Source organism: Martinezella miluonensis, from assembly GCF_900094545.1.
In the GTDB taxonomy this organism is placed as follows: domain Bacteria; phylum Pseudomonadota; class Alphaproteobacteria; order Rhizobiales; family Rhizobiaceae; genus Rhizobium; species Rhizobium miluonense.
The window spans coordinates 1-57,671 of record NZ_FMAH01000027.1; the positions used below are offsets into that span (position 1 = coordinate 1).

51 protein-coding genes and 2 pseudogenes are annotated in these 57,671 nt (G+C 57.2%); 36 read left to right on the forward strand and 17 right to left on the reverse strand.

All coding sequences use genetic code 11. The annotated features are described in order from the left end of the window. Positions 1-429 (forward strand): annotated as a pseudogene (locus GA0061102_RS20250) (bifunctional methylenetetrahydrofolate dehydrogenase/methenyltetrahydrofolate cyclohydrolase); the annotation flags it as partial. Between the two features lie 201 nt (positions 430-630). Here the strand turns inward: GA0061102_RS20250 and GA0061102_RS20255 are convergent. The 11 genes from GA0061102_RS20255 to GA0061102_RS20305 form a co-directional block, all read right to left on the reverse strand. Beyond that, a complete protein-coding gene (locus GA0061102_RS20255) occupies positions 631-1,779 on the reverse strand; it encodes a mandelate racemase/muconate lactonizing enzyme family protein (RefSeq protein ID WP_139115078.1) in 1,149 nt (382 codons plus the stop codon). 235 nt (positions 1,780-2,014) lie between these two features. Continuing rightward, positions 2,015-3,178 (reverse strand): M20 aminoacylase family protein, encoded by a 1,164-nt coding sequence (locus GA0061102_RS20260; RefSeq protein WP_092852576.1) that lies wholly within the window; start codon positions 3,176-3,178, stop codon positions 2,015-2,017. 59 nt (positions 3,179-3,237) lie between these two features. Continuing rightward, positions 3,238-4,671 (reverse strand): aldehyde dehydrogenase, encoded by a 1,434-nt coding sequence (locus tag GA0061102_RS20265; protein ID WP_092852578.1) that lies wholly within the window; start codon positions 4,669-4,671, stop codon positions 3,238-3,240. 40 nt (positions 4,672-4,711) lie between these two features. Further along, complete coding sequence (locus GA0061102_RS20270; RefSeq protein WP_092852580.1) at positions 4,712-6,295, reverse strand: GMC family oxidoreductase; 1,584 nt, start codon at positions 6,293-6,295, stop codon at positions 4,712-4,714. Positions 6,296-6,338: 43 nt separating this feature from the next. Beyond that, positions 6,339-8,177, reverse strand: a complete 1,839-nt coding sequence (locus GA0061102_RS20275; protein ID WP_092852582.1) for a dipeptide ABC transporter ATP-binding protein — start codon at positions 8,175-8,177, stop codon at positions 6,339-6,341. A gap of 2 nt (positions 8,178-8,179) precedes the next feature. After that, the gene (locus tag GA0061102_RS20280; RefSeq protein WP_092852584.1) at positions 8,180-9,094 is read right to left on the reverse strand and encodes an ABC transporter permease; all 915 of its coding nucleotides are present in this window, start codon (positions 9,092-9,094) and stop codon (positions 8,180-8,182) included. Further along, positions 9,094-10,080 (reverse strand): ABC transporter permease, encoded by a 987-nt coding sequence (locus GA0061102_RS20285; RefSeq protein ID WP_208858675.1) that lies wholly within the window; start codon positions 10,078-10,080, stop codon positions 9,094-9,096. Before GA0061102_RS20285 ends, GA0061102_RS20280 begins: the two co-directional genes overlap by 1 nt. Positions 10,081-10,124: 44 nt before the next feature. Beyond that, positions 10,125-11,678, reverse strand: a complete 1,554-nt coding sequence (locus GA0061102_RS20290; protein ID WP_092852588.1) for an ABC transporter substrate-binding protein — start codon at positions 11,676-11,678, stop codon at positions 10,125-10,127. A 399-nt stretch (positions 11,679-12,077) separates the two neighbouring features. Then, positions 12,078-13,112: a helix-turn-helix transcriptional regulator gene (locus GA0061102_RS20295; RefSeq protein WP_139115079.1), complete on the reverse strand. Its 1,035-nt coding sequence runs from the start codon at positions 13,110-13,112 to the stop codon at positions 12,078-12,080. 332 nt (positions 13,113-13,444) lie between these two features. After that, positions 13,445-13,669: a hypothetical protein gene (locus tag GA0061102_RS20300; RefSeq protein WP_092852592.1), complete on the reverse strand. Its 225-nt coding sequence runs from the start codon at positions 13,667-13,669 to the stop codon at positions 13,445-13,447. 82 nt (positions 13,670-13,751) lie between these two features. Then, positions 13,752-14,531, reverse strand: a complete 780-nt coding sequence (locus tag GA0061102_RS20305) for a DeoR/GlpR family DNA-binding transcription regulator (RefSeq protein WP_245298076.1) — start codon at positions 14,529-14,531, stop codon at positions 13,752-13,754. A 468-nt stretch (positions 14,532-14,999) separates the two neighbouring features. On the opposite strand from GA0061102_RS20305, the gene GA0061102_RS20310 reads away from it, so the two are divergent. From GA0061102_RS20310 to GA0061102_RS33895, 19 genes and pseudogenes are all read left to right on the forward strand, one after another. After that, on the forward strand, positions 15,000-16,550 hold the full coding sequence (locus tag GA0061102_RS20310; protein WP_245298077.1) for an ABC transporter substrate-binding protein: 1,551 nt from the start codon (positions 15,000-15,002) through the stop codon (positions 16,548-16,550). A 9-nt stretch (positions 16,551-16,559) separates the two neighbouring features. Next, positions 16,560-17,513, forward strand: a complete 954-nt coding sequence (locus tag GA0061102_RS20315) for an ABC transporter permease (protein ID WP_092852596.1) — start codon at positions 16,560-16,562, stop codon at positions 17,511-17,513. Continuing rightward, positions 17,510-19,417 (forward strand): dipeptide/oligopeptide/nickel ABC transporter permease/ATP-binding protein, encoded by a 1,908-nt coding sequence (locus GA0061102_RS20320; RefSeq protein ID WP_092852598.1) that lies wholly within the window; start codon positions 17,510-17,512, stop codon positions 19,415-19,417. The genes GA0061102_RS20315 and GA0061102_RS20320 overlap by 4 nt, the downstream gene beginning before the upstream one ends. Next, complete coding sequence (locus GA0061102_RS20325) at positions 19,414-20,412, forward strand: ABC transporter ATP-binding protein (RefSeq protein ID WP_159432179.1); 999 nt, start codon at positions 19,414-19,416, stop codon at positions 20,410-20,412. The genes GA0061102_RS20320 and GA0061102_RS20325 overlap by 4 nt, the downstream gene beginning before the upstream one ends. Continuing rightward, complete coding sequence (locus tag GA0061102_RS20330) at positions 20,409-21,221, forward strand: creatininase family protein (RefSeq protein WP_092852600.1); 813 nt, start codon at positions 20,409-20,411, stop codon at positions 21,219-21,221. Before GA0061102_RS20325 ends, GA0061102_RS20330 begins: the two co-directional genes overlap by 4 nt. A gap of 37 nt (positions 21,222-21,258) precedes the next feature. After that, entirely contained in the window at positions 21,259-22,065 is an 807-nt protein-coding gene (locus GA0061102_RS20335) for a carbon-nitrogen hydrolase family protein (protein ID WP_092852602.1), read from the forward strand. A 13-nt stretch (positions 22,066-22,078) separates the two neighbouring features. After that, positions 22,079-22,747 carry an RraA family protein gene (locus GA0061102_RS20340; RefSeq protein WP_092852604.1) on the forward strand — a complete coding sequence of 223 codons (669 nt, stop codon included), beginning with the start codon at positions 22,079-22,081 and terminating at the stop codon, positions 22,745-22,747. A 34-nt stretch (positions 22,748-22,781) separates the two neighbouring features. After that, positions 22,782-23,828 carry an extracellular solute-binding protein gene (locus GA0061102_RS20345; protein WP_092852606.1) on the forward strand — a complete coding sequence of 349 codons (1,047 nt, stop codon included), beginning with the start codon at positions 22,782-22,784 and terminating at the stop codon, positions 23,826-23,828. A gap of 80 nt (positions 23,829-23,908) precedes the next feature. Beyond that, positions 23,909-24,991 (forward strand): ABC transporter ATP-binding protein, encoded by a 1,083-nt coding sequence (locus GA0061102_RS20350; RefSeq protein WP_092852608.1) that lies wholly within the window; start codon positions 23,909-23,911, stop codon positions 24,989-24,991. A gap of 1 nt (position 24,992) precedes the next feature. Then, positions 24,993-25,847, forward strand: coding sequence for an ABC transporter permease (locus GA0061102_RS20355; protein ID WP_092852610.1), 855 nt, complete (start codon positions 24,993-24,995; stop codon positions 25,845-25,847). A gap of 11 nt (positions 25,848-25,858) precedes the next feature. Further along, on the forward strand, positions 25,859-26,653 hold the full coding sequence (locus GA0061102_RS20360) for an ABC transporter permease (RefSeq protein WP_092852612.1): 795 nt from the start codon (positions 25,859-25,861) through the stop codon (positions 26,651-26,653). A 153-nt stretch (positions 26,654-26,806) separates the two neighbouring features. Beyond that, on the forward strand, positions 26,807-28,219 hold the full coding sequence (locus GA0061102_RS20365; RefSeq protein WP_092852614.1) for an NAD(P)/FAD-dependent oxidoreductase: 1,413 nt from the start codon (positions 26,807-26,809) through the stop codon (positions 28,217-28,219). Next, the gene (locus GA0061102_RS20370) at positions 28,216-29,433 is read left to right on the forward strand and encodes an NAD(P)/FAD-dependent oxidoreductase (protein WP_092852616.1); all 1,218 of its coding nucleotides are present in this window, start codon (positions 28,216-28,218) and stop codon (positions 29,431-29,433) included. Before GA0061102_RS20365 ends, GA0061102_RS20370 begins: the two co-directional genes overlap by 4 nt. Continuing rightward, a complete protein-coding gene (locus GA0061102_RS20375; protein WP_092852618.1) occupies positions 29,434-30,828 on the forward strand; it encodes an FGGY family carbohydrate kinase in 1,395 nt (464 codons plus the stop codon). 55 nt (positions 30,829-30,883) lie between these two features. Continuing rightward, on the forward strand, positions 30,884-31,243 hold the full coding sequence (locus GA0061102_RS20380; RefSeq protein ID WP_092852620.1) for a DUF1937 family protein: 360 nt from the start codon (positions 30,884-30,886) through the stop codon (positions 31,241-31,243). Positions 31,244-31,277: 34 nt separating this feature from the next. Continuing rightward, the gene (locus tag GA0061102_RS20385) at positions 31,278-32,795 is read left to right on the forward strand and encodes an amino acid permease (RefSeq protein WP_092852622.1); all 1,518 of its coding nucleotides are present in this window, start codon (positions 31,278-31,280) and stop codon (positions 32,793-32,795) included. A gap of 394 nt (positions 32,796-33,189) precedes the next feature. Then, positions 33,190-34,350 (forward strand): MFS transporter, encoded by a 1,161-nt coding sequence (locus GA0061102_RS20390; RefSeq protein ID WP_092852624.1) that lies wholly within the window; start codon positions 33,190-33,192, stop codon positions 34,348-34,350. A gap of 103 nt (positions 34,351-34,453) precedes the next feature. Further along, positions 34,454-34,574 (forward strand): annotated as a pseudogene (locus GA0061102_RS32665) (glycerol-3-phosphate ABC transporter ATP-binding protein); the annotation flags it as partial. Positions 34,575-34,769: 195 nt separating this feature from the next. Continuing rightward, a complete protein-coding gene (locus tag GA0061102_RS33895) occupies positions 34,770-34,901 on the forward strand; it encodes a hypothetical protein (protein WP_280949835.1) in 132 nt (43 codons plus the stop codon). Positions 34,902-35,385: 484 nt separating this feature from the next. Here the strand turns inward: GA0061102_RS33895 and GA0061102_RS33580 are convergent, their stop codons facing one another. Further along, a complete protein-coding gene (locus GA0061102_RS33580) occupies positions 35,386-35,625 on the reverse strand; it encodes an AraC-like ligand-binding domain-containing protein (RefSeq protein ID WP_245298078.1) in 240 nt (79 codons plus the stop codon). 130 nt (positions 35,626-35,755) lie between these two features. Here GA0061102_RS33580 and GA0061102_RS20410 point away from each other — a divergent pair, with 130 nt between their 5' ends. Beyond that, complete coding sequence (locus GA0061102_RS20410) at positions 35,756-36,202, forward strand: alpha/beta fold hydrolase (RefSeq protein ID WP_092852630.1); 447 nt, start codon at positions 35,756-35,758, stop codon at positions 36,200-36,202. Positions 36,203-36,434: 232 nt separating this feature from the next. Here the strand turns inward: GA0061102_RS20410 and GA0061102_RS20415 are convergent, their stop codons facing one another. Continuing rightward, complete coding sequence (locus tag GA0061102_RS20415; protein ID WP_159432180.1) at positions 36,435-37,709, reverse strand: extracellular solute-binding protein; 1,275 nt, start codon at positions 37,707-37,709, stop codon at positions 36,435-36,437. Positions 37,710-37,992: 283 nt separating this feature from the next. Beyond that, positions 37,993-38,943, reverse strand: coding sequence for an alpha/beta fold hydrolase (locus GA0061102_RS20420; protein ID WP_159432181.1), 951 nt, complete (start codon positions 38,941-38,943; stop codon positions 37,993-37,995). 378 nt (positions 38,944-39,321) lie between these two features. Here GA0061102_RS20420 and GA0061102_RS20425 point away from each other — a divergent pair, with 378 nt between their 5' ends. From GA0061102_RS20425 to phnL, 8 genes are all read left to right on the forward strand, one after another. Continuing rightward, positions 39,322-40,071: a glycerophosphodiester phosphodiesterase gene (locus tag GA0061102_RS20425; RefSeq protein WP_159432182.1), complete on the forward strand. Its 750-nt coding sequence runs from the start codon at positions 39,322-39,324 to the stop codon at positions 40,069-40,071. Positions 40,072-40,109: 38 nt separating this feature from the next. Further along, complete coding sequence (locus GA0061102_RS20430; RefSeq protein ID WP_092852636.1) at positions 40,110-41,387, forward strand: extracellular solute-binding protein; 1,278 nt, start codon at positions 40,110-40,112, stop codon at positions 41,385-41,387. Between the two features lie 179 nt (positions 41,388-41,566). Further along, positions 41,567-42,007, forward strand: coding sequence for a phosphonate C-P lyase system protein PhnG (phnG, locus tag GA0061102_RS20435; RefSeq protein WP_159432183.1), 441 nt, complete (start codon positions 41,567-41,569; stop codon positions 42,005-42,007). Next, positions 42,004-42,591: a phosphonate C-P lyase system protein PhnH gene (gene phnH / locus GA0061102_RS20440; protein ID WP_092852640.1), complete on the forward strand. Its 588-nt coding sequence runs from the start codon at positions 42,004-42,006 to the stop codon at positions 42,589-42,591. Before phnG ends, phnH begins: the two co-directional genes overlap by 4 nt. Before the next feature lie 4 nt (positions 42,592-42,595). After that, on the forward strand, positions 42,596-43,714 hold the full coding sequence (locus GA0061102_RS20445) for a carbon-phosphorus lyase complex subunit (protein ID WP_092852642.1): 1,119 nt from the start codon (positions 42,596-42,598) through the stop codon (positions 43,712-43,714). 1 nt (position 43,715) lies between these two features. Further along, positions 43,716-44,588 carry an alpha-D-ribose 1-methylphosphonate 5-phosphate C-P-lyase PhnJ gene (locus GA0061102_RS20450; protein ID WP_092852644.1) on the forward strand — a complete coding sequence of 291 codons (873 nt, stop codon included), beginning with the start codon at positions 43,716-43,718 and terminating at the stop codon, positions 44,586-44,588. Positions 44,589-44,608: 20 nt separating this feature from the next. Then, complete coding sequence (gene phnK / locus GA0061102_RS20455) at positions 44,609-45,367, forward strand: phosphonate C-P lyase system protein PhnK (RefSeq protein WP_208858676.1); 759 nt, start codon at positions 44,609-44,611, stop codon at positions 45,365-45,367. 1 nt (position 45,368) lies between these two features. Beyond that, positions 45,369-46,076 (forward strand): phosphonate C-P lyase system protein PhnL, encoded by a 708-nt coding sequence (phnL, locus tag GA0061102_RS20460; protein WP_092852648.1) that lies wholly within the window; start codon positions 45,369-45,371, stop codon positions 46,074-46,076. Here phnL and phnF (GA0061102_RS34080) read toward each other — a convergent pair. After that, positions 46,061-46,801 carry a phosphonate metabolism transcriptional regulator PhnF gene (gene phnF / locus GA0061102_RS34080; protein WP_092852650.1) on the reverse strand — a complete coding sequence of 247 codons (741 nt, stop codon included), beginning with the start codon at positions 46,799-46,801 and terminating at the stop codon, positions 46,061-46,063. The genes phnL and phnF (GA0061102_RS34080) overlap by 16 nt on opposite strands. Positions 46,802-46,899: 98 nt before the next feature. On the opposite strand from phnF (GA0061102_RS34080), the gene GA0061102_RS20470 reads away from it, so the two are divergent. Further along, positions 46,900-48,063 carry an alpha-D-ribose 1-methylphosphonate 5-triphosphate diphosphatase gene (locus GA0061102_RS20470; protein WP_092852652.1) on the forward strand — a complete coding sequence of 388 codons (1,164 nt, stop codon included), beginning with the start codon at positions 46,900-46,902 and terminating at the stop codon, positions 48,061-48,063. 318 nt (positions 48,064-48,381) lie between these two features. On the opposite strand, the gene phnF (GA0061102_RS20475) is transcribed toward GA0061102_RS20470, so the two are convergent. Beyond that, positions 48,382-49,116 (reverse strand): phosphonate metabolism transcriptional regulator PhnF, encoded by a 735-nt coding sequence (gene phnF, locus GA0061102_RS20475; protein WP_092852654.1) that lies wholly within the window; start codon positions 49,114-49,116, stop codon positions 48,382-48,384. Between the two features lie 119 nt (positions 49,117-49,235). Here phnF (GA0061102_RS20475) and GA0061102_RS20480 point away from each other — a divergent pair, with 119 nt between their 5' ends. The 6 genes from GA0061102_RS20480 (at position 49,236) to GA0061102_RS20505 (ending at position 56,305) form a co-directional block, all read left to right on the forward strand. Then, positions 49,236-49,523 carry an ABC transporter permease family protein gene (locus GA0061102_RS20480; protein WP_208858672.1) on the forward strand — a complete coding sequence of 96 codons (288 nt, stop codon included), beginning with the start codon at positions 49,236-49,238 and terminating at the stop codon, positions 49,521-49,523. A 41-nt stretch (positions 49,524-49,564) separates the two neighbouring features. Next, the gene (locus tag GA0061102_RS20485; protein WP_159432185.1) at positions 49,565-50,686 is read left to right on the forward strand and encodes an aminotransferase-like domain-containing protein; all 1,122 of its coding nucleotides are present in this window, start codon (positions 49,565-49,567) and stop codon (positions 50,684-50,686) included. Between the two features lie 76 nt (positions 50,687-50,762). After that, on the forward strand, positions 50,763-52,013 hold the full coding sequence (locus GA0061102_RS20490) for an extracellular solute-binding protein (RefSeq protein ID WP_092852658.1): 1,251 nt from the start codon (positions 50,763-50,765) through the stop codon (positions 52,011-52,013). A 123-nt stretch (positions 52,014-52,136) separates the two neighbouring features. Then, a complete protein-coding gene (locus GA0061102_RS20495) occupies positions 52,137-53,213 on the forward strand; it encodes an alpha/beta fold hydrolase (protein ID WP_139115082.1) in 1,077 nt (358 codons plus the stop codon). 73 nt (positions 53,214-53,286) lie between these two features. After that, the gene (locus GA0061102_RS20500; RefSeq protein ID WP_092852662.1) at positions 53,287-54,336 is read left to right on the forward strand and encodes a M14 family metallopeptidase; all 1,050 of its coding nucleotides are present in this window, start codon (positions 53,287-53,289) and stop codon (positions 54,334-54,336) included. A 904-nt stretch (positions 54,337-55,240) separates the two neighbouring features. After that, a complete protein-coding gene (locus GA0061102_RS20505) occupies positions 55,241-56,305 on the forward strand; it encodes a porin (RefSeq protein ID WP_092852664.1) in 1,065 nt (354 codons plus the stop codon). A gap of 460 nt (positions 56,306-56,765) precedes the next feature. Here GA0061102_RS20505 and phnF (GA0061102_RS20510) read toward each other — a convergent pair whose 3' ends face one another. After that, positions 56,766-57,542, reverse strand: a complete 777-nt coding sequence (phnF, locus tag GA0061102_RS20510) for a phosphonate metabolism transcriptional regulator PhnF (protein WP_092852666.1) — start codon at positions 57,540-57,542, stop codon at positions 56,766-56,768. Between the last annotated feature and the right edge of the window lie 129 nt (positions 57,543-57,671).

The following is a 57,671-nucleotide window of genomic DNA, read 5'->3' on the forward strand; positions in this document are numbered from 1 at the left end:
GACCTGTCGGGCCTCAACGCCGCCGTCATCGGCCGCTCCAACCTGTTCGGCAAGCCGATGGCGCAATTGCTGCTCAATGCCAATGCGACTGTCACGACGGCGCATTCGCGCACGAAGGATCTCGCATCCGTCGCAAGAGGTGCGGATATTCTGGTGGCGGCCGTCGGCCGGCCGGAGATGGTCAAGGCCGATTGGATCAAGCCGGGCGCGACGGTCATCGACGTCGGCATCAATCGTATTGATGCACCCGAGCGCGGCGAGGGCAAGAGCCGGTTGGTCGGCGATGTCGCCTTTGCACAGGCGTCCGAAGTCGCCAAGGCCATCACGCCGGTTCCGGGTGGTGTCGGACCGATGACGATCGCCATGCTGATGGCCAATACCGTCATTGCAGCTCATCGTGCCGCGGGAAAGCAGCCACCGAAGTTTTGAGCGGCCCTGTTGCAAAATTTTCTTAGTGTAGAATGGAATTCCAGACGGTCTGTATTTTTGGTGAGGAAGCCCTTCATTTTAACCGATCGCGGCCGCGCTTCACTGTTGTGGAGTGATTGTTCAAAGCCGTCTGCGATCAAGAGAAGGAATATTTTTCTCTGATTTTACGGCTCTAAAAAATTTGCAACAGCGCCCTTTTGATCACGCGATACGGTAGCATTCGATCACGGCTTGATCGGGCTCGATGCCAAGACCTGGCCCGGTTGGGACAGCGAGCCTGCCGTTCACCGGTAGTGTCGCGCCATTGTAGATTTCGGCCTCAAAGTGACAGTAAAGCCGTTCGAGCAGCGGAACCGTACGCTGCGCCGCGTTGAGGTGAACGGTGGCAATTTGCCCAGGGCCGAACAGCGCACAATGAGGAACAAACTCGATCGCGCTTGCCTCGCAGAAGGCAGCAATCTTCATCAGTTCGGTGATACCGCCGGTCTTTGCGACGTCAGGCTGAGCAATGTCGATAGCGCCGGCGTCCGCCATCGCAACGAAATCCTGCAACGAGCCAGCATTCTCACCTGCGGCAATGCGGTGGCGTTTCTCAGCACGCACTCTTGCAAGACCACGAAAATCGTCCGGTGGCCAGACCGGCTCTTCAAGCCAGAGAAGGTTAAGTTCAGAAAGCCGCGCATCCATGGCAAGTGCCTCGGACACGGACCACGGGCAGTTCACATCGAGCATGACGCTGGCCTTCCCCGCTGCGGCCGTGCATGCTGCCGCGATCTCCGGATACCTAATCTCATGCAGCTTTATGTAGCGATAACCTTCAGCGATGGCGCGCGTAACGGCGGCAGCGACGCCATCCTCGCTGTCGTAACGCAGCAGACTCGCGTAGACTTCCACTTCATTCGCGAAAGGACCGCCCAGCAGATCAACCAAGGGCGCGCCGGCAGCCTTGCCAGCAATATCCCACAGCGCGATATCGACCGCCGAGATCGCGTACATGGTGGGCCCGACGCGTCCGAAGTTCTGCAGACCATATTCGAGCTTGTGTTTGATCTTGCCGATGTGGCGGGCCTCTTCACCAGTCACCAGCGGCAGGATCCGGGTTTCGACAAGACTCTTGAGTGAGCGGTCCTCCGTCCGTGAGAATGCCTCGCCCCAGCCCACGAGACCGGTATCGGTCTCCAGCCTCACAAACAGCGTGTCGAACGTGTTCTTCGGCGCGCTCGTGAACGACCAGACTGGTTTCGCGTCCGACTGAAAAGGCACAGCAACAAGCAGGCACTCAGCCTTTATGATACGGCCAGATTGGGACAGCGATCCAGTTCTCATTGCAGGTTTTGCAGCGATGGTCAAGGAAACAGCTCCGAGTAGTGAACGTGTAGAATTTCAATTAATGGCCCGACATTTGTCGCGAGCAGGGTCGCATCGACAACGGCCTATAGAGATCGAAGACAGACAAGGACATGAGTTGTTGATACTCGCGAAACCTGAGCAATCAGCGATGACGCCCCGGCGCGGCGCATCGACAGGTCCGTCGTTGAGAGCCGTCGATGCGCCGTTCTGGGCATGGGAGGCAGGACGAATGCGGTCATATCCGTAGTCGACCTTCGGCGAGCTCAACCCAATAGTTGACCCCGACCGGAATGATCTCGTCATTGAAGTCGTACTCGGGGTGATGGAGCGGTGCGCTATCACCGGCTCCAATGAATATGTATGCCCCTGGACGCTCTCTCAGCATGAACGCGAAGTCTTCACTTCCCATCACAGGTTCTACATTCCGGTTGACTGCCTCGCTGCTGGTCACGTTTGATGCTGCGAGCGCAGCATATTCGGCGTTGGCCTCAGCATTTACCGTCACCGGATAATCTCGCAGGTAGTTGAGGTTTGCTGTCGCGCCGAACACCTTGGCGGTATGCTCGACCACCTCGCCGAGACGTGTTTCCATGAGATCACGGTCGTCTTCCTCGAGTGTTCGAACCGTGCCTTTCAACAAGGCTGCCTGGGGAATCACATTGTCGGTCAATCCCGAGTTAAAGGCGCCGAACGAAAGGACAGCGCTTCTTAACGGATTGATGCTTCGAGAAACGATGGCATGCGCGCTCGCGACCAGATGCGCACCAACAAGGATCGGATCGATGCTGGAATGAGGTTTGGCGGCATGACCTCCCTTACCCTTGATCTCAATCGAGAACCTATCCGCGGCTGCCATAATCGCGCCTGGACGGATCGCAAAGGTTCCGGCCGCCATTCCAGGCATGTTGTGCATACCGTAGACCTCCCGGATGTTGAAGCGATCCATCAGGCCATCTCTGATCATCTCCCTTGCTCCACCGCCACCTTCCTCGGCCGGCTGGAAGATCACCGCGACGGTTCCATTGAAAAGTCGCGTCTCCGCGAGATATTTAGCGGCGCCGAGCAGCATTGCCGTGTGGCCATCGTGCCCGCAGGCGTGCATCTGGCCAGCTGTTACGGACGAGTAAGCTTTCCCGGTGGCCTCGATGATAGGAAGCGCGTCCATGTCGGCGCGCAACCCGATCACTGGACCGCCTTCGCCAGAGCCACGGATCAGTCCAACGACGCCGGTTCTCCCGACGCCAATGATGACCTCGTCACATCCGAATTCCATGAGCTTCTCTGCGACGATACGAGCAGTGCGCTGAACCTCGTACTGCAACTCGGGATGCATATGAAAGTCACGACGCCATTCCGTGATTTCACTGTGCAGATCGGAAATTCGCTTGTTCATACGCATTTCAGATGCCCTGCCGTTGAAAAGGTTCTGCAAGTCCACGCGGCACGCGGGGCTGCGGGTCAAATGCTTATGGCCTTGTGCTCGACATAGTGGCCTATGCCCTCAGCACCGAATTCACGGCCGATGCCGCTTTGTTTGAATCCGCCAAAGGGAGCCAATAGGTCTGTGGGAGCCCCGTTGACCGTAACGCTACCAGTTCGAATTTGGCGCGCTACTCGAAGGGCCTCCTCGGTATCCGGCGTCCAGACCGAGCCAGAAAGCCCATAGTCTGAATCGTTTGCAATCTGGATGGCCTCTTCGACGCCCCTATAGGGGATGAGGCAAACAACGGGTCCGAAGATTTCTTCCCGCGCAATACGCATCGCGTTATCGACATTCGTGAAGACCGTTGGCTTTACGAAGGTGCCATGGTTGAGCCCGTCCGGCATCCCTTCGCCGCCGATCGCGACCGACGCACCCTCGTGGACGCCGGTGCGGATGTAATCGAGGACCCGTTGGCGTTGGCGATCAGATACGACCGGACCAAGGAATGTCGACTCCTGGGTAGGATCACCCACCGCCATTTTGGCGACGTCCTCGACCATGGCTTCGCTAAAGTCAGTGTAGATCTCATCGGGCACCAGCACACGCGTCTGGGCAACGCAAACCTGTCCGTTGTTCGGGAACGATCTGTAGCGGAGAGCGCTAACGGTGCTCGCTATGTCAGCGTCCGGAAGTACGATGGCCGCCGACTTTCCGCCCAACTCAAGACTGACTCGCTTGAGGCGTTCGCCTGCAAGGCTCGCGATCCTCCTGCCGGCCACGGTCGAGCCTGTAAAACCAATCTTGTCCACTCCTGGGTGCGTCACCAGATGCTCGCTGACATCGCGGTCTGCAGCAAGAATACTGAGAACGCCTTCCGGGAGGCCCGCTTCGCTGAATAGTTCGCCGAGAAACTGTCCGTCGAGGGCGGTTTCGGGAGCGAGTTTCAAGACGACGCAGCAGCCGGCCATCAGTGCAGGGTATAGCTTCGCCAGTGCGACCTGATGGGGAGCGTTCCACGGAATAATAGCTGCGACTACGCCAACAGGTTCCCTGGTCCAGAGCGATTTCCCTTCCGGGTATCCATCCCGCTTCTGTTCCCACGGATATGCGTTTGCGGCCTCGAAGTAGGCAAGGCTTTGGTTCCTGATCAGCAGCTGAATGTTCTTAGTGAACCACAATGGTGCTCCCATTTCGCGCGAGACGAGTTTGGCGAACTCATCCGATTTCCGTTCATAGAGGTCGAAGAAACGCTTGATGATCGCCATACGCTCATTCGGCTTGAAGCGAGGCCAAGGTCCGTAGTCAAAAGCCTCGCGGGCTACGGAAACGGCGCGATCGATATCCTGCTTGGAAGCAAGCGGTGCCGAGCCAACCAGTTCCCCGTCGAACGGCGAGCGTATTTCAATGATGTTCTTGCTGTGCGGTTCGACACGTCGGCCGCCGATAAAGTGCTGGGTAAAATGGGTCATGAGTTGAGCCTTCATCTTGAGAGATGCTAGGTGATTGGGGTCAGGCTTGGATGAGGTCTGCAGCGCGTTCCCCGATCATTATCGAGGTCGCGTTGGTGTTGCCTGCGATGTGGCGCGGAAAGATGGAGGCGTCCGCCACCCAAAGATTCTCTGCTCCCCTGACGCGAAGGTCGGGCGAAATGACCGAACGGTCGTCAGCGCCCATCCTGCAGGTTCCGACCGGGTGGTAGAAAGGAACGGTTGCCTTTCGGACGTATGCTTCGTCAGCCTCACGGCCTGCTCCGGTTGGCGGAGCATCTAGGAACTTGATCACGCGATTGCCGAATGGGGGGGTGGACGAGATCTTCCGAACCCAGTCCAACCCTCTAAGGACGCCGGCGAGATCGTCTGGATGATCAAGAAGACGCGGATAGATTTTTATGGGAGCAAACGGATCCGCGGAAGCAAGCTCTAGATGTCCCAGGCTCTTGGGATGATTAAGATTGACCAGGATTGTTACGAGGTTCTGGTCCGGGACCTTGAGCTTGCCCTTCTCCCGCTTCCAACCGAACGGGAAGAGATGGAACTGAAGGTCAGACTCGGGTTGCTCCGGTATCGACTTGAGGAAGGCCAGTACCTGTGCGGTTGGTACGCTCATAAATCCAGATCGCGTTGTTAGCCACTGAGCGAAGGATTTTATCCCGTTTATCGGCTTCGCCATGCTGTTGGCGGTCTCGACATCCAGTTCCGCAAGGACGTAAAGTCCCGGATGTTCCATTAGGTTTTGGCCGACCTGCGGACTATTGACCAGCGGCGTTATTCCGTGCCGCTTGAGCTGTCCAGGTTCTCCGATGCCTGAGAGCATGAGAACTTGAGGCGAGTTGATAGCGCCCGCCGACAGGATTACGCCGCGCCGCGCCATCAAGGTAACCTTCTTTCCATCCCGGATTGCTGCGACGCCGGTGGCTTTCGTCCCATTGAAGAGGATGCGCTCCACGACGGTACCGTCCATGAACTGGAGGTTTGGATCGCCGAGCTTCGGCTTGACAAAGGCTTCCCATGCCGAATGGCGTTTCCCGTCGCGGGTAGAACCCTGGTTCCAGGAAACGCCATCGTGGCAAGCGCCATTCAGGTCAGGGTTAAAGGAAATTCCGGCTGCCACGAAGCTGTCGATGAATTGCTTGGAAACCGGGTGTTTCCAGCGCAGAGCGGAGACCCGCTGAGGACCCATTCCGCCGCGGAATGAGTTGTCCTTGTCGTTGTCCGCCGTCTCCATCTTGCGGAAGTAGGGGAGTACCGAATCCCAACCCCATCCCGTATTGCCCATTGCTTCCCAGGCATCATAGTCCGCCGCGGCTCCCCGGATGAAGATCATGCCGTTAATGGCTGACGATCCGCCGGGAATCCTTCCGCGTGGCCACGTCTCAACCAGATCGTCACGCGTCGGATCGGGCTGCGTTTCGTAGTTCCAGTCGTACCGCTTCTTGCCAATCGTGTGGATCAACATTGCGGGGAGATGGGTGAGGTTTAATCGTTCGCGTTTCCCTGCCTCGATCAATAGGACCGACGCTTTCTTCTCCACAAGCCGCGCGGCGAGAGGACTTCCCGAACTTCCAGACCCAACAATGATGTAATCAAATTCCATTTCAAGCGCTCGTTGCTATTGGTGTTTCATGTAACGCACCGGCTCATTCGGCGGGGACGTTGATCTCCTGCAGGTGGCATGCGGCAAGATCGTCGAGGCCACGAACTCTCAGGCGAGGATCGTCTGTCGCGCACCGGTCGAAGGCAAACGGACAGCGCGTTCGAAAGCTGCATCCTGGAGGGATGTTGATGGGATTTGGTGGCTCTCCTTCAAGCAGGTAGGTCTCGGCCTTATAGGGACGATCCTCGATCGCCGGAACCGCGCTCAGTAGGGCTCTTGTGTAGGGGTGACCGGGATCGAAGAACGTTCTTTCATTGTTGGCCAGTTCGACAACCCGACCGAGGTACATAACCGCGACGCGATTGCACGCTCGTCTCACCATCCCGAGATCGTGGGAAATATAGATGTACGTAATGCCGCGTTGGGCCTGCAAGCGGTCAAACAAAGCCAGGAGCTTGCTTTGTTCCACTTGGTCAAGTGCCGACAATGTCTCATCGAGGATGAGAAGTTCAGGGTCCAGAACTAGCGCGCGAGCGATGCTTACGCGTTGTCTCTGGCCTGCACTGAGACCGACGGGAAGCTTGTCATAAAGTTCAACGCTAAGACCAACCTCATGCATCGTGGCGGTCACCCGATCATGCACCTCGCGACGTGGCACGCCGTGGATGAGCAATGGCTCGGCGATCGTCCTCCCGATAGTCAGATGTGGAGGAATCGAGTTGTATGGATCTTGGAGAAGAAGCTGAAATCCACGACGAAGGGTCAAGAGTTCCTTGGCCTTCATGTTGGCAATGTCTTGGCCCTTGAAGAGGATTTGACCGCTATCAGGTGCTTCGAGACAGCTCAGGAGCCGCGATAAGGTCGACTTGCCACAGCCGGACTCGCCGACAATTCCGAGGTTGTCTCCCTTATAGACATCGAACGAGACTCCGCGGACTGCCTGAACAATCTGCTTACCGAAAAGCTTCTCGCGATCTTTGGTGGCATAGAATCGATCAACATCCCGCACGGAGAGGATCGGCTCCATTTCGGGAGCAGCGGCGGCAGGCGCCGGTGCGGCGGTGTCCGGGCCGCCTTTCCAGATACGCGGAATGTCGGCGATAAGATGTTTTGTGTAGTTGTGTTGTGGAGTGGACAGCAGCTGTCCAACGCTCTGGTTTTCGACCACACGGCCGTTCGCCAGGACCAGCACGTTGTGCGCTATCTCGTTGATGACGCCGAGGGATGAGGACACGAAGAGGATTGCAGTTTTAAAGTCCCGCTGCAGATCCTGCAGCAAACGCAATATCTGGGCCGCAACAGTCACGTCCAGCGGCTGCGTGATGTTGTCGGCGACCAGCAAGTCAGGATTGGTCACAAGCGCATCGACGATCATGACGCGTTGCATCATCCCGCCGCTGAACTGAAAAGGAAACTCGTAAAAGCGTTCTCTCGCGGAGGGAATACGGACCGCGTCGAGAACCTGCACGACCCGCGCAGCCGCGTCTCTAGTTGAGATGCCGGGCTCAACCGATCTCAGCTTTTCGACGATCTGGCGGCCGATCGGAAGGGTAGGATCCAGTGCGCTTCCCGGATCGGATCCGATATAGGCGATCTTGCGACCGCGAAGCGCCTGCATTCGCGCTGGAGGCAGAGTGAGGAGGTCCTGCCCTCGATAGAGGATGCTTCCGTTTGACACCCGAAGCGGATGGCTCACCCAGTTCACCAGAGCGCGCGACAGAACGGTTTTCCCCGAACCGCTTTCCCCTATAATTCCCAGGACTTCGCTATCTGAAACGGACAGCGAGACGTTGCTCAGGACGGGACGGGTACGGCCGTCGCCAAGGTCGAGGTCGAGGTCGACGACAAGGTCTTTGACCTCCAAGATCTTTTCGCTCATCATCTTCAAGCCCCCTGCAGAATCCGGTTACGCGATCGTTCCAGAGCTCCGCCCATCAAGTTGATGCCGCACAGCGACACAGCAAGCAGCAGGCCCGGCACAGTGGTGACCCACCACGCGTTCATCAGGTATTTCGTACCATCGGCGATGATGGTGCCGAAGGTCGGAGTGGGCGGCTGCACGCCGATGCCGATGAAGCCGAGAACGGCCTCGAAGATCATCATGCGGGCGACATCGAGGACGGCAACGAATGCGATCGGCGGAAGGATGTTCGGTGCGATGTACACGAGGAGGATGCGCAGATCCGACGCCCCGAGAATCTTGGCTGCCCGCACATACTCCTTCCGACGCTCCGAAAGGGTTACGCTGCGTGCAACTCGGGCATAGGCGGGCCATCCCGCCAAGACGAGAACCAGGATGATCGTCAGGGGTGTGGGCCGCGACAAGCCGAGGATTGTAATAGCGAGAATGATCACGGGAATGGACATTTGCGCATCCGTGATGCGCATCAGTATGAGGCCGACCCATCCGCCGACATATCCGGCCACCATGCCGATCGCCGAGCCTAGCACGAACATTCCGACCACGCTGGCAACGCCGATCATCAGTGCATTCCGCAAGCCGATGAGCGATCGGGTGAAGAGATCCCGGCCAAGCTGGTCGGTGCCGAAGATATATGGCCAGCTGGACGGATCGAGCAGGGCCGGTGGGAGGAACTTTTTGCTTACGTTGAATTTCGTTGGCGACAAATCCAGCAGGTAGGGGCCAACGAGTGAAAGGAGGATGAGACCTATGACAATCGCCAGACCAATTCTGAATTCCGTCGTGCGCGAGGCCTGAAGGAAGATATTGGATCCAAGGCTTCGACCCTTGGTGCGTGGGGACTGTGGTGTTGTCATCGCTGCAAGATCTGTGGACATTAGTACTGGAGCCTCCGATCGATGGTCGTCGCAGCAAAGTCGACTAGGACGTTGACAATGACGAGGGTGGCGCAGGCCAGGATCGCGATAGCCTGGATGATCGGAAAGTCTCGCTGAAAGACGGCGTTAATCATCAGAAGGCCAATTCCTGGATAATTGAAGACGTATTCCGCCACGAACAGGCTGCCGAGAAGCAGGCCTACTGCCTGAATGCCGAGCACGTTGAGCAGCGGGATCATCGAGTTCCGAAGGACGTGGGCGACGATCATCCTCAGCCGCGATAGGCCCCGGATCTGCCCGACCGCAACGTATGCTTCCAGCAGATTTCCGCTTACCGACACCGAGATGGAGCGGATCAGCACCGGAGCGAGCTCCACCGCCAACACGAGTGCTGGCAGGACAGCGTAGCTCGGGCCCTTGTATCCGATGGCGGGGAGCCAACCGGCCTTGGCGGAGAACAGAAAGATGAAGACTAACCCAAGCCAGACGTTTGGAAGCGAGACGAAGATCGAACTGAGGTAGAGCGCGAGCTTGTCCGGCCATTTTCCCGAGTTCAAGCCGGCCGCGATGCCGATTGGCAGTGCTATCGCCAGCGAGAAAAGGAAAGCCAGGCCCGCAAGGATCAGGCTGTATGGCAGACTTGTCGCTATGAGCTCGATGACAGAGGCGCGGTTTGCGGTGTCGAAAGTGCTTTCACCGCGCGAACCGCCTGTGCTTCCACCCTGTGCACTTCGAACGAAAGAACGTCCGAAGTCGCCCGTGAACACCTGCCCGATGTAGCGGGTGAACTGCACGGGGATGGGGTCTCTGAGGCCCATTTTCTGTGCAGTCTCCTCAGCAACTGCTGCCGAGACCATCGGACCCAGCATCATGCGTACAGGGTCGCCGGGTACGACGCGCAGCAGGGTGAAGATCAGCATTGTCACGAGGACAACGATTACAAGTCCCTGCGCAATTCTGCGCAGGAAGAAGTCAAGTGCGAACAACATCTGCATTTCCAATCAACGTGTTGGCCTGGCCAGCCTCGTCGTCAGACGAGGTCGGCCTTACTCAGATCGATCGGGCCGTTCGGGAAGTAGTAGGCGCCCTTTAGGTTCTTCGCGGCTCCATGGAAGTTGATGGTCGAGAATAGCGAAAAGCTCGGCATCTTCGAAGCCATCACCGGGAACGTTTCCTCGTGGAGGATCTTCAATCGCTCGTCCGGATTCTTCGCATTGCGCTCCTTGTCGAGGACTGCGTCAATTTCCGGGTCGTTGACGCCGGAAATCAGGGCAGCCTTGGAATGCCAATTCGGGCGTAGGACAAGATCCGGCTCGGGCGAACCCGACAGCCATCCGACATCGCACATGTGTCCCTGGCCCTGGCCGTCGGCGCCACGGTAGATCGCCTGTTCCCACGCGGCCGGTTCCAACACAGTCAGTTGGACGTTGAAACCCTGCTCGGCCATCATCGCGGTGATAAGTTCACCATACTCCTTGGTCTTCGGATAAAAACCGATCGAGGTAATGTACTCAAGTTGCGGCAGGCCTTCGCCTTTCGGAAATCCCGCTTCCGCTAGGAGACGCTGAGAGGCTTCCGGATCGTATTTCGGATAATTCCCGATGTCGGAAAACCCGAACTTGCTTGGCGAAATGAAGCAACTAGACGGCTTGGCGGCAGCTCCCATGAGTTCGAGGATCTGATCGCGATCGATCGCATGGCACGCGGCAAGGCGGATACGGGGATCGTTAAACGGCGGTTTGTTACAACGAAAATGAAGATATTTGTTCTCAGTCGACAGGCCGCTATGCGTCGCAACATTGGGATTTTGCGAGAGGGTGGCGAATTGTTCCGGTTCAAGCCGTTCCGCGATCTGATATTCGCCGTTGAGAAGACCAAGTACACGGGTGTTGGCATCCGGCACGTAAGCGTAAACGATCTCGTCGATCTTTGGACGCCCGCCGTAGAATTCGTCGTTGGCGGCGAGGAAGTTCTTGTCACCCTGCGTGGAGACGTACTTGAACGCATTCGTGCCGTTGGGCCGCTTCTGGAGAATCGTCGGATCGGCGACGTCTTTTGCCGATAGAATAGGAAGGTAGCTCGAGATGAACCAGAATGCGGATGCGGGATAGCCGAACTTCTCCGTCTTGATGCGGGCGGTCAGCTTGTCCACTACTTCCACCTCGACCTGGCCAGGATAAAGGGACGCCGCCGGTCTGGCGGACTGACAGGCATACTCCATCGTAGCCTTGACATCCTCTGCTCCGAACTCTTTGCCGTCATGGAACTTGACGCCGTCTCTGAGCTTGAATTCGAGCGTATAAGGATCAATCAATTTCCACTCGACTGCGAGGTCCGGCTCAAGCGCGGGCGGTTTTCCCTCCTCCATCGTGCAGCGAGTAAGGTGATTGAAGACGAACTTCTCGAAGTTCGACTGACCGATCGTGGTGTGTGACGTCGGATCCCAGTTGCCAGTCACCGGACCCATCGACGCAAGAACAACGGTCTTCTTCGATTGAGCCCATACCAGGCTTCCCTTCGTACCAACCGCATTCGCGGCCGCGAATACACTGGCGCCAACTAGTACCTGTCTGCGTGTTACCATTTTGGTTCCCCTTTGCTGCAGAACGATGCGTAGCGGACCGGGATCGGCGTGAACCCGATGCCGCACAAATGCGAGCCGTCTAAGGGGAACTGCCGGATACGAAGGCGACGGCGGGAGAACGTTGTCCAGCATAATCGCATCGGCCGGCGTAAACACATCGCAGGAGTTTCAACGTAAACCCGGTCCTACGAGAGACGGCGTTTGACTGCCTCTTGTCGTTCCCCATTATTCTTAACGCGGTCTTTTTGACCTGCCATGGAAAGCGAGTTTATGTCGTTGCTAGCGAATTGTATTTGACCAAACGGCCGAATGTGTTGTCGCAACGGTTCGATCTTGGCTGGTGCTGGAGACTCATGGTGTCCTCGGCACTGGCTTCCCCGCTTCAGCACCCAAGGAGGATTAAGTGGTCCTACGCTCGCTTGGAGGGACGCCAAATTGACGTGTAAATGCTCGCGTAAAAGAGGATACTTCGGAGAAGCCAATTCGGTGAGCAACCTCACTAACTGAGAGCCCGTCGCTCCGCAAAAACTCATTGGCCTCCTGCATGCGCCAATCGCGCCAGTAAGCCTCGACGGACGTCCCGTAGACAGCCCGAAATCCGAGAATTAGCTTGGTTCGATTGATGCCGACTGCCCGTGCTAGCGCGGCGAGCGGTTCCATATGATCGATCTTGCTCTTGAGGATCGTAGCTACCTCATAGATCTTACCCAAGTCTCTGTCAGAGAGCCTATAGGACGGCTCTTTGCCGTGATCGAGCGCGCCCTGGAAGAGAGTGGCGAGAATCTCCAGGTACTTGGAATAGACAAAGGCTCGACGAACCCCGCCCCGAAACTGACAGTTAAGCACCTCGTTTACCGCCGTGTAAAGTTGGGGAGAAAGCGGAATGGAAATATGATGGGCGGAGTCCTGCTTGTCTCTGGTTAGCCATTCTAGATCAGAAGGCATTCTCGATGCAGAAGTCTCAAGCAGCCGGGTCAAAGCGTGAGGCTTCAGCCAAAGACAGGCAATCCTCCAACTGTCATCTGTGGGGGAAAATCTCTTTATTTCAGTTCCCGCCGGGTACCGCATAATTGTTCCCATGCGGCTTGGCTGGTCTACCTTTTGATATCCTGCGATTTCTTCGTAACCACCGACACCCAGCCGAAGACAGAAATGTATCCAGTCGTCGTCGCCAATCACTTGGCGGTGACGACTGACGCTGGGGACAGGAAACGGTGTGGCTGTCCCAGTAAAAGCCAACGCATCGGGAGCAAACTGGATCAAATCCTGAACGTAAGTGCCGCCCTCAACCGATGTTCTGACAAACATACCTCGATCGTCGTCGTAGTAACGACCTCGGGGCTCTGGCTCTACACCGTAGTACGCTTGCGCCACTTTCCGGTCGAACAGCATTTCGTAGTTGATCGGCACATTCATGTCGACCGACGTGTCCATGTCAGTCACCTCGTGTTCACTCGATACATCCGCCGACGGAGACACCTCGGCCACTGCAGATTCCCCCGGTGGAGCTTACGAATGTTAGAATGTCATCGAATTGATAGAATGGTCAAGCGCCTGCCCATATCCAGACATTTGATGTATTACGCGCCGGCGTTCCCCGCCCTTCGTATTTTATCTCGATAGACCTGAGAGGCAACACTCGAAGGATCAATAGCGTCAAAATGCGCGATGGCAGTCAAAATTAAGGTTGCAAATTACCGAAACGGCCCGTTCGGGCATATCAGCCGCTGTGCAAGGCGTGTGGGGTCGGGCTTACTCTCGCGCCTTTACCCGAGTGAGCCCGAACCAATCGCGCTGATCGTGTTGGTATTGTCATGCGGGACGCATTGCTCGCTATAAAGAGGATCGAGCTTCTTGCCGAAGCGATCACAAAGGCAATTGTCATCGAAGGTCCGCATGGTTTCCTCTCGATAGTTCCCGCCCCACATTGATTCCACGACGCTATGGATCGCCTCGAAAGCGTCGCTCTCCAACTTGTGTGGAATGGCCAAAGCGATTCTCCACCTGGGCGTCTATTCCGGTTTCGGCTTAAGATCGGCTTCCGTCTCGCGGAACTTCTTTCGTGGAAGTCGGTCAGGCAACGATCAGATTAACTCCGGCAGTTTCGAGAGCTCTTGCCATTGCCATCGACGGTTGCGCGTCAGTGACGATTGTGTGAATCTTCAAAAGCGGCACGACTTCGAATACGGCGCTGCGCTCGAATTTGCTATGGTCGGCAAGAACGATCACGTTATCCGCCCGTTCGATCATGGCCTTGGCGATCTCGGCCTCCTGAACGTCAAAATCCATAATGCAGGATGAATTGATAGCGCCGACCGTAAGGATAGCGTGCTGAGCCCGGAATTTGGAGATCTGCTCCAATGCGAGCGGTCCGACACTCTCGCCTGCCTCGGCGGCATAAGCGCCACCAATGAGGAAAATTTTATGGTTTAAGTTCGCCGAAGCGACGCTCGCAATCTTCGGGGAATTGGTGATGATTATCAGCGATGAATTCGTCGCCAGAGCTTCGGCCATTGCGATAGTCGTGCTGCCGGTGTCGATGAACAATGAATCATCGGGACGCAGCAGGCGGCTCGCTGCATGCGCAATCTTCTGTTTGGCTTCGACATTCTGCGCCATTCGGAGCGTAAACGGCCCCTCTTTCTCCTCATTAATCTTTGCAGGAGTGGCAAGAAGCCGCGCGCCGCCGTGATACTTGCGCACTTCGCCGATCGCCTCGAGCCGGGTCAGGTCGCGTCTGATCGTCTCACGCGATACTCCCAGCCGCTCAGCAAATTCCTCGACAGTCATCTCTCCTGCTTTTTGCAGAAGCGACCTTATTTCTTCATGACGTTGCGATTGCTGCAAAGCCAACCTCTCCGTGAAAAATTGTCGTCATCCCTTCATTGTTGAGTCATTGCTCCACTGCCGTTCCGGGCCGTCAAGGGTCATAAGTGTGTGCTTGCCACATCTCACTACTCGGTTTTGACGAGCATTCTCGCTCTAATTGACCGTAACGCCGTTGGAATCACGACCGTTCTCCGTGTGTTTATCGAGTTATCCGTACGCCAGGCCAACCACAGCGTCAATGCGCGCCTGCCTGAACGCCCACATATCCATTTGTGTATTCACAGTGCGGCACCAAATATGACCGTACGGGCGTAAAAACCACAAATTGACGCCTGATAAAACAAGAAATTGCGACCGAAGGCCGGCGATCGGGCGAAAAATTTCAAAATTTGGCTTTATTTTGTAGTTTTCCCGTTGTAAGATCTTCAGGCATTGTTGATACGGTCAAAACAACAACAAGGAGCGACCGATCAATCATTAAAGGGGAGCGTTATGACTGATTCGTTTTTTTCCGATGCGCTACTGCGGCCGACGCGTCGCAATCTCATGACGATGATGGGGGGCGCGGCGCTTGCGCTTTCCCTCCCGAATATGTCGGCTTCGGCTGAAAATGCCGTGCTGCGGTTCGCAATCTCGGCATTTCCGCCGAACCTCAATCCATGGGAAAACACCGGTGCGACGGCCGGAACCGTAAAGCTCATGTTGATGCGGGGCTTGACGGGGTACAGCGAGAAGGGCGAACTTGTCGGCGAACTGGCCGAGAGCTGGAAGTTGGTCGATCAGACGACTTATGCCTTCAAGCTGCGCGACAACGCCTTCTTCCACAACGGAAAGCCGGTGACGTCTGCCGATATTGCCTATTCGTTGAAGAAGATACTCGCCGACGATTCGACGGCTTACCTGAAGCGCGACCTGTCGGTCATCAAGGACGTGGAAATTGTCGACGATAAGAGTTTCCGCCTCAAGCTTTCCGAGCCGAGCGCGACCCTTCTCTATATTCTCGGAAACTGTGATTGCCCGATGATTTCGGCTGACAGTACGGCGACCGAAATCATCGGTGCCGGGCCGTTCCGCAAGAAGAACGACGAGCGCGGCGTCTTCATCGAGGTCGAGCGTTTCGACAAATTCTACAAGGTCGGCCAGCCTTCGGTGAAGGGCGTGCGTTTCGTTGTCTATTCCGACGAGAACCTGCGTTATGCGGCTCTCGAAGCGGGCGATGTCGATCTCATCGAGTATGTGCCGTGGCAAAAATTCGACGCGGCTGAAGCCAATCCGCAGCTTGATATCCAGACTTCTCTCGGCCCGTTCATGTTCCTGCTGTTCAACGCCAGCAAAGGACCGTTTGCGGATGCCCGGGTGCGCCAGGCCATCGGTTACGCCATCGAGCGGCAGGATGTCGTCGATGCTGCCTTTGCTGGTCGCGGCGAACCGCTGCTAGGCTTCCCAAACCCCCAGGGCTCTCCGTTCAATCTCTCGGACCCCGCTTCTGAATGGCGTTACGATCCGGAAAAGGCAAAGGCGATGCTCGCCGAGGCCGGGTATCCTAACGGTTTCGAGTGCCGGCTGCTGGCGACCTCGACCTACGGCATGCATCAGGATACGGCTTCCGTCGTTCAGGCGCATCTGCAAGTGATCGGGATCAACGCCACGCTGCAGTTGCCGGACTGGGGCTCGCGTATTACCGCCGGCAAGAACGGCGACTACGACATCGCGGTGCATGGTACGTCGAGCTTCTTTAACGATCCCGATGCGCTGGCGGCTCTGCTGCGTACTTCTTCCGGTTCGTTCCTCCAGTCCTTCGGCTTCAAGAGCGAGCGTATCGATGCGCTGCTACAGAAGGGCCGTGCCGAACTTGATCCTGTCAAGCGCGAGGCGATCTACAAGGACCTCGTGAGGGCGTATTTCGAAGAAGTGCCCCAGGTGCCGCTCAACTGGCGTCAACAGGCCTATGCGACGAACGTAAAGGTGAAGGGCTTCAAGAACCTGCCCGGCTTCCTGAACGTCTTGTCAGGGTACACGATCGATCAGATCACGTTGGGTTGAGGTTCGCCGATGCCTGCCTTTCTCATTCGACGCGCGCTCGGTGCGGCTGCCATGTTGTGCGCCGTCGCAACGATCGTCTTCTCGATCCTGCAAATCGTGCCGGGCGATCCGGCCGAGCTACTGCTGAGTTCAGGCGGGCGGACGGTTACTCCCGAGGCTGTTGCAAATCTGCGCACGCAAATGGGTCTCGATCGGCCCGTTACCGAACAATATGCCAACTTCATGAAGGACCTGGCGGGGCTGGATTTCGGATCGTCGATCATCGATGGTTCTTCAATTTCCGGCAATATCGGTGCCCGGCTGCCGAGAACGCTCGAGCTGATCGCGGCGGCCGCCATCATTGCGCTTGGCGTCGCCATTCCGGCTGGTACCTTCGCGGCGCTCAACGCCGGTGGCACCTTTGACCGAATTGCGTCCGGTGTCAGCGCACTTTTCATGTCGGTTCCGGTATTCGTCGTCGGAACCATCTTCATCTATCTGTTTGCGCAGACCCTGAATATCTTGCCCGCTGGCGGCTATGTGCCCCTTGCACAGTCTCCCGGGCAGCACCTGACGGCGCTTTTCCTCCCGGCGCTGTCGGTGTCTCTTGGCCTGATGGCGATCGTCTACCGCATGGTGCGTGGCTCCGTGATGGAAACGCGCTCGAATGATTGGGTTCGGACGGCGAAAGCCAAGGGGCTTCCGTGGCGCAAGGTGGTTCGCAGTCACATTCTGCGGAACTCCCTTGGTCCGGTCATCACTGTGATAGGCATCCAGCTCGGTGTGCTGCTCGGTTCCACTGTTCTAGTTGAGTATGTCTATAACTGGCCGGGACTAAGCGGCTTCTTGGTGACCGCCGTCGAACAGCGCGACTATCCGGTCGTTCGCGCCGTCATCATGACCGTCTCGGCCATCTTCATTTTGATCAATCTGGTGGTTGAGATCATCTACAGCCTCCTCGACCCGAGGATTCAACTGAAATGAAACGTCTGGTCGATGTTATCCGTCGCTTTCCGCTCAGCCTGATTGTTCCGACGGTCCTGCTTCTGCTCGTCCTCGTCATCCCGTTCCTGGCGTCGTTCATCACCTCGGCCGATCCGGTCAAGATCGCTGTCCGTGATCGCCTGGCCCTTCCGAGCTTGGCTCACCTGCTCGGACAAGACGAGTTCGGCCGCGACCGGCTGGCACGCCTTCTCTATGGCGGTCAGGTGTCGTTGGCAGTCGCCTTTGCTTCAGCGGCAATTGCAGCCTTGGTCGGCGTCTTGTTCGGTCTGATCGGAGCCTATTTCCGCGGCCCATTCGAATTCGTCACCAGCCGTCTTGCCGATATCGTGCTCTGTTTCCCGCCGATCCTGCTGGCGCTGCTCGTGGTCACGCTATTCGGACCAGGCGCATTGACGTTGGTTGCGGTTCTCTCCATCCTTTACTTTCCGGTTTTCGCCCGCATCACCTTTTCAGAAGCGCTGCGTGTATCTGCCCTGGAATTCGTTGAGGCCTCGCGCGCGCTGGGCACTCCGTCGCACCGTATTCTGCTCGGCACTATCCTGCCCAATATCTCCGGACCTCTTTCGATCCAGTTTTCGTTGACGGTGGCCGCTGCCATCACCATCGAGAGCGGTTTGTCGTTTCTCGGGCTTGGCGTCGTGCCGCCTGCACCCTCCTGGGGGCAGATGATCCGTGGCGCGCGCGGTTTCATGGTGCAGGACCCGCTCGGTATCTTCATTCCTTGCATCGCGCTGACGATCACGATCTTCGCCATCAACCTGTTCTGCGACCGCCTACGCGACGTACTCGACCCAAAGAGTATAACGAAGCGGGCGCGCCTGTTCGTTGCGCAGGCGAGCAAATCCGCCTGCGAGGTTGCGCTCGACATGGCGACAGTTGCTCGAATCGATGGCCTGCGGCTGGAAACGCTCGGTGCAAAGAGCGCCCCCATCCCGCTCATCGAAGACGTGTCCATCGATCTCCGGGAAGGGGCATGCACGGCACTGGTCGGCGAAAGCGGTTCCGGCAAGTCCCTAACTTCGCTTGCCCTGATGGGGCTCCTTCCGGAAACCATCCACAGGGCAGGGGGGCAGCTCTCGCTGCGCGCCAAGTCCGGTGAGCTCGTCTCGCTGGACAGGGCCGACGAACGCACCATGGAGCGGGTTCGCGGCGATGAGATCGCCATGATCTTCCAGGATCCGATGACGTCGCTCAATCCCGTCCACAAGGTCGGCGATCAGATGGTCGAGGCAATTCTCGCCCATCGCCCGATGAGCCGCAACGATGCCAGGGGGCTGGCGCTTAAGCTGCTTCAGATCGTGGGCATCAACGAAGCCGAACGCCGCTTCAACGGCTATCCCCATCAGATGTCGGGCGGCATGCGCCAACGCGTGATGATCGCCATGGCTTTGACCTGCGAGCCGAAGCTATTGATCGCCGACGAGCCGACGACGGCGCTCGACGTGACGATCCAGGCCGAAATCATGGATCTGTTGCAGCGCCTGCGCAGCGAATATGCCAACGGCCTTAGCATGCTGTTCATCAGCCACAACCTCGCCATCGTTTCGGAAATCGCGGACCGCATCCTGGTGATGTATTCCGGTCAGATCGTAGAGGACGGACCCGCGCGCGACGTGCTATTCGACCCGCGCCATCCCTATACAAAGGCGCTCATCGCCTCCATGCCTTCGACGCATGAAGGCCTTCATTCCGCCCGTGGCGACCGCCTGCAAATGATCGGTGGCGCGCCGCCCTTACCGCATGCCCGCCCATCCGGATGTTCCTTCCGCGACCGCTGTCCTGTAGCGATGCCAGCTTGTTCCGCCGAGCGGCCGCAGTTCAAGTCATTTGCAAGTGAAGATCGTCGCGTGCGCTGTCTGAAGGCCGGGGAGCTGGCCGCATGAAGAAACATCTCACGTTGGAAAACGGTCCGTTACTCGAGGTCAAGAACCTCTGCAAGAGCTATCCGGTTGCGCGGAAGGGCCTGTTCGGCAGCAGAAGAATGACGGTCCTGCGCGATGTCAGTCTGTCGCTCGGTTTCGGCGAAGTGCTGGGCCTCGTTGGCGAAAGCGGCTCGGGTAAAAGCACGATCGGCCGTACCATTCTCAACTTGGCTAAGGCGGATACCGGGTCGGTACGTTTTGACGGCAACGAACTGGTGGGTGCGGACGCTGGTACGCTGCGGCGCTTGCGTAAGGACATGCAGATCATCTTTCAGGATCCGTATGCCAGCCTCGATCCACGCAAGTCCGTGCGTGCTACGCTGTCGGAGGCGCTCGATACGCATGGACTGCACACAGGCGCAGCGCGCGAACCGCGTCTGCGCGAACTGTTGAATTTGGTCGGCCTCAGTCCCGATTTCCTCGATCGCAAGCCGCATCAGTTTTCCGGCGGCCAACGCCAGCGCATCGGCATTGCCCGTGCGCTTGCCGTAGAACCGCGCTTTATCGTTGCCGACGAGGCAGTCTCGGCGCTCGACGTTTCCATCCAAGCCCAGATCCTCAACCTGATCGCCGACCTGCGAGAAAAAACCGGCGTTTCGCTGCTGTTCATCAGCCATGATCTGTCCGTAGTCCGTTTCATCTCGGATCGTGTTGTCGTGCTCTATCTCGGAAGGGTGATGGAAAGCGGGCCGGCAGATGCGGTTCATTTCTCACCGGGGCATCCCTACACCGCAGCGTTGGTTTCCGCTGAGCCCAGCTTGCATCACCAGAAGACACGCGTCGCCTTGAGCGGGGAAATCCCGTCACCACTGTCGCCGCCGAGCGGCTGCGTGTTTCGCACGCGATGCCCTTTCGCTCTGCCGGGTTGCGCGGACAAGGTGCCGGAACTGCGGGAGTTTTCGCCAGGCCGATGGAAGGCTTGCATTAGAGACGATATATCGGAAGGGCGCCCATGACCAACAAGATCCGAATTGCTGAGCTCACCAGCGAAGAGGCTCGCCAACATCTCAACGCCGAAGCCGTCTTGCTGGTGCCGATGGGCTCGCTTGAGGACCAGGGAACCCATGCTCCAATGGGCGACTTCATGGCGGCAGACGCCGTTGCGATGGATATTGCAAAGAGCGCGCGCGCCGCTGGTGTCCAGACTTTTGTTGCACCCGTCATTCCTTTTGGCGGCAAGGACTTCTTCGAGAGTAGCCACGGCGGCGTTTCGCTGCGGCACGAGACGTTGGCGATGATCCTAAACGACATGATCGGTTGCTTCATTCGCCATGGCCTCAAACGCATCCTCATTGTCAACGGCCACGGCGGCAACGTGCCACCGATTACCGAGGTCGCCCTGAGATGGCGGCAATCCCACGGTGTTTTCATCACTTCTATGTATCTGTGGCAGATCAGCTATGGGCTCTTGCAGAAGATATTAGGTCCCGAGCGCGCGGCGCAGAGCTCCGGTCACGGCGCCGATCCGCTGACTTCGGTCGGCCTGCATTATTTTCCCCAGCTTCTGCGCTCCGACTTGATGCGCAACCCGACCCCTGGTCTCAAGGTTGGCGGCGTTGAGGTCGGCGGTTACGGCACGCTGTCCTATGGCGGCGTATCGTTTCAGGCCCCGACCGAGGCTGCGGAGAACGCACCGGACGGCGTGTGGGGTGGTGATCCGCACCTTTGCTCTGCTGAGACTGGCGCTGCACTGGTCGCGGAGCTAGTGCGTTTGGGCGCCGGCTTCATAAAAGACCACGTGGCGCGCGGCTTTAGAGCAACGTGAACCCAAGACATTCGTTTTCTAAAGTGAGGAAAGACCCATGAAAGTATCCCTAATCCAGATGAATTCGCAGGACGACAAAGCCGCGAACCTGAAGGAGGCCGAGCGCCTGATCCGGGCTGCCGTCGCTCGCGACAAGCCGGATCTCGTGGTGCTGCCCGAGAACTTCACCTATCTCGGCGAAGGTCGCGACAATATCCAAGCGAGCGCCGATACCTTCCCCGATGGCGAATCCTACAAGTTGATGCAAGGGCTGGCCACCGAGCTTGGCGTGACGTTGCATGCCGGCAGCATGATCGAGCGCGAGGGTAACGCTCACTACAATACGACGGTGGTCTTCGATCCCAGGGGCAAGGAGGTCGCTCGTTATCGCAAGATGCACCTGTTCGATGTGGAGACACCGAATGGCTTTGTCTACCGTGAATCCGATGCCGTCTGCCATGGCGAAGATGTCGTGACCTATCGTGTCGGCGACGTCACCGTGGGTTGCGCCATCTGCTACGACATGCGGTTTCCGGAGCTTTTTCGCGCCTTGCGTGACAAGGGTGCCCGGATCATCGTCTTGCCGGCCGCTTTCACACTGCAGACCGGCAAAGACCACTGGGAGCCGATCCTGCGCGCCCGCGCAATTGAAACGCAGACCTGGTTCTTGGCGACTGGCCAAGTGCTGTCGCATGCGAGCGGCCGGAAATGGTGTTGGGGCCACTCGATGGTCATTGATCCCTGGGGTCACATCACCGCACAGTGCTCCGACCAAGTCGGCTTCGTTTCCGGCTATCTCGACTTCGACTACCAGGACAAGATCCGCATGAACCTGCCGGTCGCGCAGCACCATGTTCTCAAGTGAGGAAGCGCTCCCCATGTTTATTGTCAATGCCATGCCCGACCAGATTCCGGCAGAGATTGTGGAACTTCTGGAACGGACCGAAACGGCGACTGTCGGGCACATATACCATTCTGGATTTGTCGATCGCGACATCCAGGCGGTACTGCCGCAGCACCGCGTTGCCGGCACGGCTGTCACCGTCCGCATCCCGACACACGATTCCGCTATGCTTCACTACGTCATCAACATGGCGCGTCCGGGCGACATCATTGTCGTCGATCGTTGCGGCGACAACCGCCACGCCTGTTGGGGCGGCGGTGTGACCAACGCCATGAAGCTGGCGGGTGTCAAGGCAGGCATCATCGATGGTCCGGGGACCGACTTCTCTGAAGTTCGGCGCCTAGATTTTCCGCTCTGGTGCCGCGGCCCGTCACCGATCACCACGAAAATCCTCGGCCTCGAAGGTGCGATTAACGTACCGGTGTCGGTCGGCGGCCAGACGATTGAGCCGGGCGACGCCATCCTGGCGGATGAAAGTGGTGTGCTGGTGCTGAAGCTGTCCGAGGCCGAGGCTGTTGCCCGCAAGGCCATCGGCATGCAGGAGGCCGAGCTCGTGATGCTCGAACGCCTGCGCAAGGGCGAACGCATCGCCGATATTAGCGGTGCAACGGCCATGATCGACAAGGCGCTCGGTCGCGTCTGACAACACAACTCTAGAACCAAACAAGGAGCAGAGAATGAAAAGGGGAACCCTGTTCACATATATAGCATCGGCGGTAGTGGGTCTCGGTCTCTTCGCGGGCGCCGCATCGGCACAGACGGTTGTGACGCTGGGCGGCTACGGCGAGCTGTTTGCCGACCAGTACAAGAAGGCCGTCGTTGATGCCTTCAACGCCAGCCAGACAGAGGTGAAGGTCGAGTACTACGCCATCGGTGGTTCGGCCCAAATCCTCGGAACACTGCGTGCACAGAAGGCCGCACCGCAGGTCGATGCGGTCATAATGGACATCGGCGTCGCCAAGGCTGGAACCGACGAAGGCCTGTTCGACAAGGTCGACGAAAGCGTCAGCAAGCATGTCGCCGATCTTTATCCGCAGGCACGCCTCGACGGCGTGGCAGGCGTAGGCTTCACGCTCGACAACGTCGTTCTGCTCTATGACAAGGAAAAAGTCACGCCCGCGCCGGACACCTGGGAAGCGCTATGGGGCAAGGGGCTCGAGCGTAAGGTCGCCATTCCGGCACCGCCCGAAATCCTTGGCATGTCCCTCACCGTCATCGCCGAGAAGATGGCGGGGGGCGGCGACTTCGTTACCAGCACGCAAAAGGCGATCACGAAGCTAGGCCTGCTTTCCGGCAATGTCCTGACCTTTGAGCCGAAGCCCGATCCGTATACGCCGATCATGAGCAAGCAGGCATTGCTCAGCGTTGGTTGGAACGCTCGCGCGCAATATTTCTCCGCTCAGCCCGGCTCCAATCTTGGCGCGGTGCTACCAAAAGAAGGCAGCGTCTTCCAGGTGAACTCTCTCAACCTCGTCAAAGGCGCGAAGAATACCGAGGCTGCTAAGAAGTTCATCGATTACGCGTTGGGCCCGGAAGCGCAGGCCGCTTTCGCCAAGGCGATGTTCTATGCTCCGGCGAATTCCAAGGTTGAGCTGCCGGATGAAGTCGCATCGCGGACTGCCGCCAAGTCCATGGACCGCATGCTGCCGATGAACCCGCTCGAAGCTGCCAAGGTGCGTGATCGCATCCTGCAGGAATGGCGGCGTGGTGTCATCTCCCGCTGAAGCGGACAAGGACCCGGGCTCCGCGGAAACGGGGAGCCCCATTTTAAGAGGCGCGCAAGGGCGCGGCCGAGGACCCTATCATGACGATTCAACAAGCAACGGCGTCTGGTGGCTACCTTCACCTGCACAAGCTCAGCAAGCACTACACAAGTTTCGTGGGTGTAGACGCTCTCGACCTGAACATCGCTTCCGGCGAACTCGTTGCACTGCTCGGTCCGTCAGGTTGTGGCAAAACGACCACCTTGCGCATGATTGCCGGACTGATCCCCGTCACTTCGGGCACTATCATCGTCGGCGGGCGCGATGTGACGCATATGCCAACTTACAAGCGTGACATGGGCATCGTGTTTCAGAACTATGCTCTATTTCCGCATATGACCGTTGGAAACAATGTCGCCTTCGGTCTTGAGATGCGCGGCATCGGAAAGGACGAGATCGCCACGCGGGTTCGTGAGGCGCTGGCGATGGTACGTCTGGAAGGCAAGGAAGACCGCAGGCCGACCGAGCTCTCCGGCGGGCAGCAGCAGCGCGTGGCGCTGGCCCGCGCCCTCGTCATTCGTCCTTCCATCCTTCTTCTCGATGAGCCGCTTTCCAACCTCGACGCCAAGCTGCGCGACGAGATGCGCCAGGAAATCCGCGATATCCAGAAAAAGCTCGGCATCACCGCGATCTTCGTCACCCACGACCAGACGGAAGCGCTGGCAATGTGCGACAAGGTGGCGGTCATGAACTCCGGAAAGCTGATGCAGATCGGTACGCCCCACGAGATCTACGAACATCCGGCCAATCCTTTCGTGGCTTCGTTCGTCGGGCGCGCGAACCGAATTGCCGCCGAAAATGCCGGCGGACGTGAATATCGTATCGGTACACACACCATTCGGGCCGATCAGGCCTTGTCCGGAAAGGTTCAGCTGATGATGCGGCCGCATCGGATCAGCCTGTTGCGGCAAGGCGACACAGTTCCCGACGTGGAAAACGTCGTCTCGGGCATCGCGCGCGCCATTACCTATATCGGTGATGTTCTGCAAATAGGGGTGCTCGTGGATGGCACTGAGATCACCGTCGAACGATCGACACGTTCGCGCGAAAGCATGCCGCAAGAGGGTGAAACCGTGCGGCTTGCCTGGTCAATGGTCGATACGCTCGTCTTCCGGGAGGACTAGCATGTCGCAGTCACGGTCCTCTTCTCCGGTTTCTCTGACCACGGCCTTTCTTCTGCCGATCATCATCATCAATGCGATCGGGTTCATCCTGCCGATCGTTAATCTCGCCAAGTTGTCCTTCGCACAAGCCCTTGTCGGCGGGGGTATCGGGGAGGCGTTCACGATCGACAATTGGGCAAGCTTGATAGGTGATTCCTATTACGGGCGCATTTTGTTGAATTCGGTTCTCGTGAGCCTGGCGATCACACTGCTCGCGCTGCTTTGCAGCTACCCGATCGCCTTTTTCCTGCACCGTACCGAGGGCCGGCTGAGAACCATGCTGACCGTGCTCGTCATTTCGCCACTGCTGACCTCGGCGGTTGTGCGCACCTACGGGTGGGTCGCCATCCTTTCGGACACGGGGTTGATCCCATCGTTGCTCGGCCGGTTCGGCGTCCAGGCACCGCCGATGATGTTCAACACTACGGGTGTTATCGTCGGCCTGACGGAAATCCTGATGCCTTACATGATCCTGGCGCTGCTGGCGGGTTTTGGCCGCCTGGATAGCAATTTAGAAGATGCCGCCCGCTCGCTCGGTGCTTCGGAGGTCCGTGTCTTCCGCCGTATCATCCTGCCACTGACGCTGCCTGGTATCGCGCTTGGTTGCCTGTTGGTCTTCGTGCTGGCCATTTCGTCGTTCATCACGCCAAAACTGCTCGGCGGGGGGCGCGTATTCCTCTTGGCGACGGAAATCTATGACCAGGCAATGGTGACACTTAATTGGCCGCTGGCCGCGACGCTGTCGATGCTGGTGCTCGTCGTGTTCGGCGTTGCGGTCGCGCTTTACGCCCGCATTCTGCGCCAGCTCTCGTTCTAGGAGTTCACTTCATGCACGCGAACATGGGCAGTCTTTCCTTTCGTATCCTGGTGACGGTGCTGTTCATCTATCTTCTGGCACCCGTGATCCTCGTTTTCCCCCTGTCATTCAGCGGGGACGCGGTTCTGGCTTTCCCGCCGTCAAGTTGGGGTGTCCGCTGGTACACCGCTCTCCTGGACGACAGGAGCATGGCCGTTGCTTTCGGTACCAGCCTCGCGCTGGCAGTCATCGTGACCGTGCTCTCGGTAGTGATCGGCCTGCCGGCCGCTTACGTTATCGTCCGAAAGCGTTCGGTGGTGACTGACATCTTATTCAACATCCTCACCGCGCCTCTGTTGCTGCCGACGATCGTTCTTGGTCTGGCGATACTGATCGTCTTCGCTTCCATGGGACTTCTCGGCAATTTCTACGGGCTGGTGGTGGCCCATCTGACAGTAACGCTGCCCTACGCGTTGCGGGTTCTGACAACATCGCTCGGCGGCCTCAACCTGACAGTCGAAGAGGCCGCGGCCAGCCTCGGAGCGAAGCCTTTGGCGGTTTTCCGGCGTATCACATTGCCGGCCATGAGGCCCGGAATGATTGCCGCCGCCGCGTTATGCTTCCTCGTCTCCTTCGACGAAGTCGTCATAACGCTTTTCCTGGCGGGGCCACGCATGACGACATTGCCAGTGGAGCTCTATCGTCGGGTGGAAATGCAGGCAGATCCGCTGGTGGCCAGCGTTTCCGTGTTGCTCATCCTGCTCACGCTGGCGGTGGTGTTGATTGTCGACCGTTCCCTGGGCCTTGGCAAGACGTTCGTCAAGTAATGGCTACGGCTGGCCCGACAGTCAAATTTGTTGAAATCCACACCCAAACTCGTGGCACGACAGATATTTGGAGAACTTTTTACGTTGCCATTTGTTTCGGTCATGTTATTTGTGGATTCGGTCACCAAATGACCGAAATGGAAGGAAACGGCGATGGTCGGTGTGACCGAACCGAACTCTGAAATGTATGATGTCGTGATTATCGGTGCCGGTGTCGTTGGTTGCGCAGTCGCGCGGCGCTTCGCGCTCGCCGGTGCCCGCGTCGTGCTGATCGAAAAGGGCGCGGATATACTTTCTGGCGCCTCCAAGGCCAATAGCGCGATCCTTCATACCGGCTTCGACGCCCCTGCCGGCAGCCTCGAACTGGAACTGGTGCAAGCCGGACGGCAGGAATATCTTGAAATTCGCGAGAGCCTCAACCTGTCACTCGTGCGGACCGGCGCACTCGTCTGTGCCTGGAACGATGTGGAGGCCAGCAAACTCGAGACGATCGAGGCTGAAGGACGCGCAAATGGTGTGACAGAGCTTCGGCTGCTGGATGCAGGCGAGACGCGGAACAGCATGCCTGGCCTTTCCACCCGCGTGGTTGCGGCCCTTGAAGTGGAGGGAGAGCACGTCATCGATCCCTGGTCGGCGCCGCTCGCCTATCTGACCCAGGCCATCGCACTCGGTGCAAGATTTTTGCGCAGTACCGAATTGCTGAAGGGCAACTTCGACGGTGTCTGGACGCTCGAGACGACCTCCGGGACCCTATCGGCTAGTGCGGTCGTCAATACTGCTGGCCTATACGGCGATGTCGTGGATCTGCGCCTTGGGTTCGAGCGGGAATTCGAAATCCGGCCGCGCAAGGGGCAGTTCGTGGTACTGGACAAGGCCGCGTTTGCCCATGTGCCACGCATCGTGCTTCCTGTTCCAACGGAGATCACCAAGGGTATCGTCGTGTGCCCGACGGCCTTCGGCAATGTTTTGATCGGTCCGACTGCAGAAGAGCAGGAGGACCGGGTGCGCGCCACAGTCGAGACGGAGACATTGGAAGCGCTTTTGAAACGTGGCGCTGAAATTGTTCCCGCGCTTGCCAATATGCCCGTCACCGCGGTCTATGCTGGCCTGCGGCCCGCAACCGAACAGAAAGCCTATCGCGTCAAGGTCCGTGGCGAACAGCGCGCCATCACGCTCGGCGGCATTCGCTCGACAGGTCTCAGCGCGGCACTGGGTCTGGCCCAGCACGCGGTGAAAATGCATTCGGCGTTTTCGGACGCCCTCGATCCACCGGCCTCGGTGCCCAATATCACGGTACCTAACCTGACCGAAACCTGCGAACGCGACTGGCAGCGACCGGATCACGGTCAGATCGTCTGTCATTGCGAGCTGGTGACGAAGCGTGAGATCGAGGCCGCGCTGGCGAGCCCGGTACCCCCGGGCGATTTCGGAGGCCTGCGTCGCCGGACCCGTGCGGGCATGGGCCGTTGCCAGGGCTTTTACTGTAATGCCCATCTTGCCGCGATGACGGAGGGAAAACTTGCGACGCCGCTTGCGGCGGATATCGGACAGGAGAAGCGAAAATGACCGCGGACGTCATTATTGTCGGTGGTGGCCCATCGGGTGTATCCGCAGCGCTCGAACTGCGTCGGCGTGGCATCAAAGAGGTCGTGCTTCTTGATCGCGAGCCCGAACTCGGCGGGGCAACGCGCCATTGCAGCCATTCTCCCTTCGGCATGCGCGAATTCGGACGGGTCTATTTCGGTGGTGCTTATGGCCGTCGCTTGCACAAAGAGGCAATCGCTGCCGGCGTCGACATCCGCACAGGCCACTCGGTCGTTGCGCTTGGCGACGATGCTAGCCTTGAGGTGACAACGCCGCATGGCCTGCAGACGCTGAAGGCCAGGCGATTGCTGGTCGCGACCGGAGCGCGGGAAAAGCCCAGATCTGCGCGTCTCCTGACGGGTGATCGTCCGATCGGCGTTGTCACGACCGGTACTTTACAATCTTACGTCGCTTTTCACGGCCTGATGCCGTTCCTGCGTCCTTTGATCGTGGGCTCTGAGCTCGTTTCTCTGTCCGCTGTTCTTACCTGTTTGACGCATGGGGCACGGCCGGTGGCGATGATCGAGCAGGAACCGCATGCTTTGGCACGTGAACCCCTGGCCTGGTTTCCGGCCCTTGTGGGGATTCCATTCTATCGGTCCACCGAACTCGTCGACATCAAAGGGCGCGCCCGGGTAGAGGCCGTGACTATCCGCAGGAATGGAACGTTGGAAACCCTTGATTGTGACGGCGTACTCCTCACCGGCCAGTTCACACCCGAATCGTCGCTCTTCCTTCAATCTGCCATGGGCGTCGATACAGGTAGCAGCGGCCCCGTGGTGGACCAGGATGGTCGTTCAGCCAACCCGCTGTACTTCGCGGGAGGCAACGTGCTCAGAGCGGTGGAAACCTGTGGGTGGGCATTCAGAGAGGGGCGGGCGGTCGGCGCTTCACTTGCGCTCGACCTTAAGCGCGACATCGGCCCGGCAGATTTTGTGCCAGTCACGTTCGACGATCCCGTGAAGCTGGTCGTACCGAACATCTTGCGCCGCTCCAACTTGGAGATGGTCGCATTCAGGCAATTTCAATTGCGATTCGTTCGTCGGGCCTTCGGGACCCTTTCTCTGGAAATTGAAGGCAAGGTGATTTGGTCGAAGCGGGGCCAGTGGATGCCTGAGCGGAGAACCCAGGTCCCGATACCGCCAAATGCGCAAAAGGCGCAGCACGTCCATTTTGGTTTTAAGGAGGAATTGTGAATGCGCGTTGCTGCAATTGATCAGGGAACCACATCGACACGCTGCCTCGTCGTGGAAGAGGGGGGCGAATGGCGCGTTGCGGGCAGCCACCGCCATGGGCAGCACCATCCTGCTCCTGGCTGGGTTGAGCATGATCCCGAGGAGTTGATCCGCAATATCGAAGCGGTGCTGCAAGCCGCTGGGCCGGTCGACGTTATTGGTATCGCCAACCAAGGTGAGAGCTGCCTCGCATGGGACGCAAGGACGGGAAAGGCATTGTCGCCGGTGATCGTCTGGCAGGACGCCCGCACTGCAGACAACCTGGTGAAACTCGATCCGGCGCTTGAAAAGCGTTCCAAGGAGGTTTGCGGCCTTCCGCTGGACCCTTACTTCTCGGCGAGCAAGCTTGCGTGGCTGATCAAGAACGTTCCTGCCGTGGCGTCCGCCCTTGCGCAAGGGCATCTTCGGCTCGGAACAACCGATGCCTTTTTCCTGGACCGCCTGTGCGGCTCCTTCACCACAGACCTCGCTACGGCCTCGAGAACGGGACTGCTTGATCTGAAGACCGGTCAGTGGAGTTCGGAGATGTGCGAACTTCACGGTGTTCCAGTCGGGTGCCTGCCGAAGATTTCTACTGTAGACGGCGACTTCGGGAAGATCGGCGACACGCCGGTCAAAGTCTCGATCGTGGATCAGCAGGGTGCGCTATACGGTCATGGTTGCCGAAAGCCCGGCGACTGCAAGATCACTTTCGGAACGGGTGCCTTCTTGCTCGCCGTATCTGGCAACGAGCGACCTCCGGAATCCGACCTCCTGCCCACGGTCGCATGGCACCGAAACGGCGAAAACGTGACCTATGCCATTGAGGGCGGCGTCTACGACGCCGGCGCGGCGCTCGAATGGGCGCGCAACATCGGCTTGTTCTCAGCGTTGGAGGAGCTTGGCGTCTTTGAAGGGCCTTCCGCACTCAGCAGGGGCATTGTCTTTGTTCCGGCCTTGTCGGGATTGGCGGCGCCGTATTGGGATCGCCAGGCTGCGCCTCTGTTCGTCGGCATGGACCACTCCACGGACCGACGCGACATGGTGCGCGCCGTTCTCGAAGGCATAGCAATGCTGACCGTCGGTTTGATCGAAGCTGCATCCAAGGTCACGGAGCTGGGAGACAGCATCTCGATCGATGGCGGCCTGTCGCAAAGCTCGTATTTTGCCCAGTTCCTGGCGTCGGCAAGCAACCGGACGATTACGGTCCCTCCCATGCATGAATTGACCGCCTTGGGGCTCGCTGAGCTCTGCGGCATCGATGTGGGGGCTTCCCGAGCCGCGGCGGTGACGTTCAAGCCAGACGGCACTGTCACGACTGAGGATCACCGCCGGTTTAACCACGCGGTGGAACGGGCAAGAGGATGGAAGAACTGAACTAGATAGCCGGAACGCTCAGCGTTCCGTCCCTTACAATTTAACGGAGCTTAACATGCGGAAGATCTTTCTCGCGTGCCCGTACGGGCACGCCGATAAGACTGTTGTCGAACAACGTTTTGAAATCTCGAACGCCGTGGCTGCCGCGATCGCGCGCTCTGGATCGGTCGTCTTCAGCCAAGTCTCGATGTCTCACCCCATAAACAAGCATTTGTCCGATCTGGACAAGGCGGGCATCGGCAATCTCTGGGCGCCGATCGATCAAGTGTTCATGGACGCCATGGATGAACTGATCGTCATCGACGAGGTGGGCTGGAAGGAAAGCGCCGGTGTCGCCCGCGAGATCGAATTCTTCAAAATCCGGAACCGCCGCGTCAGTCTTTGGAGCGAGGTCACGAGCGAGTTTTCCGCGTGACCTTCTAGCACCCTGACAATAGAGGAGGAAATAAATGGAAAATAGAGGAAAGATCCAATCCTGTGGCACACAGCCACAAGGAAGCGAACACGACACGCTCAAGCGTGACGTGACGCCATTTCAATCGTTCGCGGTTGCGTTTGGCTTCGTATCGATCGCAACGGGTATCTTCACGGCGTATGGAGCTATGCTTTCAACGTCCGGACCGGTCGGTATTTGGACTTGGCCCATTGTTGTAGTTGGCCAGCTTATGGTGGCCTTTATCCTCGGCTCGCTTGCAGCGCGCATTCCGGTCACAGGCTATGTATACCAGTGGGCCTCCCGTATCACCAATCCCGTGTTCGGCTGGATCATGGGCTGGATCAGCTTCACCTTCCTCGCAGTGGTCCTCTGCGCCGTCGACTATACGATCGCATCGACCGTCTTGCCCGTCCTTTTCGGATATGAGGGAACTGCAAACAATGCCTGGCTGATCACCAGCCTGGTCATCATCGTCCAAGCAGGGATGATCGCGTTCTCAACCAAATTCACCCAGAAGTTCAATGCGGTCGCCGTTACCATTCAGCTCGTGGGTATGATTGGGCTCATAATCCTGCTCTTCACAGTTGGCTACATCAACAATGAGCTCGACTTCGCCAATCTCTTCAGCACGGGGAAAGTTAGCGCGGAAGGCTACTATTCCTTCGGCGGACTGACGAGTGTCGGGCCGTGGATCATGGGCACGCTTCTTGGCGCGTTCACGATTGTCGGCTTCGAGTCCGCTGCCAACTTGGCGGAAGAGACCCGCGAACCAGCGCGTGTGGTGCCCAAGGCAATGTGGCAGGCGGTACTCAGCCTCGGCATCATCGGCATGCTTTTCCTGATCGCGGTTACCGCCTTGTTGGGCGACCCAACCACTCTTGAAACTTCCGGCACACCGACCGCCGACGTCATTGCGCGGGTACTTGGTCCGGTACTCGGAAACTTCCTGCTCGTTTTGGTCGTCATCTCAATCTTTTCCTGCGGCCTCGTCATTTTGCTGAGCGGTACGCGCCTCGTCTGGGCGATGTCCCGTGACGAGCGATTCCCTGGTTGGCAGCAGCTCCACAAGATCAGTCCGACGTTGAAGACGCCTGTCAACGCCACCATTTTTGTTGGCTTGATCGGCGAGGTGGTCCTGGCGATCTTCTCTCAGGACACCGACGCGTTGTTCGTCCTCTTTTCAGCAGCCACGCTGCTTCCAGCGATCATCTATGCGGTATCGGTGCTCATGTACGCCTTGAAGCGCAAGGAGCTTCCCCCGAGCCACGGATTTACGCTTGGCGCATGGGAAGGTCCGGTGCTCATTTTTGCCATCGCCTGGCTCGCTTTCGAACTCGCCCTATTCCGCGACGCGTCGTTCGCGAAGCCGTGGTTCTATGTTGCGGTGATGTTCGCACTGGGCGCTGTCTATCTCACGTATCTCCTGGCAACGCGAGGCGCAAAGGGTATGAAGATGCCTGAACTGATCGCGATCGATTCAATCCTCGATGCTGATCGCGGGGCCGACTTCAGCGCGACTCCTGCTGAGTGACATTTAGGGAGCGGCGCGGATCTTTCGCGCCGGTCTCGCGGATAGAAGTACCTGACTACCGCGCGTTGACCATTGTCCCGCATTCAGCTAGCGTCTTGTTCATGGAAATTCGGTCAGTGATTCTTGTGGTGGTAGGAATGCGCATGGGCAGAGTGGCGTAACCACTCGGCGGAAGCACCCATGCGCGGTAAGCAGGCTCCTGACGGGGCCTTTTTTATGCCCGAGGTTTGTCGTTTCCGCCGCCCAGCCCAATAAGGCGGAAAATTGGTCCTCAGCCAAGGCCCGAGGCGCATCTCACCCAAGCCGCCAATGAATTTAGAGCTATGGAAAGCGGGCGTCCGACCGGTCTCAGGATTATCCCGCGCCAAGCCGTCAAAGCGATAAAATTTGCGTCATGAAATCAAATACGGCCCTCCTGGTCATAATCTCATTCTTGTCATTTCTGTTTGTTGGGTTTGGAATTGTTCTGCCGTCATGGGTGGCATTTCATATCGGAGGCTCGCGGCTGGTCGGCCTCGTTCTGTTATCGTCCAGTGTAACAGCCCTGGTTCTCGCTCCCTTGACGGGACATATCGTTGATCGGCGCGATAGGCGGAAAGTGGCCATGTTCGGCCAAACCGTACGCGCGGGTGCGCTGTTGCTGGTTGCCCCGGCACCGTTTGCGGACGGCATCACCGGTGCACTCTTGTTAATGGCCGCGAGTGGACTTGGTTCGCTGGGATACTCCCTGCAGGACGGAGCACTATCCGGACTACTGCAGGCCATCGTCGCTCGGGAGAAGCGGGTTGCCTTCGTGATGAGGTTGTCCATTGCCCGCCAGGTCGGCTTGGCCGCCGGCACCGGGATCGCGGGACTATCGATCGCCTGGTTTGGGAGTTCGGCGAGTGCCGTCGGCTTTGGCGCCATGGCTACCGCTAGCATGATTTTGATCTGGATGATCGAAATGCCCGATCGTCAAAACAGGTCGTCTCCGCCCAAGGGAGTCCTAGCTTCTTCACGGGAAGCCTTGGCGTATTTGGCAGAAAATCCGACCTGCCTTGTTGCGTCTGTCACTGTGGGTGTGTCCTTCGCCGTCATCAAGATCACCAATCTGCTGCTTCCCGGCTTCGTCGTGCGTGCACTGAACGGGGATAGCAGCTTGTTCGGCACGCTCGAAATGGTGGCGGCCATCTGCGGAACAGCAGCGGTCGCTATCGCAAGCCTGCCTCGGTGCATTCGCTACATCGAGAAGCACACCCTGCTTCTTCTCACCATGACCGGCTTTTCCCTGGTGGTATTTTCGCTCGTGACGACACCCTTGACTGCCATCATCGTCTATAGCCTTGCGGGCATGGCGTGGAGTGTTACGCGATCAGCCGCGAACGGACATTTGCTGAGCGTGACGGATACGGACGTCGTCGGGCGGGTTCAGGCGTTCACGACGCTTTTGACCGGCCTGTTCGGGATGGTGATTTTCCTCATGCCACTCGCAATGCCCGAAACTGCAGAGGCCACCTTGTACCTTGTCTGTGGAATCGCCGTTGCGATAGCCGCGATTACCTTGCGAATGGTGTGACCGACCGACTGATCGCGTCACAAGAGACGGAGCTCGTGCGATGAAAACCTGAAGAATTCTGTGGCGGGCCATTCGGCTAAATGACATTGAGTGCGAAGCAGCCGTCTATGTGACGCACTTCCAGTCGGAAGCGATGACCATGTCGGACCGGGTGGCGGTGATGCTCGAGGGCAACCTCTTGCAGATCGCCCCGCCGGCGGAGATTTATGCCGACCCGCAGGATAACATCGGATATCTGCCAAACAACCAAGTTACGGTCGAGACGACCGAATTCCTGGGTAATTATTACAAGAATTATGTCAACCAGGCAATAAGTGCGAAGCGTTAGCTTCCCAGCAACGAGATCCTCCCTCTGGGCGCATGTTCACTGGAACATCATTCGTCGCCACGGCAACGACCCGCTCCCGGAGGATTCCATTTTGACGCTCGATCGTAAGCTGATCGAGTCGTACTTTCTCCCCGGCGAGGAGCTTGCGCAACTCAAGGCTGACATTCAAAGAACCCTTGCGAGCCTCGCGAAGCGTGATAGCTTCGAGATCATGCCGGGTTGACGATGAGATAACTGCCAACCAAATGAGGTGGCAATTACCGTATTTCGAATGGAGCTCAATGCCTGTCCCCCTCCTGGCGAACTTAGCCGCGCGCCAAAGTGGCCGACTTTTGCGCCGCCCTATGGCCGGTTTTTATTCCGCCATTGACAACCCTTTGGAATGCGCGTCATTTATTGACATCTCTCCCGAAACCAAGCGTTGATCCAGGCGATACACTAATACCCTCGAGCCCCGTGGGGCAGTGTAGTTAATCTTCACTACAATTTTTGTTCGCCCATACACTCTGACGATGCTGCACCTGACCCTGACACGGGGCGGCACGGCCGAGTTCGTCGGAGAAACGATGCGGCACGGTTTCCAGGAGCAGGCTGGTTATGGCGTTGGTTAGGTTCGACAGCGCCTGCGGCGATTGTCGCAATCCAGCGTCCCGCGCCAATCCGCTAAAGTTAGCCTCGTCAAGATCCTTTAATATTAGGCCTGATCCTTAGGTCAGGTCGATAGAGGGGTTGAAGTCGATTGGACCGCGGGCAGGCGTCTCGAGCATTCCACGCAGTCGGTTGATCATTTCCTTCTGTTCGATGATCATCACCAGATGTTGGCGTGGTCCGACAAAGCGGACGTCGCTATCGGCTATCCCATCGGCAATGAGTCCATTGCCCGGCGTCGACTCGAATGTTTCGTTACCGCGCTTAAGGCTTGCGTTGCCTTGCAAAGGGAAGAACACAACGAATTTCCCACTGTCTGACTCCCGTTTGCACCAGAAATCTCCTCTATAGGAGCACGTGAGGCCAAGCTCTAATCAACTTTGGAGTAAATTCTCAGTGGCAGGTCACCACGAATTCGAGGATATTGCGATGAGCGAGTTTGAACGCCGTGGGGCGGCGGATGCGCTCGCAGGATCGCGAGAAATGGTCGAGAGACAACTCCGCTACGGCTTTAAAAGTGAGCTCGAATGGAGAATTGGAAAGTTCGCGTTGGCCGGACCCTATCGGAAAGGAGTATCTGCGGAAGAAGCTCTCGCGGTCGCCGCCGATCCCTCTCGGAAAATCGACATCAAGGTACATAAACGGCTTTGGATGGGCACTGATTTTGATGTCCGTCCCCAGATCAGCGGACTCACATCGAAGCTGCTCGCAATTTCGGGAGAGTTGGACTGGCTTGTCCCGCCGAGCAACAAGGATGAACTGCTCAGCCTGAAATTGGACGCGCGATACTTCGTTGTGCCGAGCGTGGCACACAATGCCCATTATGCCGCCCGACAAATCGTTCTTAACGAGATCGAGGACTTTCTTTCTTCTTAACGGCGGGGCAATCAACGCCTCCGGTCACGCAGGTAACCGGCAACGGTGGCAAAAATCTATCGATCAGCCGGTCCCGTCGCACCGAGGACCATTATCTTCGATGCGACGGCCAAACACTCTTCAGGTCGAAAGAAGTGGTTTCCGCCCTATCGAACATAGCATAATGGGAAAAGCGATCTCCACGCTTACAGTGTTGGATACGGCCGAGGTGCACGGGGAAATCGCCTTTAACCTAAAATCTGGGGCAGGCGCCGGGTAAAAGCTTTTGAACCTCGTTTGCCATTTTCGGTAAGGTCGTCTCTGCGGTGGTACGCCCGCTCGCTACGTCGTTGATGTGGTTTTGGATGACATCGACGATCTTGGCACTGTTCTGGCCCGACCAATTGTACCAACCCGTCATGAACGGCAGCTCCAGGATAGCCGCGTTCAGATTGGGGCGCTTATCAAAATACCCCTTGAGATATTTGTCGTCCCGCAGCGCCAAGTCGTTTCCTGGTAGGTAGCCGGTGTATTCTGTCATAAGCGTCTGGCCTTCAGGGCCTGTTACGAACTTGACCCATTCAAACGCTGCTTTCTGTCTTGCCGGGTCTTTTGCGAGAATCATGGCGACGGAGCCACCGGGGGGTAGCCGACCTTCTTTTGCCGGAATTGGTAGCGGCGCAGTCTTCACCGTGAACTTTCCGACAGCTTCCTTTTCGAACCGCGCGACCGAACCGTTAGACGCCATATAAATACCGAGCTTTCCGGCGGAAAACGCCTGTCGGCCTTGTGCCCAGCCCATGTCGGGCATTCCGGACTTGCGGAAGGCCTGCAGTTGTTCGAGCGCCCATTTTCCGTGTTCGTCGGAGAACGATACCGTGCAACCGTCAGCAGATCCCATGGAACCTCCGGCGCTGTTGACAAGCGCCTGGTAACCCCAGTTTCCGCTCAAGTCGTGCGGATAGACAAAGCCGACAACGCCTTCGGCGGGATCCGTCATCTTTTTTCCAAGTTCGACGATAGCGTCCCAGTCACGCGGGAAGGTCGCCATGGACCCGCCGGCCTTTTTCAACAGGTTCTCGTTGACATAAAGGATCGGCATGGCGAGTGTGAACGGCAAACCGTAGACCTTGCCTTCAACTTGGCCGACCGCCAGTGTCGATGGCGTGTAACCGAGTTGCGCCCACTCTTGCTTATTCGAAACGAACTGGTCCAGTTGGACGGCCTGATTCTTTCCCGTCAGAACCCGAAGTTGATTAAGGCCATTGAAATAAACATCGGGGGCTTCGTTGATGAGCGAGTCACGCAGAACTTGCACTATGCCAGTGTCATAGGTTTCCGCAGGTTGCTTATATTCGATGCTGATATCCGGATGTTTCGCGTGGAATTCGCTCGCGAGCTGTTCCAAAACCTCCTTGTATTGGCTTGGAAATGCATACAGCACTGCGAGCTTAGTTTCCCCAAAGGCCGAGTTACAGAAGCCAATCGTCACGGCTATTGCGGTCAAAAGCAATTTGGCTGATTTCATGCTTATCTTCCTAAAGAAGGGCGCGATGGGAGGGTGCAGCTGACACACCGCTTTGAAGTTCGGCTTCAACATGATGCTCTGCAATGCTATCGAGTCCACAGATGACCCGTCGATGACAGTAGTTTCGACAACCATGTAATTTGTCTAGCGATTGCCGCGGCGCATCTCCTTGAAAAGGCGTCGAGCTCATGTCGCGCAGCAAGCCGCAGGACAGGCTGATGCAAACAGACTGGCTCGCCGATATTTGAGGCCGTGTTCACCAGCGGCTTCCTGGTCGAGACCTCTACTGAGGGAGCGATTCCAGCCAGTCGAGTACGATATCAAGGATCTGATCCGAGTTGGAATCGCTCATCGGACAATGAGTGTTTCCGAATATGTCTTCTTCCGGAAGGTCAAGCCACCTGGATTGAGGATGTCTGGGAAAGTTATCAAAACCTGCCCGCGCACGACGCCAGTGCGTTTCCCAGTGGTCATGACCGGCTATGTTGTCGGCGAAGATCTGCAGGACCGGGGTGTCGCGTAAAAGATTGTTTGCCATCCCGATCTCCCAAGGTGGAGCAAAGCCAGGTTCGACAAGGCAGATTGCGCGCACCAAGTTCGGCCAGCGTCTCAATGCTTCGTAGGCGTAAAGTGCCGCTGAACTGTGGGCGACGATGGCACATGGGCCGACACGCTTCACAAGCTGGTTATAGGCATTGATGTTCATCTCGTCCATATCGGTCCATCGAGGAACGATAAGCCTTGTAAAACTGTCAAAGTTCTCGACTGGGAACTGGCTACCTGTAAATGCCCTTCGCGAAGAATAAGACTGTGGCGTCCCGATGCGGAACAATGACCACGCTTCGCCCTTCGAGCGGAAAATCGGTTGCTTGTTATAGAGGCTAGGCAGATGCGCCCAAGACGAACGGCCCATGCCTACCGCATCGCAGCAGAAAACGTCGTGGCCGCGTTCTAGGCTGCGCGTCATCCAACCTGGCGCTCCGTCCGCGTTCTGTTCCCATACGGATCCAGTCAGTCCTCCGCCGTGCCACAGCAACAGTGGGATTGGGGTCGTCGGTTGTTGGAGACGGAACTCCTGTACATAAATGTGCCCCATATCAAAGTCCCCGTTCGTATCCGCTATGAACGGTGTCTCTTGCTGCTGAAGTTTCAGTTCGTGAACGCGCTGGCCGGAAACGGTCTCAACGACGCTGCCGATGGAAAAGCTTGTCATTTTCGAAATCCAAAAGGCCATTTCGCCATTCCTGCGTAAAAAGAACACCATCGTTCTATTGCTCGATGATATCCACGTCGCAATCGACACATCGTTTCGACGAGTTCTTTGCCTCAACAAATCGCCGTGTTGTCCAGTTCTCCGTCACCCAAATGTCATTCCCTGTCTGACTTCGCTGTCCATAGGCGGGCGATATCCCGCCAGATGCGGGCTGCCATTCCAGCACATGCGAGCCTGCTTCCGGTGAAATACGCATTCCATCGGTGGAACTGTTACGGTCTTTGAGCAGACAAGTTTCAAGGTTGTCGGGATGGGTGTCACAGAAGGTTTATCGATCGTGGCGATACCGAGCCGCAATTCTTCCACGCTGGTTGTGTCTTCTTAGAAAGGAACACACTCTTGTCCATATGGTCACCTTTGCCGCGCAAACTGCAGCGGCCTTTCGTTATCGCTCACCGCGGCCTGCCGGAAATCGCGCTTGAAAATACAAGGCGTTCCTACGAGCTAGCGCTCGAAGCCGGAACGGACACGGTGGAAACCGATGTGCATGTCACCGCCGACGGACGCGTGGTTTGCCTCCACGACGAGGATCTTCTGCGCGTGGCAGGATCCGATCTTCGCATCCAAGAGGTGACGATCGAGGAGGCCCGGGCTGCGTTTCCGGCCTTGCTCGAATACGAGACGTTTCTGCAGATGACCGGCGACATGCCGGTGATGATCGACACCAAGGGTGCAAGCGTCGAGGATTTCCAGGTGATCGCCGGCGTGACCGAGCGCGCGAGCCTGACGGAAAGGATCATTTTCACGGCATACACGTTCGAGCTCGCCCGTGCGATCCGAGCCCGTTTTCCTGAAGTCGCAATATCGATCCATGCAAACAGGGGGCTGGATCCGCTGAAAATGGCAAGCGAGGTCAAGGCGAGCTGCATCCGCCTCCTCGCCAGCGACTACGTCCCGGATCATATCGCCAAGCTGCATGCGCAAGGCTACGCCACGATTGCGGTTGCCGCACCTCTCTCAAGCACACGGACATCGACCAGTCCCGATGCGCTGCGCGAAATCGCCAAGCTCGGCATTGCCGCCATCATCACCGACCGTTGCGATTGGGCGATGGAGACCCTTGCCGCCACGGATTCGAACCAAGCTTAGGTCAAATTCGGCAGTCAATCCAGAAACGGAGAATTGTCATGAATCTCAATCGTCGAAGCTTTTTGATGACCACCGCCGTTGGCGTTTTGGCCAGCACCACAGTATCGGCATTTCCCCAAGGGGCAGGTGGTGTGAAGCTAGGCGTACAATATGCGTATGCGAGCACCTATGATTCGATCATGAAAGAGATCGTAGCCAAGTTCGCAGTAGTTCGTCCTGACATCCAGGTAGAAATCGTGGCAGCAGCAACGGACTACGGCGACCTCGCACAAAGGACGATGCGTGCCGCGATTGCGGGTGGTATGCCAGACCTGACGATAGGTGGCCTGAACACCGTCGAACTTCTTGCCGAGCGCAAGGTCATCGCGCCGTTGAAGCCCCTCATAGCAAAAGAAGCGGATTGGCAGGCCTCCGGCTACACGTCCTCTATCCTAAGTCTTGGCAGCGTCGCCGGCGAACCCTATTGCCTGCCATTCACTATTGCGATCAAGAGCGTTTACTATAACCTCGAGCTTGTAAAACGTGCCGGTGGTGACCCCGAAAACCTGCCCAAATCCTGGGATGAAGTCATCGCGCTTCAGAAGAAGATTCAGGCGCTTGGTAACGGCATCAACGGGCTTTATGCCGACTATTATTTTGACGACAATAATTTCTGCTTCCATTCCTGGGTGCAAGCACAAGGTGGTTCGATCGCCACCCCTGAGGGAAAGGTGGCTTTCGGCGGCAAAGAAGGCCTGCAGGCTCTCAAATGGCTACGTGGTTTCGGTGAAGCCGGCATGATCGACATGACCGTGTCGCAGGCCTATCAGGCCTTCACCGCCGGAACATTGGGAATTCTGATCGCGTCCAGCTCGCGCATCACCCAGTTGACCAATGGTACAGGCGATCGCTTCCCGATCAAGGTTGTCGCATTTCCTCGTTCGGAAAACGGCACAATCCCCGGTGGCGGCGCGAGCGTAATGATCCATGCGAAGAGCGATGCAAAGCTCCAGGCTGCGTGGGAGTTCGCCAAGTTCGTCACTGGACCGGTCGGCTCGACCGAAATGGTGCAGCGCGCTGGGTATCTTCCTGGAAACGACCGCGTCATCAACGACGAGCGGTACCTGAAATCGTTCTACGACAAGAGCCCTGCTCAACGCACGATGGTTGAACAGCTCCCGCTCCTTACCAAGTGGTATAACTGGTCGGGCGAAAATGCTTTGAAAATACCGATAGTGATCCGTGATCATATGCAACAGGTCGTCGCGCTCAAGAAGACGCCGGAAGAAACTATCGGAAAGATGGTGTCGGATGTCCAGGCTCTGTTGAAGGCTTAAACATTGTAGAAGGTTTTCTCCGACCGGGTCTGGCTGGGGAAAATCCGTCAAGACCCGGAATTGCAGCATGCTGAGCCCCGGGTTCCGACCAAATTGCCAGCCCATAATGTTCTCTTCAAGGACATAAGGCGCTGGGCTCTAAAGCTAGGCGATATCAGATGAATTTAATTGGAAAACACATGAAGCGCGCGCAACGCATATCGACGCTCGCATTGGCATCGCCAAATGAATTGGATGACGTTTGGAAGATGGTCGAAAGCGAGCCTCGGTTTCAATGGATTACCACCCCCGAATTCGCCTCCACAATGGTGCAGGGTCGGGTCACAGCTGATGGCCAGCCATTCAATCTGGGAGAAGTCGGCATAACCAGATGCGTCCTCCAAATCGCCGACACTGAAGTGGTTGGCGCGGGCTACGTTATTGGGCGCGCCCGGCGCCGGGCGACACTGGTGGCTCTGATCGACGCCATGACCCAAATCGATAGTGAAATTTCCAAAAGCCTCCTTCAGGCGATCTCAAAGCTTCCGGAAAAGCGTGAAGCGCGTCGCCGCACAAAGGAACAGGATGTGGCAGAAAGCAAAGTCAGCTTCTCGATCACGTCGGCAGGTATCAAGGCATGACAACGACACTACCTTCAGCCGGGCTGACTGATCCAGTCCACGATTCCCAACGGATTTTCCGTAAGATCTTGCAAGCCATGGCTCGGCCCGGCCTGCCGCGCGCATTGTCGGCCGAAGCTCAACCACCAGGCCCGATGAGCGCTACCATCGCAGCCGTGGCGATCACCTTGTTCGATAGCGGCGTCTCCGTCTGGCTTGATGCCTATCACGACAATACGGCAACGAGGTCCTACCTCGAACTTCATACGGGCGTACGTGTCGTAGATCGGTTGGAAGAGGCCGATTACGCTATCGCAAACGGTGCGGCAAGCATACCGTTCGAGCGTCTGCGGCCGGTGGATCCGCGTACGCCGCATACCGGCACAACCGTGATATTGCATGTCAATTCCTTGAGGCAAGGTGACCGTGTTCGTCTGACCGGCCCCGGCATTCGAAGCGATATCAGCTTGCTTGTCGATGGGTTGTCTCCCGATTTCTGGGCAGACAGGCATCACCGACAAAACGAATTCCCCCAAGGCGTCGATTTCATATTGGCGGATCACCTTTCGATCTGCGGTCTGCCGCGCACGACAAGGAGCGCCTGAAACCATGGCTCAGACAATCAAGGGTGGTGAAAGGGCCATTGCCGCGACCCATAAGCTGTTGGCGAAACAGCGTCGTGGCGATCCATCAATTCCCGAGATCCATGCCGTGGCCATCCGCGAACAACTCGGGTTGGCCGTGGACCGGGTCATGGCCGAAGGATCGCTTTATGCCCCTGATCTTGCTGCGCTCGCTGTCAAGCAGGCGCAGGGAGATCTCGTGGAAGCCGCCTACCTCCTGCGCGCCTATAGAGCCACCTTGCAGCGCATCGGCACATCCAAGCCGATCGACACGACGAATATGGTGTTTCACCGCAAACTCTCGACGACGTTCAAGAACGCACCGGGTGGCAACATCCTTGGTGCGACCTACGACTGGACGCACCGGCTGTTGGATTTCTCCCTGATTGGCGAAAGCGAGCTTCCCGAGGAAACGTCTGAGGACGCCTTCTCTGAAACAGAGGGGACATCTCCCATTACAAGCCAGAGTTTCTCCGGCACAGCCATGACACGTTTCATGGAACCGACGGCGGAACCGATGGGGATGAAGGTCGCGGACATCACCGAGCACCCTCTTTCGTTCCCGACAACAAGAGACGCGCGACTGCAGGCCTTGGCGCGCGGTGACGAAGGCTTCGCTGCCGGCCTTGCCTATTCAAGCCTGCGTGGCTTTGGAAGAATGCACCCTTTTCTTTCAGACATGCGGATTGGTGACGTCGTCATCTCTCTCGAAATCCCGGAGATCGCAGAAACGGTCGCGATCGGCGAAATCGTGGTGACCCAGTGCGAGCTGGTTGCTAAACGGGTAGGTTCTGGAACGGAAGAAGATCCACCGCGCTTCATCAAGGGCTACGGGCTCAGTTTTGGACGTAACGAGCGCCGGGCAATGGCTATGTGCATCCTCGACCTCAGCATGCGCACAAGAGAATTCGGAGACGAACCGAAATATCCCGCGCAAGACGAGGAGTTCGTCCTGCTTCACCTCGACAATCTCGATTCCTCTGGTCTGGTCCAGCATTTCAAATTGCCTCACTACGTCGATTACCAGGCGGAATCGCTTTCGATCGCGGAGCTGCGCGCTAGCGTCGCATCCCTTGACGAAGAGACAGAAGAGGAGGCCATTTGATATGATCCCTGAACAAGACGATGATTTTTCCGACGACTATAATTTCGGCTACCTGGATGAAAAATCCAAGCGTGCCATCAGGCGCGCCTTGGTCAAAGCTGTTGCGATACCGGGCCACCAAGTTCCGTTTTCCAGCAAGGAGATGCCTCTCCCACCCGGCTGGGGAACCGGAGGGATTCAAGTGACGGCATCGCTGATCGGTCGAGAGGATCGCCTCAAGGTCATCGACCAGGGTGCCGACGACGCGACCAATGCGACGAGTATTAGAAACTTTTTTACGCGAGTGGCCGGGATCGAAACTACGACGGAGGCCAAGACGGCGACAATCGTACAGACAAGGCATCGTATTCCCGAAACCGTTCTCAGCGACGAGCAGATCCTGGTCGTGCAGGTCCCAACACCTGATCCTCTGCGGCGTATTAATCCTCGTGTGAATGAAACCAGGACGATGCACGCCTTCGGCGATTATGGTCGCCTCTACGTCGTGCTTTATGAGGATCTTGCCCGGCACGGGCAGGTGTCGACATCGTTTGACTATCCTATCCAGGTCAATGGCCGATACGTGTCCTCGCCATCGCCAGTTCCGAAGTTCGACAATCCGAAATTTCACCAGAACCCTGCGCTCGTGCTGTTCGGCGCAGGCCGCGAGCGGCGCGTTTATGCGATACCGCCTTACACCGATGTTCGCAGTCTCGACTTCATCGATCGCCCGTTCACCGTGCAGAAATGGAATGCCACCTGCGTCTTGTGTGGTTCCGACCACAGTTACCTGGACGAACTCGTCACCGGCGACGACGGCCAGGTGCAATTCATCTGCTCCGATACTGATTATTGCGAAACGCGCCAGGCGGAAGCTTCAGGAGACGCTCAGTGACGTTTCACGACAATAATCTCATCCTGCAGGCCCGTAATGTCGCCGTGAAATTCGGCAACGTGCATGCATGCAATGATATTTCCCTGGCAGTCAGGGGAGGAGAGGTCCTCGGCATCGTCGGCGAAAGCGGTTCCGGGAAATCGACGCTGCTGCGGTGCCTTGGTGGGCAAATGCGGCCGGACGCCGGTTCCGTGGAAATCATGTCGAGAAGAGGGCCGATTGACCTGTGGCAGGCGGACGAACTCGCACGAATACGCCTGATGCAAAGTGATGTCGCGCTGGTTCACCAAAACCCGCGAGACGGATTGCTGATGCATATCTCGGCGGGGGGCAATATAGCCGAGCCTTTGCTGGCCAGTGGCGAGCGGCGCTACGAAGAGCTGCGAGAGAAAGCGGCGGATTGGCTTGAGCGTGTCGAACTTCCGGGAAATCGATTGAATTCGGTACCGTCAGTGTTTTCGGGCGGTATGCAGAAGCGCCTTCAGATCGCACGTTGCCTGGTCACCAATCCTCGCCTTCTTTTGATGGACGAGCCGACCGGCGGTCTCGACGTATCGGTTCAAGCTCGACTGCTCGACCTTCTGCGTCAACTTGTTCGGGAATTGCAGATTGCCGCTGTCGTCGTTACTCATGATCTCGCCGTCGCGCGCGTACTCGCTCAGCGACTCGTCGTCATGCGCCGGGGAGGCGTCGTCGAAACAGGACTGACCGACCAGATCCTGGAGGACCCGCAGCATCCCTACACCCAGCTTCTCGTCGGAGCCGCGCTGAGGATTTAACATGGCATTGCACTCTGACGACACGCTCATTCTCCGAAACGCATCCAAGCGCTTTCATCTTCATGAACGGGCGGTGGAGCGTGATATTTTCCGCAACGTCTGCCTTTCGGCGCGCCAGGGCGAATGCCTCGGCCTCGCCGGCCGCTCCGGCACGGGCAAGAGCACGCTGATGAGGATGATCTACGGTACCTACAAGGCGACATCGGGAGAGATTCTGGTCCGAAGCGCGGACGGTTATGTTGATGTTGCTTCCGCTGATCCATGGACGGTGATCGGCCTGCGCCAATCGGTGCTTGGCTATGTCAGCCAGTTCCTGAACGTCCTTCCGAGGATTTCGGCGCTCGACGTGGTGGCTGAACCGCTGCGATCTCAAGGTGTGGACCATACGGTTGCCGAGCGCCGTGCGGCCGAAATGCTGGAGCGTCTTGATATCGAGCCATCGCTGTGGACCCTTTCTCCGCTGACGTTTTCCGGTGGCGAACAGCAGCGCGTGAATATCGCGCGGGCTTTTATCAATCATTACGACATCCTGCTTCTCGACGAACCGACCGCCTCGCTTGATGCAGTCAACCGTTCGCGAGTGATCGAGATCATCGATGAAGCTCTCGCACGGGGATCGACGATCGTTGGGATATTTCACGACCAGGAGACATCCGACAGAATTGTCACCCGCAAGATCCAGCTCTCCGACTTTCAGGGGGCTGTATGAGCGAGGTCGTAATGGACCGTCAGCTCCACGGCGGATGCAACGAAACGAGCGATGGAGAGCTGAACGGGACTGCCGTCTGGATCAACACTGTAGTTGACGCTTTGAAGGACTGGACGCGTCATGGGTTGGCGCAGATGCTTAGCATCTTTCTGATTGGGCATTTTTGCAGAGATGCGCGACTCGACATGCCTGAGTTCATCTACACCGAATGCTTTGAGGGCCGAAGTCACCGACCCTTGCTCGGCGATCCTGTCGCCAATTCCTTCGAAGCGCGGCAACGGGTAGAAATGGGTCGTGACGGAGACCGGACGATCATCGACGAGACGCAATGTCTCGACCCGTTCGACAAGCGTCCCGATATTGATTCCGAAGGCTCTTGCTACATGACGGGTCGCTCTAACCCTGCCCGCCCCAAGGACCATACGCCCGCTTTGCTTGCCCCGGATTTCGGAGGTGCGGCTGAGGCGTGCGCGCGAATTCATGCGGTGAACCAGCATCTGTTCCTGCACGAAGCTTCCCCGGCCCTGCTCGGAGCGCACGATACCTCTTTCTTGCAGGCGTGCGATCGCGCGCCGGATCGTGTGCCGGTTTGCGCCGAAGTGCGCCGCAAGTGCGGCTTCCGTTGGAAGTTTCTCTCCGGGAGCGAACCGTCCCTTGCCGATGCCTTCTTCCAACTCGATGAGTATCTTGCGCCAGAGCGGCAACATATCGTCGGAATTTCTCATTTTGCATCCAGGGCGGCTAGCACACGCTTTGCGAGGCGGTTCCCGCTTTTCCCGCTGATCTCTTATGGCAGCAGCCAGAAAAACGAAAGGCTAAAGAAATGACCGAACAATTCATCTTGCGCAATGCGCGAATCGTTGGACCCGATCGCGAATTCGAGGGCTCGGTTTCGATATCGAATGGATTCATTGCTGAAGTGTTGGAGGGCAGTCAGGAGGCCGGCCTCGATCTAAACGGAGATTATCTTCTGCCAGGCTTTGTCGACGTCCATACGGATCATTTCGAAAAGCATGCCATGCCGCGTAGCGGCGTCATGTGGAATTTGACATCGGCCTTGTGTTCGCATGACGCAGCGATGATTGCCACAGGTACAACGACCGTATTCGATTCTCTGCTCGCTGGAGGGGCAGGGAACAAAACGCGCAGAGAACTGCTTGTTCCAGCCGTCAAGGCATTAGACGCGGCTCGCGAACATGGCCTGCTCAAAGCAGATCACTTTCTCCATATCCGATGCGACATTGTCGAAACGAAAAGCATCGAACTTTTTGAAAAACTCGTTGATAACGCCAATCTCAAGTTTGTTACTATAATTGACGATCTTCCGGCGAGGGAGGCTCCTGCAAGAGCCGCCAAGGTGCATGAGAAACGCCGCGGACTTCCGAATGGAACTCTAGCCATCCCGTTCGGACCCACGGCAGATGAAGATTTCGATACGGCAATTGCGCGGCGCGAACGCATTACAGAACTTTGCCAGCAGCGTGAAATCGTCGTTGCAAACCATGACGACACCAAGGCTTCACACGTTGAGCACGCGGCGTCGCTAGGCGCAACAGTCAGCGAATTTCCGCTGACAATGGAAGCCGTTGAAGCTGCGCGCAATCACAATCAGAAAATCATCTGCGGGGCACCAAATCTCGTACGAGGGAAATCTCATAATGGAATGGTTGCGGTCTCTGACATCGTACGAGCAAATATGCTTGACGTTCTCTGCTCGGATTATGTCCCATCAAGTCTTCTACAGGCGATCTTCCTGCTGAGGACAGATGACTTTGGATGGTCTTTGCCGAAAGCTGTCGCCCTTGCAACGCGCGAACCCGCGAAACTTTTTGGCTTGGATGATCGGGGAGCGATAGAGAAGGGGCTATGTGCCGACCTTGTACGCGTGCAGATCGTTGATCGGATGCCGGTTGTCCATACCGTTTGGAAGGCCGGTCAAATCGTTTTCACCCAACGTTCGAAAGTGCAAAGATCCGACACGAACTGATCGATCGGAAAGCTTCAAATTGGGAAATCGCAATTCACCAGGTCACCAAGTCCTTCGGTCCTATATCCGTGTTTCGGGATGTCTCGCTGGAAGTTGCGGATGAGGAGTTCCCGACGGTGCTGCAGCAAGTCGGCGCTGCTATGGATCCTTGCAGATCTCGATGTGCAAACGTCGGGCTCGCTGTCGATTGGCGGCCGCCTCGTCGAGGGCGTTCGTCCGAAGAAGCCCGATGCGGGGGGCTGCCATGACGCGAACAAGATCACGTTTGACGATGCATTTGCGAAACATTTAGGAGTTGGACGTCCTTAGTTCTTCTGATCAAAATTCCATTTTCAGTTCGACGCGACTGCTGGCGAAGCTTGTTTCCGCGTAGGTCAGAGGAACCTGCGCAGGACCGACACCGACGACAAGGGTCGTCAGGACATATTCGACGGCAGGAATATTCAGGTGGCGCGCTTCGTCATTGGAAGGCATGCGAGAGCGAATGCGAACGTCTTTTCGGCGGTATTCGTCGACGCCGCATTGCCGAAACAGCGACAAAAATGAGAACTGCTGACTGCCTTTTCCCTCTAGCGCGCGAAACAACCCCTCGATCCCCGGGAGGCGAGAATTCGCAAAATAGTGGCTACCAAAGTTGAGCGGCGCGCCGCTGGCTTCGCCAAGTATAGTGACCAAAAGTATCTGCTGGCCCTTCGGTAGCTGGAGCGCCTCTGCCACATCGCCAGGAGCGTAGCATTCCACCACGGACAGAACCGCGCGAGACGGCACGAGGTTGCTCCCGACAAGGTTTTGTTCGAACAGCTGATGAGGTCCGACGTTGTACTGAAGCGGGTTAACGACAGCGTAGGCTCCACGGCCACGTTCAATGCGCACCTTGCCTTCTGCCTGAAGATGCCCGATCGCCTTGAGTACGGTGTGCCGATTGACGCCGAACCTTGCCGCCAGCACTTCGCTCGACGGTAATCGCTGATTTGTCAGCAGGTCTCCTCGTTCGATCTCCTCTGCCAGAGTCTCGCCGATTTGACGCCACAATGCCATCCCGGAACTCGCCATCCGTATCTCCTTCTCTGCCACCTGGCTAGCTGTCACATCACATTCACAATGAACTGATAGCACGGCTGCGAACGATATTCTGTATAGCAGTCTAGAATGAATGGCGAAAGAGCTCTTTTATGAGTGAAGTCAATTTCTCCCACGTTTCCAATGGCGTTGACTTGACGCCGGTGTTGGATGACGTCGTCGACCACTGGAGCGACTTGTTCTGGCCGTTGATCGTCGTCAATTCCGAAACGCTGACGCCGCCTTCGCTCGGGATCGTCGCTTTCCGCAACGAAGACATCGGCACTGACTTCGGCCCCCTCATGGCAACGGCGACGCTCGTCGTTGCGCCACTGATGATTGCTTTTTTGGCCACCCAGCGGTGGTTCATCGAGGGGCTCACTCACGGGGCTGTCAAATGAATTTGGCCGCCCATCCAACATCACAATCTGGAATAGCATTGATGCCTGAACAAGCAGCCCTTGAGGCAGACGCTCCGATCGTTGCCGACTTCACGCGCTCGATACCTCCAACGCCGCCCATTTTCCGGGCCAGGCTGAGCGCCAGCCTATCGGAGCTAGCCGCTAATCCGCACCTGGACATGCTTGTGCGAACATCTGCCTCGGGCGGGACACCATCCGATCAGGAGGCCGGACTCAAATGGTTGGAGCCCAAACTTGGCGATCAAATCGCGACCGGCAGGATGACCGTTACAAACGGCACGCAAGGCGCTGTGTTGCTTCTACTGGAAGCGCTCGTCGGCCAAAACGGGCTGCTGCTCACCGAAGCCCTCTCATGGGGCGCGCTTCGGGAAATTGGCCGTCGCGCGCATGTCAGGATCAAGGGACTTCCGATTGATGATGACGGGATAATCCCCGATGCTTTCGAGGCGGCGTGCCGCGATCTTCGCCCGAAAGCTCTCTATTGCAATCCTACTGATCAAAACCCAACGACGGCGATCATGTCCGAAACGCGCCGCCGACAGATCGCCGAGATCGCTCGGCACTATGGCGTAGCCATCATTGAGGACGACGCGCTGGGGCGGCTTCATCCGGGATCGCCGGCGCCCATCGCATCCATCGCCCCCGATATCACCTGGTATGTAATGGGGCTGACCAAATGCGTCGCGCAAGGCTTGCGCCTCGCCTATGTCGCCGGCCCTTCCGTAGCGGACACGCAACGGGTCATCGGCCCTGCCCATAAACTCTCCTTCTGGGCGCCCAATCCCCTCACCACAGCGATTGCAACGCGTTGGATCGGCGACGGCACCGCCGAGGAGATCTGCACGGCAATCCGCCACGAGAGCAAGAAACGGGAAGAGCTCGCCTCCTCGCTCTTGTCGGGAGCAGACCTCGTGTCCAAGCCAGGCGCGATGCACGTCTGGCTGCGCCTTCCTCCAGAGCAGGACCGCCATCAACTGGTGGCGTCACTCAAGGACAAGGGCGTGGCGATCCGCCCGGCGGAGTTGTTTGCGGTCGACGACACGCCCGTGCCGAACGCGGTGCGACTGTCCCTAAGTTCACCGCTTGACCGAAGCCATGTCGAGCAAGGGCTGCGCATCATCGCTGCTGCCCTGAAACTTTAGCCCCTTCAACCGCCTGCAGAAAGCCGGCGCAAAAGCAACGGGCTGTCACAGGCGGCCACTACCGGAGAAACGAAGCATGTCCTTGAAGTTGCTTGGAACCACGCTCATTGCTTGCGCTGCGCTCATGCTGCCGGCTCATGCCGATAACATCACGCTCAAGGTGGACACCACACCGTCGATCTTCGCAGACATGTTCAAGGAATTGAAGACTGCGTTCGAAGCCGAGCATCCGACCATCCGTGTGGATCTCGATACGCCGCAGCGCGACCAGACCGACACCATTCAGCGTACCATGCGCCAGGCTGTTGTCGGCGACCTGCCGGATATCTCGTTTCAAGGCTTCAATTATTTGAAGCTATTGGCGGATGCCGGTCATATCCAGCCGGTCGATCAGCTCATCGCCGCCGATAAGGAATGGACTAATCAGCGCTACTCTCCTTCTGTCACCAGCGCCACCACGATCAGCGGCAAAGTGTATGGCCTCAGCGTTGCCTATTCCTTCCCGGTTATTTTCTACAACGCAACCCTGGTGGCAGAGGCCCAGGGTGGAAACAAGGAACTGCCCGCCGACTGGGACGGGATCCTGGCTGTCGCGCAGAAGATTCAAAAAGCGCATCCCGACGTCCTCGGCGCCTACACGCGATACAATGCCTTCATGACACAGGGCTACATCATGAGCCGTGGTGGCTCGCTCGGGAATGTGGACGGTACGGCGGTGACGTTCATTGATTCAAAAGGTAGGGAAGCGTTCGACCTGTACCGTCGCTTCGGTGAACTCGGCCAGGCAAAACTTGACATGACCGACGCCCAGGTTCGGCAAGCCTATGCCAGCGGCAAGGTCGCTATTCTGGCCGACTCCAGCAGCAGCCTTGAGAGTTTCGCCAAACAGGCGGCGGGTAAATTCGAAATCGGTACTGCACATTTTCCATTTGCCACCGGAGCAAAACTGCCGACATCGGGTAGTGCTGCTGTCCTGCACACGAAAGACCCTGCCCGCCAACAGGCCGCCTGGCAATTCATGTCCTTCGTAGCCGGCCCCGAAGGTCAAAACATCCTCGGCCGTAAGACGGGATATATGCCTGCCAATCAAGTGGCGGTGAACCGTGCCGACTTGCTGGGCGACTACTATAGGGCCAATCCCGCCATCACAGGAGCGCTGGCCTCGATTCCCTACGCCAACGCGTGGTACGTGTTCAAAGGCCCCAATACCGCACGCATCGACAAACTGTTCGCGGATCGTCTGCAGCAAGTGGTGACGCTTCAGCAAACGCCCGAGGATGCCGCTCAGGCGCTGAGCAAAGACATCACCGGCCTGATCGTCAAGTGACACTTGGAATTTGGCGACCGAAAGGGCGCTTTTCCGATCGCCGTCTGAGCTTCCACGACGAAGTCGCGCATTCCTGTGGTCTCTCCTCGGCTCAGTTAAACGCGAAGTGCAAGAGCTGACTTCATGGAACATACAACAACATGCGGCTCGCAGCTTTTACCTGGCGAGCGTATTTGTAACGCCACCCGGTACTCGGCATTGACCTATTTTCGTCGGGGATCCACTGACAAGCCGCTGGTTGTATTCCTGCCGGGCGGAGGACACCTCGCTCGCATCGCCTATGGTCATCCCGATCTTCGCGCCGACGATTTTCTGGATCATTGGCTAGCTCAGGAGGGGTTTGGACTCGTCGCTATTTCTTATCCCTCCGATCACCCCGTCTACGATCGGCTATATCCGGCTATGACCCTGGCGGATTGGGCCAAAGTCGCCGCCGGGATTACAAAACAAGTGATCGACGAAAATGGACTTGGCCCAAATGTCTTGCTCTTAGGTTGGAGTATGGCAGGGTATATCGTGCGCCGGTTCAACGAAGCGGCCATTGCGGAAGGTCTTGAGGTGGGTGCCTTTTTCTCATTGGCCGCGACGCCCCCTCTGTTCCTGAACACCGATATCGAGGCCAGTTTCCGACTGAGCCCGGAGGGGTTGCGAGAAACCCGCGGCCCATCGCAGTGGATTGATCTAGCCATTGCCGAACAAACCGCCATTAACGGCCGGCCAGTCTTTGACCATGCCCGATATGAGAGCATGTTCAGGGTGAACCATCCTCTGAACATCAACGGCGGCCAGAAACGTTGGCAGGATGGTCAGATCGTGATCGATGTCGCAGCCGCCGTGGAAGACCTCGGCAATTTTGACTACCAGTTCTACCCGATAACAGCGTGCCTGGTGCCGCAGTCGGCGAATGATATCCGGCATGCCTTCACCGATGCGGCCAACTGGAACTTCCTCAACGTCCAGAGCGTGTTGCGGAGATGGGTGCCGCCCGAGGTGCAGGCCGACCCCAAAAAACTGGCAACCCTATGGCGACATCTGTCGTCTGTGAGCGATCACCTTCAAAAGCTCACAACCTCAATCCCAGGCGGCCATCTCTTCTTCACCGGTGAGATCGGCGCGCGTGCGACTGCAAGAGCAATCGCCCCGCTTTTGACCCAAATCCAACGACTGCGAGCCGGGCTCGACGCTGCTGCACGGCTATAGCTTCGCACTGCAGCACGGCGTTCGCCGTCTCTCATACGTTCCATCTGCCAACTCACCACAGGACGATAGTTCCATGACCCATTCCAAATTCTCCACACAGGTCCGCCCACCTTTTGATTTCGGCGCTTCACGCATCTGGACCGATCTTGATCTCAATGCCGAGGGCCATCAACGGGGATGGTTACGACTGAATGTATCTAGCAGCACCAATACAGGCTTCATTCCGATTCCTGTTGCTACCTTCAAGAATGGCGATGGTCCGAAAGTTCTTCTGCTCGGCGGCGTCCATGGCGATGAGTACGAGGGCCAGGTCATGGCCATGAAGCTCATGCGTTCGTTGAAGCTGGAAAACGTCCGCGGCCAAATCATCATCCTCAATGCCACCAACGCGCCGGCAGCTTACGCCGGCTCTCGAACTTCGCCGCTCGATGACGGCAACCTCAACCGCGCCTATCCGGGTGATCCCCGGGGCACGCCGACCGAGGAAATTGCCTACCTCCTAAACGAGGTGCTGCTGCCAGGTGTGGACTACCTGCTCGACATTCATTCGGGCGGCACAGCAAACTACTTCCTGCCGTCTGCTCATGTGTATGCTCATCGTGATGAGGCCGCTATGGATCATCTACTGCATCTGCTCAAGGTGTTCGCCATGCCGGTGAGCATTGTGCTCGACGGTCTGTTCGATCACGACAAGAAGGCGATAGGTGCTGCAGATCGTCTCGGTGTCTTACGATTTGCCACCGAACTCGGTGGGGCTGGCTACGTTTCTGTCGATGCGCTTCGTCGTGCAGAGGTTGGGCTCGCCCGCCTCCTGCATGAAATCGGCCTGTTGCGCGAGCCGATCACCGTCGAGCCCGCCCCCGCGACGCATTTCTACAGCCGGCTGCCCAATAAGCAGTACGGGTATGCATTTGCCAACGGCGTCTGGGAGGCCTATCACGAGGTCGGCGAAATGGTAGAGGAAGGCGAGGCGATAGGTGCCATCCATTTCGCCCAGGAGCCTTGGCGTGAGCCTCTTGTTTTGCATAGCAGACAAGCCGGAATGATCTACGCCTTGCGTCGCCCGGCCATCACCGAAATGGGACAAATACTATTTATTCAAGCAGTGCCGTATGTCAGGTGAGATCGCCGGAATTTAGGAGGGCATTGCGGGTAGCGTTTCATGATCGGTCATCACGACGATGTCATAAAAGTCGACAAACCGATACCACCCGCTCCACCGAATAGCGCATCCGGGCCGTTGTTGGCTGCCGGGAACAATCTCTGATCGATACCTCACTGAAAGCCGGCAGTCGATTGGGATCAGGCTGCTGATCCGTTTTTCACGTCGGCGATCTTCTTCAGCTCTCTCAGCGGATTGGAAATATATTACCTGGCTGGTTCGTCGACCTGCTTGGCAAGCACCTTCTGGTCACTAGTAAATCGGCAACTCCCCGCCATGCGCACCTGCCAACAGGATTCCATTCTCAACGCGGAAGGGCGTCGTACCTGACGCTTCTAACCCATCGAGCAGGACAGACCTCCAATGGCGCTGGCGAGTCTCGGCGACCAGCGTTCGATTGGCGCGTGTCCGCCGAGTTGAAGGATGAACCCGTGCGTTTGGCTTCGCTGCAACTGCATGAGTGAGACTAAGCTTTCAAAGCCTTTCTGCAGCGGAGCTTTGACATAGCGAACCAGGGGTAAGCGCCCTCCTATTTCGTTCTGGCAGGTCGCGTCTTTTAGTTACAAGCGTCCATAGTGTCGATCCGGCGAACGGCCGCCATCTTCTATGAATCGTGCACGAAAGTGTGTCAGCTTCCCCGAGGGATGGGATCGCCATCGCATATTGCGTGGGCTTATATCGAATTATTCGATGAAGCTCGTTTTACTGTCGTATTCATTGAAACCCCGCTCTCTAGGGTTGTCGCGGAAGCGAGACTCTACTCGCTTTCCCCCAATGAGGGATCTGTAAACAAGGCTGGGGTGGGGCACGTCGATTTCTCGACGCGAATTCTCATTGCCTAATTAAGATTAGAATTGGAGTTATTATGACCATAAAGAGCCTACTTCTTAGCTCCGGAGCAGCACTGGCAATTGTTTCCGGTGCTCACGCAGCTGACGCAATCGTCGGGGCAGAGCCGGAGCCGCTAGAGTACGTTCGTATTTGTGATGAGAATGGCAAAGGCTATTTCTTCATTCCTGGCACGGAAACCTGCCTCAAAGTCGGCGGCCGTGTTCGTACGGAAGGCGGTTGGTATAACGCCTACGTGGCTGGCCAGACCGCAGGTGCCCGCGGGACCTACTGGCATACTCGTGCCGAGCTCTCCGTTGATACCTCAACTGACACTGAATACGGCCCCCTTAAGACCAACACGGTCTATCGCTGGGACTGGCAGGAAGGCGGTGCAACGACAACAAAACTCCTGTGGGCAAATATCACCCTCGGTGGATTCCTCATTGGAAAGGCCGATTCCCAGTTCGCCACTTATACTGGCGGCGCTGGAGACGTTATCAATGACGACGTAATCGATTTTAGCCTTGCCACGACCGAGTTAAATCAGATCACATACAAATACGATGCCCACAACGGTTTCACAGCTGTGATCTCATTGGAAGACAGCAACTCCGGCGCCGGCGCGACTGGGGCGAACGGCGAGAACAGCTCCAATCACTATGCTCCTGACATCGTTGGTGGTTTAGGTTACACTGCCGACACGTTTGGGTTCAGGGTTGTTGGCGGGTATGATTCAATCGTTGAGGAAGGTGCCATCAAGGGCCGTCTCGACGCTAAGTTCGATAACGTTCAAGCGTTCCTCATGGGCGGTTGGAATACTGATGGCGATAAGCTGAACAAATATGCCGCCGCCAATGGTGCCGGCCTTGGATGGGGTGATTGGGCCGTTTGGAGTGGCGTTGGCGTTGCGCTTAACGATAAGCTCAAATGGAACCTTCAGCTCGCTTACGATGATCTCAAAACCTTCGAAGCGACGACGAATATCAAGTGGAGTCCGGTAAAGGATCTGCTGGTCCAGCCGGAAATCACTTATGTCAACTATGACGTGCTTAACAAGGACACTTGGGCCGGCATGCTGCGCTTTCAGAGAACCTTCTGATTTGAAGTTATCGGTCATATACTAAGCCGATCGCCCATCCGAGGATTGGCCCAGCGTAGCTGGGCCTTTCACACATCCACAAACATTATGAGGAAGCGAAGCCTAGGCGAGACCGGAGATTTCACCGGGCTCAGATGGCAGTTCGAAGAGGTGATTTCAGTTTGAGTGCCGATGGCATAGGCGATTCTGCCTAAGTCTCATATCTGCCCATATATCCCGGCTATTCATAAACTTGGCGAAGCCAGGAGCGGAGAACGCGGGCCAGGATCATTCAGGCATAACGCCGCGGCGGAGGGAATGGGCTATTTTGTCAAGCGTTGTCCGTACCAGTGAGCGCACTGCAAAAGGTACCGACTCCACATGATGAACAACAGGTGTCGTGCGCCTGCCAATGATGCGCAGAATGTCAATTGATGCCAGTTTGAAATGACGACGACCATCTGGCCTTATGATATTGATCCTACGCTGGCGTCTTGACTGATTCCATGATTTCGTCTTCGAATTGTACGAGAAGCTCAACCCAAGCTGCTTCGATGCAAATGCCAACCTGAATTGGCGCTCCGTTAAGGTCGACATTGATATGCTTTACCATCAATGACGGTTTCGATTTCTTCTGATTGAGGAGCTTTGCCTCTCGTGCGCCCAAAGCCTTCGGCCGGATCACGGATTGTAGCCGCCTGTAGTCGGAAATTCCGAAATCCTTCAGTGATCGAGTGATCGAACCGTACTCCCTGATCTTTAGGTCAATGCCGTGAAACCGGGGGAGAGGGTAGTAGTAGGTAGCGAACGAAAAAGGTCGTGTCTCCACCCAAGTCAGAGTTTCGATTTTTCTAACGAAACTGTCGCTCGGAATTTGAAGGGCAGAGGCGAGTTCGGTCTGAGCGCGTACGGTTTTGGCTCCAAGAAACTGACGTAGATTTGGCCGCTGCAACCGCTGCAGCTCAACACTCTGCTGTTGCGTACGTCCGATGGGATAGCGCAGAGTATCCTCTTTCACGTAAATCCCACTTCCGCGTTCACCCCGCAGAACACCAGCCGCTTGCATCTTCGCAAGAGCGTGCCGGACGGTATTGACATTCACTTGAAAGCGCGCAGCGAGTTCCTTTTCAGTGGGGATTTTTTCACCTGGCTTTAGCTCACCGGTCTGAACTTCCTTGAGGAGTTCGTCCTTGATCATCTGCCAAATGAACCTGTTTCCACGTAGAGAATGGGCGTTCTGGTGGCTCGCAATCATCATTTTTGCTCCTGAGTGAGTTGCAGCTGGACGGCTAAGGTTCTTCGGAAGGGCACAGCCTCGTCGAGCGTCTTTTCCAGCCGCATGGTGTGCTCTTGAAGTTCCCCAGTTTTCATCATGCAGCGTCCATAT

Coding starts and splice junctions, on each gene's coding strand:
- GA0061102_RS20260 (WP_092852576.1), bottom strand. CDS start 3,178: ATGCGTATGAACAAGCGAATTTCCGATCTGCACAGTGAAATCACGGAA.
- GA0061102_RS20265 (WP_092852578.1), bottom strand. CDS start 4,671: ATGACCCATTTTACCCAGCACTTTATCGGCGGCCGACGTGTCGAACCG.
- GA0061102_RS20270 (WP_092852580.1), bottom strand. CDS start 6,295: ATGGAATTTGATTACATCATTGTTGGGTCTGGAAGTTCGGGAAGTCCT.
- GA0061102_RS20275 (WP_092852582.1), bottom strand. CDS start 8,177: ATGATGAGCGAAAAGATCTTGGAGGTCAAAGACCTTGTCGTCGACCTC.
- GA0061102_RS20280 (WP_092852584.1), bottom strand. CDS start 9,094: ATGTCCACAGATCTTGCAGCGATGACAACACCACAGTCCCCACGCACC.
- GA0061102_RS20290 (WP_092852588.1), bottom strand. CDS start 11,678: ATGGTAACACGCAGACAGGTACTAGTTGGCGCCAGTGTATTCGCGGCC.
- GA0061102_RS20295 (WP_139115079.1), bottom strand. CDS start 13,112: ATGGACACGTCGGTCGACATGAATGTGCCGATCAACTACGAAATGCTG.
- GA0061102_RS20310 (WP_245298077.1), top strand. CDS start 15,000: ATGACTGATTCGTTTTTTTCCGATGCGCTACTGCGGCCGACGCGTCGC.
- GA0061102_RS20315 (WP_092852596.1), top strand. CDS start 16,560: ATGCCTGCCTTTCTCATTCGACGCGCGCTCGGTGCGGCTGCCATGTTG.
- GA0061102_RS20320 (WP_092852598.1), top strand. CDS start 17,510: ATGAAACGTCTGGTCGATGTTATCCGTCGCTTTCCGCTCAGCCTGATT.
- GA0061102_RS20325 (WP_159432179.1), top strand. CDS start 19,414: ATGAAGAAACATCTCACGTTGGAAAACGGTCCGTTACTCGAGGTCAAG.
- GA0061102_RS20330 (WP_092852600.1), top strand. CDS start 20,409: ATGACCAACAAGATCCGAATTGCTGAGCTCACCAGCGAAGAGGCTCGC.
- GA0061102_RS20335 (WP_092852602.1), top strand. CDS start 21,259: ATGAAAGTATCCCTAATCCAGATGAATTCGCAGGACGACAAAGCCGCG.
- GA0061102_RS20340 (WP_092852604.1), top strand. CDS start 22,079: ATGTTTATTGTCAATGCCATGCCCGACCAGATTCCGGCAGAGATTGTG.
- GA0061102_RS20345 (WP_092852606.1), top strand. CDS start 22,782: ATGAAAAGGGGAACCCTGTTCACATATATAGCATCGGCGGTAGTGGGT.
- GA0061102_RS20350 (WP_092852608.1), top strand. CDS start 23,909: ATGACGATTCAACAAGCAACGGCGTCTGGTGGCTACCTTCACCTGCAC.
- GA0061102_RS20355 (WP_092852610.1), top strand. CDS start 24,993: ATGTCGCAGTCACGGTCCTCTTCTCCGGTTTCTCTGACCACGGCCTTT.
- GA0061102_RS20360 (WP_092852612.1), top strand. CDS start 25,859: ATGCACGCGAACATGGGCAGTCTTTCCTTTCGTATCCTGGTGACGGTG.
- GA0061102_RS20365 (WP_092852614.1), top strand. CDS start 26,807: ATGGTCGGTGTGACCGAACCGAACTCTGAAATGTATGATGTCGTGATT.
- GA0061102_RS20370 (WP_092852616.1), top strand. CDS start 28,216: ATGACCGCGGACGTCATTATTGTCGGTGGTGGCCCATCGGGTGTATCC.
- GA0061102_RS20375 (WP_092852618.1), top strand. CDS start 29,434: ATGCGCGTTGCTGCAATTGATCAGGGAACCACATCGACACGCTGCCTC.
- GA0061102_RS20380 (WP_092852620.1), top strand. CDS start 30,884: ATGCGGAAGATCTTTCTCGCGTGCCCGTACGGGCACGCCGATAAGACT.
- GA0061102_RS20385 (WP_092852622.1), top strand. CDS start 31,278: ATGGAAAATAGAGGAAAGATCCAATCCTGTGGCACACAGCCACAAGGA.
- GA0061102_RS20390 (WP_092852624.1), top strand. CDS start 33,190: ATGAAATCAAATACGGCCCTCCTGGTCATAATCTCATTCTTGTCATTT.
- GA0061102_RS20410 (WP_092852630.1), top strand. CDS start 35,756: ATGAGCGAGTTTGAACGCCGTGGGGCGGCGGATGCGCTCGCAGGATCG.
- GA0061102_RS20415 (WP_159432180.1), bottom strand. CDS start 37,709: ATGAAATCAGCCAAATTGCTTTTGACCGCAATAGCCGTGACGATTGGC.
- GA0061102_RS20420 (WP_159432181.1), bottom strand. CDS start 38,943: ATGGCCTTTTGGATTTCGAAAATGACAAGCTTTTCCATCGGCAGCGTC.
- GA0061102_RS20430 (WP_092852636.1), top strand. CDS start 40,110: ATGAATCTCAATCGTCGAAGCTTTTTGATGACCACCGCCGTTGGCGTT.
- phnG (WP_159432183.1), top strand. CDS start 41,567: ATGAAGCGCGCGCAACGCATATCGACGCTCGCATTGGCATCGCCAAAT.
- phnH (WP_092852640.1), top strand. CDS start 42,004: ATGACAACGACACTACCTTCAGCCGGGCTGACTGATCCAGTCCACGAT.
- GA0061102_RS20445 (WP_092852642.1), top strand. CDS start 42,596: ATGGCTCAGACAATCAAGGGTGGTGAAAGGGCCATTGCCGCGACCCAT.
- GA0061102_RS20450 (WP_092852644.1), top strand. CDS start 43,716: ATGATCCCTGAACAAGACGATGATTTTTCCGACGACTATAATTTCGGC.
- phnL (WP_092852648.1), top strand. CDS start 45,369: ATGGCATTGCACTCTGACGACACGCTCATTCTCCGAAACGCATCCAAG.
- phnF (WP_092852650.1), bottom strand. CDS start 46,801: ATGAGAAATTCCGACGATATGTTGCCGCTCTGGCGCAAGATACTCATC.
- GA0061102_RS20470 (WP_092852652.1), top strand. CDS start 46,900: ATGACCGAACAATTCATCTTGCGCAATGCGCGAATCGTTGGACCCGAT.
- phnF (WP_092852654.1), bottom strand. CDS start 49,116: ATGGCGAGTTCCGGGATGGCATTGTGGCGTCAAATCGGCGAGACTCTG.
- GA0061102_RS20480 (WP_208858672.1), top strand. CDS start 49,236: ATGAGTGAAGTCAATTTCTCCCACGTTTCCAATGGCGTTGACTTGACG.
- GA0061102_RS20485 (WP_159432185.1), top strand. CDS start 49,565: ATGCCTGAACAAGCAGCCCTTGAGGCAGACGCTCCGATCGTTGCCGAC.
- GA0061102_RS20490 (WP_092852658.1), top strand. CDS start 50,763: ATGTCCTTGAAGTTGCTTGGAACCACGCTCATTGCTTGCGCTGCGCTC.
- GA0061102_RS20495 (WP_139115082.1), top strand. CDS start 52,137: ATGGAACATACAACAACATGCGGCTCGCAGCTTTTACCTGGCGAGCGT.
- GA0061102_RS20500 (WP_092852662.1), top strand. CDS start 53,287: ATGACCCATTCCAAATTCTCCACACAGGTCCGCCCACCTTTTGATTTC.
- GA0061102_RS20505 (WP_092852664.1), top strand. CDS start 55,241: ATGACCATAAAGAGCCTACTTCTTAGCTCCGGAGCAGCACTGGCAATT.
- phnF (WP_092852666.1), bottom strand. CDS start 57,542: ATGATGATTGCGAGCCACCAGAACGCCCATTCTCTACGTGGAAACAGG.